The following is a 57,671-nucleotide window of genomic DNA, read 5'->3' on the forward strand; positions in this document are numbered from 1 at the left end:
CTGCGTCAACAGTCAGAATCGAGCCTTGTCCCTCCTCCTCCCTTCAAGTCCTACCATACAAGCGAGCCTGCTCGCGATGGCGGTAGAGCATTAACCAAATTCTTCCGATCCGCACTTTCCAATCGCCCACAAAAAAGGCCGTTTTTATATAAAAACGGCCTTTGCGAAGTAGTTAAAGACCGGCGAAAAACACTTAAGTTCCGCCCAAAAAACAGTAACTTATAGAATTGTGCTCAAGTCGTGTTACTCGTCGGATTTCTATTGTCACAACCAGGACACAGCCTCAGGATCGCGCCGTCATCCCCTTGAGGTTCCTCTATGAAGTTCTCCTCGATTCTCTTGTTGTCCCTTGGCCTGGTCAGTGGCTTCGCTTCTGCTGGCGGCACCACCGAAGCAGGTGTGGGCGGCGCATTGGGCGGGGTTCTTGGCTCGGTCGTCGGTCAATCGCTAGGCGGCAGTACAGGTTCAACCATTGGCGCGGCCTTGGGCGGCGCGGGTGGTAGCGCAGTCGGCGCAGACAAACGCAGCCGTGGCGAAGCCGCCATTGGCGGTGCGCTGGGCGCAGCAGGCGGTAACGTGGTCGGCCGCAGCATGGGCGGCACCACCGGCAGCCTGATCGGTTCCGCAGCAGGCGGCGGCGCCGGTGGCGCGCTGGGTAACTACATGGGCAACAAGAGCGATGATGACGATGATCGTCGCTATCGTCGTGGTTATGATGATGACGATCGTGGTTACTACCGTCGCGGCCATCCAGGTCGTGGTCATGCCTATGGCCATCGCAAGCATAAACATCGCTATCGCGACTGAGGCTTGAATTGCCTCGTTTACCGGTAGATCAAAAAATCGCAGCCCTCGGGCTGCGATTTTTTTTGCCTCTCAGATCGCCAGTCGCTCCAACGCCCCGCGCAATCCGGCAGGAATCGCCACCGGTTGATTCGTGGTCCGATCCACAAACACATGCACGAAGCGCCCCGCCGCACAGGCATCATCTTCACCTGCCTTGAACACCGCCAATTCGTACTGCACCGAGCTGTTGCCCAACTTGTCGACCCGCAGGCCGATTTCGATCCGGTCCGGGAAAGCGATAGAGGCAAAGTAGTCGCAGGCCGAACTCACCACAAACCCCACCACCTCACCGTCATGGATATCCAGGCCACCGACTTCGATCAGGTAGGTGTTTACCGCCGTGTCGAAGAAGCTGTAGTAGGTGACGTTGTTGACGTGACCGTAGGTGTCATTGTCGTGCCAGCGTGTGGTGATGGGCTGGAAGTGCGGGTAGTCGGTGCGTTGGGGCATCGGGTTGGACATCAGTGTTGGTTCCTGGAGTTGAACAGCGAGTCTAAAACGAAAACCGCGTTATCGTTCTTCGCGAGCAAGCCCGCTCCCACATTGGATCTCAGTCGTGCGCAAAATCTGTGTTCGCTGGAGATCGAATTGTGGGAGCGGGCTTGCTCGCGAAGGGTCCTTCACAGACGCCACATAAAATCACACGTCAGCGAACCCTCGCCCCTCTGCCACCAGTTCACCAATCAACCGCGCCGGCGCCCAGTGATCGCCCTGCTTGGTCTCAAGCTGCAACAACCGCAGATGAATATCTTCCAACCCTTGCTGATCCGCCCAGGCCATCGGCCCGCCCTTGTCCGCCGGGAAGCCATAACCGTTGAGATAGACCAGGTCGATGTCATGCGCCGATGCCGCGATACCTTCCTGAAGAATCTTCGCCCCTTCGTTGACCAGCGCCAGCAAACAACGCTCCAGAACCTCTTCAGGGCCGATCTCACGACGCTGGAACCCCAACCCTTCGCTGACTTCCAGTACCAGCGCATCGACTTCCAGATCGTGCTCAGCCTGACGACTGCCCGGTTCGTAGTGGTAATACCCATCGCCACTCTTCTGACCAAAACGCCCCAGCTCGCACAAGCGGTTGTCCACTTGAACCTCCGGCGCATCCTGGCCTTTGCCAGCCAACTCCCGAGCGCGCCACTCCAGGTCGATGCCAACCACGTCGTACATGCGGAACGGCCCCATGGCGAAACCAAAACCTTGCAGCGCCGCATCTACCTGATAAGGCAAAGCGCCCTCCAGCAGCATCTTGCGCGCTTCGAGCACGTAGGGATGCAGCATGCGGTTGCCGATGAAGCCATGACAGTTGCCCGACACCACGCTGACCTTGCCCATGCGCTTGCCCAGCTCTAGCGCCGCATCAAGCACCGCCGGCTCCGTCTGGGCGCCGCGCACAATCTCCAGCAATTTCATGATGTGCGCCGGGCTGAAGAAATGCAGGCCCAGGACCTGTTGCGGACGGCGAGTGGCAGCCGCAATCGCGTCGATGTCCAGTGCCGAGGTATTGCTGGCCAGAATCGCTTCAGGTTTGAGCAGGCCGTCGAGTTCGCGGAAGATCTTCTGCTTCAACTCGAGGTTTTCGTAAACCGCTTCGATGACCAGATCGACATCGCGGATCGCCGCGTAATCGGCAGCCGCCGTCACCCGTGCAATGCGCGCATCCGCCTCGGCCTGAACGATCCGTCCCTGACGCACGTTGTGGGCGTAAGTCTCAGCCACGCTGGTCAGTGCCTGCTCAAGCATCTGCGGATTGTTATCGACCCATTGCACCGGCACCCCGGCGTTGGCCAGGCACATGACAATGCCACGGCCCATGGTGCCGGCGCCGATCACGGCGGCGCGCTGAATATCGAACGGTGTCTGGCTCATGGTTGTTCTCTTGTTAGCGATCCAAAGACAGTCCTCACCATAGTCAGGCGCCGGGCTTTTTTGAAATTTATTCCTGTGATGAGCGACATTCAGGGGATGGATAAGCTTTCAAAAACACCGATATTCCTGTGGGAGCGGGCTTGCTCGCGAAAGCGGTGTGTCAGGCAACATCAATGTTGAATCTGATGGCCCCTTCGCGAGCAAGCCCGCTCCCACATTGACGGTGCTTCAGCTTGGCAGGTGCGACTGGGACCAGTCGCGCACGTCGCGATACGGATAATCCTCCAACGCCGCAAACCCCGGAATCGAGCGCGCCTTGAGCTTGGTAAACAGCGGCACGCTGATCCCACACAGAAACCGTGTGACGCGCTCTGCCGATGGAGCACTCCCCGTGTGCTGCTCGTGCTTGTGGATAAAATCACCACATAGCGTCTCGAAATTTTTATCCACAAGCGCTGGCAATTCTGGCGGTGCCGGCAACCGCGCCACGTGACCGTGACACACGGAACAATGCCCGCACTGCTTCGGTGCGTTTTCGTCGCCGAAGTATTCCGCCAGGCGATAGCCCAGGCAGTGGTCAGTCGCGAACAGATCGAGCATGGCGTGAATCCGAGCGATCTCGGTGCGCTCGTGTTGGGTGAAGTAGGCGTGCAATTCAGCGCTCAGGGTTTGGGAATCAAAGTCCGCTTGCAGCAGGCTGTAGACCTCGGTCATCTGCTTGCTTTCAACCTCGACCCAGCCCTTTTCCTGGAAATAATCCAGCGCCTTGACCACCCGACTGCGCTCGGCGGAATACTGCTCATACAGCGCATCGAAATTCACCGTGGCCCAAGTCCGTGCGCGACTGGAGGTCTGGATGATTGCCGAGACGAAGTCCTTTCGCTCACCTTCAAATCGGGCAAGCAATGCTTCGGGTTCCTGCAAATACTTGAAGCGGTACTCGGCGTAATAGGCATAACGCGGGGCGATCATCGCGCGCAGTTCCAGCTGCACCAGCAAAGTCTTGAGCGGTAACTGGCGAATGTTGCTCTGATCGGCCAAAGGCCCCAGCAGAAACTCCCATTGCCCCTCGGGCGCAGTGGCTTGCAACTCGTCGAGCACGCAACGAATGCCGTCCCGTTCCGGCGTGTCGCCGTAGACGAAGTTTTCCAGCACGTTGAGGCTGTCGCGGTTGGCCAGCACCAGGCAATCGGATGGCTGCCCGTCACGCCCGGCGCGACCGATTTCCTGGCTGTAGTTTTCGATGGATTTAGGCAGGTCGAAATGCACCACATTGCGGATATCGCTTTTATCGATGCCCATGCCGAAGGCAATGGTGGCGACGATGCAGTTGGATTGCCCGCCCATGAACCGCCGCTGGATTGCTTCGCGCTGTTCGTGCGGCAAACCGGCGTGATAGGCCTCCGCCTGAATGCCGCTGCGGGTCAGATGCTCGGCAATGTGCTCAGCGGTTTTCTGCAGGGTGACGTAGACGATACTCGGCTGGCCGGGACGCTGGCTCATCCACTCGACAAGGCGTCGTCGCTTGTCCTGGCCGCGTACCGGTTCCACCAACAGATTGAGGTTGGGCCGGTAGAAGCCAGTGGTCACCACATCCTCGGGGGCGATGGCGAATTTAGCCTGCATGTCGGCGATCACCTTGGGTGTCGCGGTGGCGGTCAGCAGCAGCGCCTGAGGAATGTTGAACTGGCGTTGGTAGTCCGGCAGCTTGAGGTAATCAGGGCGGAAGTTGTGACCCCATTCAGAGATACAGTGAGCCTCGTCCACCACCAGCAGCGAGATCGGCACCTGCTGCAAAAAATGGCGGAAGCGCTCGTTCTTCAGGCGCTCCACGGAAATCATCAGAATCTTCAGCTCGCCGGACTTTGCCCGGGCCATCACATCGCTGGCGTCATCGCGGCTCTGGGCCGAATCGATACTGCCCGCCGCAATGCCGTGGCGCTGCAAGAACGCTAACTGATCCTGCATCAACGCCAGCAAAGGCGAGACCACCAGCGTCAGGTGCGGCAGCAACAAGGCCGGCAGTTGATAGCAAAGGGACTTGCCCGAACCGGTCGGGAAAATCGCCGCCGCCGAGCGCCCGGCCAACACAGCACTGACCGCCGCCTCCTGGCCGGGTCGAAACTGTGGGTAACCGAAAACCTGTTCCAGGGTGTTGTGCATAAGCTGTCACTCCGTTGACCGCTGCGAAGCCCAAAGCCTAGCTGGCGAACGCAGCGGGTCGAGAAAAGGTCGGGGGTAAAAACGATACTGGATGATACAGCGTCACCCCATTGATTCCTTCGCCACGGATTGAAACAAACGAGGCACTTTGCCCCCTGACATCAGCCCCTGTCAGCCGGTAAGGTTCACCCCGAGAAAAACCATCATCCGCGAAGTTTTCATCAAGGCAGGACGCCCGCACGCGGATTCTTATGAAGGAACAACCATGCCATACACTCAGTTTTTACCCATTGTCCTTGTCTTTGCATCTCTGCTGCTGAGCGGGTGCATGAAGCTCCCTGACGAACCTCCGCTCCTCGCTACGCCCACAACTCTGGGCGGCGCCTCACAGACTTAGTCATCGATTGACTGACGTCGGGTGGCTACGGCACCAACACCGCCACCCGCAACTGCTCATCCAGCGCCTGCTCATGAAACACCCGGCTCTTGCTCGCCCAAACTGCATAAGCCGGGCTGATTTCGCCCGTGAACGCCGCCGCCAACTGACGCAAATCAGCGACGTTGCGCACACGTGGGCAGAAGAGTTCGCCGTCGCAGTCCTGACTGGCATTGTGGTAGGTGACCAGCAACCGATCCCACAACCCCTCACGCACTTGCCTGACCGATTTGAGCTTCACAGCCTGCACACCCAGTCGCTGTTTCAGACCCTGTTCATCCAGTGCTTCGCTGGCCAGCAGCGCCTTGCCTACCATCAACACCTCGGCGCGGGATGCAGTGTCGACATCTGCCTGAGTGGTCAGGGCATCGGGCCAACCGGTGTGTTCGAGAGCCAGCGAATGACCCGCATCGGTAGCGCCCGCCATCCGCCAAACACCGGCCCATAACAACAAAATCGAGGCCATACGTAGCCATTGCATACCTAATTCCCTTTAAGAGTCGACTCAGACGTTTCGAAACGTCCTACAAAATCTGGCGCGCACCCTACGGAGGTTCAGTGCGCCACGCCTGACAATCCCGTAGGAATATCGACCTCTGGGGGGAAAAGCTTAAAAAATAGTCGGAACGTGCGTAGGCAAAGGTCGATAGCGCCGGTAAACCCCCTACAAAACCCGTCCATTTACGTCTTATTGCGACGCCTCGCCGCCGCCCTCTATAGTTTCCGACGCGGCTGAAAACACTGTGTCGGCCCGCCGGCGTGCCTGCCAGACTTCCCACAGGACTGATCTCGATGAACACGTTCAACTCTCTAACCGACCGTTATCGCCCACTCAAAACCAACTACAGCGATACCCCTGTGTTGGTCATCGACACCGAAGCCAATCCGCACGAGATTCTCGATGCCGCCCAGCAACGCATCCGCGCCGCCAGCGATCTGCTCGAAACACTCTATTGCCTGTGCTTCAAACAGGCTGACGTGAAAGACATTCCCAATATCGTCAACGCGCTTTACTTGCTGACCCAGGATGGCTGCCAACTTCTTGAAACCGCCAAACAACTCATCAAGTGAAACTTTCAAACAACAATAACTAACACCTTGCACAAAAACAGCAACAACTAATCACTTCACTATTCAAACAGCACAAACTAGCGTGTCAGCTCTTATATCAAGCAAGGGCAACACAAATGACTGTATTAACTATTTTCTTCTGCGGTACCGGCTCAACTAAATTCGACACCACTAATGCAAATTACTGGGACGGCGAACTGGTATCGACACTTGCCTCCCACCATCTTGGTCGAGAGTTCGCCGAATGGATCGTGGTCGATGGTCCCGGCAGCGGTAATCTGCAAGCCGACGATCTCTTTACCAAATCCGAGGAGTACGGTCTCAGCGGCACACTGTTCGGCAAAGGCTGGGAGCAAAACGTCCAACACGCGATCAACATCATCAAAGGGCAGTGTGACTGGCAGCGCGAGCAACTGACCGAAGAAGAATACAACCGCCTCAAAGCGGCCGGCATTCCCATCGAAGACGTAAAAGTTGAAGGCTCGTGGTTCTGGCGCAAATATAACTATGGCGATCGCAGCGTGACCCAGCAGGCGTTGCAAGAACAGATCATTAAAACCTTCCGCAAGGACGGCGTTATTCCCACCCAAGTAAACCTGGTGGGCTGGAGTCGCGGCGGCATTAGTTGCCACATGCTGGCCAACGCCATGCTCAAGGACACCGCACTTAAAAACATTCCGGTAAATATCTTTGCGATTGATCCGGTGCCTGGCATTGGCAACTTCCAGGACGACAAAGTCAAACTCGGTGCCAACGTCAAAGAATACGTAGGTTTCTATGCCCGGGACGAACGCTCGAAAGGCTTCTGCTGCGTCATCCCGCAAACTGCCACCGGCACCAAAACCCACATTTACCCCATACCCGGCCGTCACGCCACCGTGGCAGGCAACGCCTCCCCCGACGGCGTCAGCGGCCCGAAAACCCTGGCCGAGCCAGGCCGGTTCGTCCGCCATTTTGCCGAAGTCCGCCTTCAGCGTTGGGGCGTGCAACTGGACAAGTCATTGAACCTGACCCAGGCCGATCTGCAGAACCTTGGCAAAGCCATGGTCGACGCCGAAGCGAAGTACCGGCTGATGCACAATTACTCCTACACCTACTTCACCGAACTGGATCAAGGCGAACGCTACGTTTCGCTGGGCAGCAAAGGGGTCAACTTCTCTGCGGTGAAAGGCACGGTCTATACACCGGCGACTGGGCTGACGACCAGCGTGCTGGATGTTGCGGCGTATCAGCATATTTGTTGATCGGGTGTGCGGCGCAGGGTGAAAGCACTTCTGTGGTGGGCGCGGGAGTTCAAAAAACTGATGTAGAGGTGAAGTTGAATGACGGATGAAACGCGCGACAATGACTCTGAGGCGCAAATCGACAATGCGGCATACGAGGCATGGTTCATTCAGCAGGCACAGGCCAGCATCGATGATCCTCGACCGAGTATTCCGGATGATGAAGCCAGGCGTCTGATGGCAAAAAAACGCGACTTGTTGAAGCGGTCGGCAGATCGGTAGTAACGGCCTATCAAAGCTTCATCCCGTTCCTACAACAGAAGGCTCCTTGTCGACTATCGCGGCCCTGTAGCTCAAATCTATAGTCGTGACTGTCGCTGCCAAATCAGCGGCTCGGGCTTGGTCACCCGATGGAATACATAAACGCGTCCGTTGTATGCTGCCGGCACCTCAGTGTCTGCACGCTATATGGTGGCTGTGTTTGGGACGCCTTAAGGCGTGCCGGTCTTATGTATTCCTCCGGTTGACCAACCCGAACACAGTCCGCCTCCATCGCTTGGTCACGATGGCGGTGCTTTCATCTGATGCATTGGGAATACATAAAATGAATACATGGAATCCGCTCACAAACGATCGTTATCTACCGCTGCAAACCAACCTCACCGATACCCCGCCCCTGATCATCGACACAGAGGCCAATCCCCAAGACATCCTTGAAGCCGCTCTCCAGCGAATCCGAGCCTCTAGTGATCTCCTCAAAACCCTGCACTGCGTTTGCTTCAAACACGGCGACATCGAAGACATTCCCCACATCACCCACGCGCTTTACCTGCTGACGCAGGACGGCTGCGACCTGCTCAAGGTTGCCCAGCAACGCATGCTGAACTGGAAAGCACCAAGCTGATACCGGGTGAAGATCGTTCCCACGCTCCCGCGTGGGAATGCCTCCACGGACGCTCCGCGTTCGGCTCTTGGAACGCAGAGCGTCACCCATGGCGATGATCGAACACTCGCAACCCGAGACAACCGCGATGAGCGAATTAACGTTCAGACAAAAATCAGCTCACTACGAAAAAATGCGCCGCTCAAACTACTTGGCCAGCTTGCGGCTCGCAGGCTTCGACACGTCACCGACAGACCTCGAAAAACCGCTGCCTACTCGAGAAGAAGCGCTTGCCAAATACCGACAAGACAAAATCCAACGTCAGCCCTGACAGGGAGTTCCCACTTTTTCATGCGCTACAAGACAAAAAAAACAGGTAGTCAGGGCTATCGAATTTCTTCCCGGTGAGCATCGACTTCGTGGACTACGACGCCTATCGCTACTTTCAGCCGGAAGGGTTTGATGTGTTTCTCAAGCGTCGGGCCAAGGGTCGTGGCGACAAAGTCCCGCTGACTATCGGAATGCTCTACAACGCGATCAAGGTGCAACGGTGGGACACTGAGAAGTTGGAAGGCATCTGTTCGAACGCGTAAGTGGCATTATTCTGGCTGTTTAACGCTTTTTCAGCTGGAATAATGGCAGTTGTATTTCTGATGGTCCGAATCGCGCCCACAAAAAAGCCGCCCTCAAAGGGCGGCTTTCTCTTACCTCAAACCACTACCGATACTTACAACTTCGGCCCAGCAGCCTTGATCGCGTCGCTCACGTCGAACTTCTTGAAGTTCTCAACAAACAACCCAGCCAACGCTTTAGCAGCTTCATCGTAAGCAGCCTTGTCAGCCCAGGTGTTACGTGGGTTCAACAGGCCAGTCTCAACGCCCGGTACGGCCAGTGGCACGTCCAGGTTGATAGTGTCGAGGTGTTCGGTTTCAGCACCGATCAACGCGCCGCTCTGGATCGCTGCAATCACGCCACGGGTGGTCGGGATGTTGAAGCGTTTGCCGACGCCGTAGCCGCCGCCGGTCCAGCCGGTGTTGACCAGGTAGACCTTGGAGCCGAAGCCGCGGATGCGTTTGATCAGCAGTTCTGCGTATTCGCCGGCCGGGCGCGGGAAGAATGGTGCGCCGAAGCAGGTGGAGAAGGTCGACTTGATGCCGCTGCCGGAACCCATTTCGGTCGAGCCCACCAGAGCGGTGTAGCCGGACAGGAAGTGGTAGGCCGCTTGTTCTTCGCTGAGGATCGACACTGGCGGCAGAACGCCGGTCAGGTCGCAGGTCAGGAAGATCACAGCGTTTGGCTCGCCACCGAGGTTCTTCTCGGAACGCTTCTCGACGTGCTCCAGTGGGTAGGCTGCGCGGCTGTTCTGGGTCAGGCTGCCGTCGGCGTAGTCAGCCTTCTTGGCGTCGTCCAGCACAACGTTTTCCAGGACTGCACCGTGCTTGATGGCTTTCCAGATGACGGGCTCGTTCTTCTCGGACAGGTCGATGCACTTGGCATAGCAACCGCCTTCGATGTTGAACACCACTCCCTCGCCCCAGCCGTGCTCGTCGTCACCGATCAGGTAACGGCTTTCATCGGCGGACAGGGTGGTCTTGCCGGTGCCCGACAGACCGAAGAACAGGGTCACGTCGCCCGCTTCACCGATGTTGGCAGCGCAGTGCATTGGCAGCACGTCGGCGGCCGGCAGCAGGAAGTTCTGCACCGAGAACATGGCTTTCTTCATTTCACCGGCGTAGCGCATGCCGGCGATCAGCACTTTCTTCTGGGCGAAGTTGAGGATCACGCAGCCATCGGAGTTGGTGCCGTCACGCTCTGGCACGCATTCGAAGTTGGCGACGTTGAGAACTTGCCACTCTTCACGACCAGCCGGGTTGTACTGGGCCGGGTTGATGAACAGGCAACGACCGAACAGGTTCTGCCAGGCAGTCTGGGTGGTCATCTTCACGGCCAGGTAGTGCTCTTCGGCAGCACCTACGTGCACGTGGGAAACGAAATGCTCTTGCGCGTTGTTGAAGGCCTCGACGCGAGCCCACAGGGCATCGAACTTGTCGGCCGGGAACTTGCGGTTGATCGGGCCCCAGGCGATGGCGTCCTGGGTGGTCGGCTCTTCAACGATGAAACGATCGACTGGCGAACGGCCGGTACGGTGACCGGTGCGAACAACCAGCGCGCCGGTATCGGCAAGCTCGCCTTCACCGCGCTTCAGGGCTTCTTTAACCAGATCATCAACACTCAGATCGGTGTACACGGCGTTATTGGCTTGCGTCATGAGGTTCCCCGTCGGCCAGTGGCCGAGTGCTCCAAACGTTTTGTAGTAGAAAGTCGTGCACTACTACCGCGAAAAAAGTGGGCCGGATTATGCCAGAAAAGCCCAAAAAGTGTAGGGCCCTCCCGTCAGAACGGCGTTATTCCGGCGTTAAGCAGTGAATTTACCTGCACTGAAACGTTTTAGTGACGGGTATCTGACGGCGTATCGACCCCTGCACCCGCAAACAATTGGGTGATATCGGCTGCGTCGAACAGGTAACGTTCGTTGCAAAACTGACAATCGATCTCGATGCGGCCGCCATGTTCGACGACCAGCTTCTGAGCATCTTCCAGACCCAAACTGACCAGCGCATTGCCCGAGCGTTCCCGGGAGCAACTGCAATGGAAGCGTAGTTTCTGCACATCGAACAGGCGCACCTGTTCTTCATGATAGAGGCGATGGAGCACGGTTTCGTTGTCCAGGCTCAGCAATTCATCGGCGGTCAGCGTGCCGCCCAGCGTGGTGATGTGTTGCCAGCTGGCGGCGCGTTCCTCTTCGTCTTTCAGCCGGTCGGCAGGCAATTGCTGCAGCAACAGGCCACGGGCACGACGGCCATCGGCGTAGAGCCAGAAGCGGGTATTGGTTTGTTGGGACATGACGAAGTAGTTGGTGAAGCAATCGGCCAGGGTTTCACCGTCGAGATCGACGATGCCCTGATAGCGCTGGCCCTGAGTCGGGTCGACGGTCAGCGCCAAGACACCATTGGGCATCAGGTCGGCGAGGGTCGCATCCGGGGCAATCTGGTCGGCTTCGTAACGAGCCAGGCCACGAATTTCGCGCTCGCTGGAGCACTCGATCATCAGCAACGGCACCGGGCCTTCGGAACGGGCCTGCAGAATCAGCAAGCCATCGAACTTCAAGGTGCCAACCAGCAACGCTGCCGCCGCCATCAGCTCGCCCAGCAATTGCGCGACCGGCTCCGGATAGGCGTGTTTGGCGAGGACTTCGGCATAGCTACGCTCCAACCCAACCAGCTCGCCGCGGGTGTCGCTGTCATCGAAGATGAAGCGTTGGGTGTAGTCGTTATCCGATAGATTGGTCATAGGTCTGGGTATCTGAAAGGGTGACAAAAAAGAAAAATCGCGTCATTTCCGCATTTTGGGGCGGGAAAAGTTCAGCCGTAAGGGCATTTTATGAACAATCCGGGGTTGTTCCAAGCAAGGTCAAACCTCGGTTTTCGACGAACGGTATTTTCATTTTGCCGCTGTCGAGTACACCCATATGGCTGCACAGGTGCGCGATTGCAAGTCTGTGCCCGACGGCGATCACTACTCGTCGTTGCTGTTACCGCGAAACTTGAACAGATCCCGGCGCTGCTTCTTGCTCGGTTTGCCATCGGTGCTCACGCCCAACGCCCCGGCCTTGCGCATGGCCGCAGCCGCTTCACGTTTGGCGATGCTGGCTTCGGTTTCGGCATACAGCGCCTGAGCCTCCGGCGCGCCACGACGCACGATCGACAGCGCCTGGACCACCACCGTGCGCTCCTCGAAGCCGGTGCGAATCTGAAACTCATCGCCGACCCTCGGCTCCTTGCCTGGCTTGCAGCGCTCACCCCGGCAATGCACCTTGCCACTCTCAATCGCGGCCTTGGCCAAGGCACGTGTTTTATAAAAACGCGCGGCCCACAACCATTTATCGAGACGGACCTTGTCGTCCTCTTCGCTTTTTTGTGCCATTGGATGACCTCATTCTGAAATATCGATGAACTGTACTACCGTTTCTGTCGTGCCATGAATCACCACCTTGTGGATTAGAATGCAGGCATTCCCCCGCACATTGAGGGATGGAAATTCGGGCAGTAGATATCTGTCGCCTTTTACCCATTATTCTGCGTGAATACCGCGAATTCGGCCGCACGCGGTCTGAGCGGTTTTTGCCGGTTGAGCACTTTTGAAGACATTTGACCATTTGACCGTTATCGGTCTGCGCGAGTGGGTGGCGCTCCCGGATTTGGGAGTCGCTGGCCTTCGGGCAAAAATCGACACCGGCGCCAGCACCTCCAGCCTGCATGCCACCGACATCGAGCCGTTCGAGCGCGACGGTGAACAGTGGGTGCGCTTCACTGCGCACCTGGGCACGGTGGTGCAACTGCGGCACCGGCGCTGCGAAGCCCCGCTGGTAACGAGGAAAACCATTAAAAGCTCCAACGGCCATGCGCAGATGCGCTATGTGGTCAGCACCACCCTGGCCCTCGGTGATCGGGTCTGGCGGGTCGAGTTCACCCTTGCCTGCCGCAAGTCCATGCGTTATCGCCTGTTACTCGGTTCAAAAGCCCTGATCGACGGCCAGTTGGTGGTCAATCCGGGCATCAAATATGTACAAGACAAGCCGGTGTTCCCGGTATCTACCTTCTCCACAGGTGTTGCATGAAGATCGCTGTGCTGTCGCGGAACCCGCGTCTGTATTCCACCCGTCGTCTGGTCGAAGCCGGTATAGAGCGTGGCCATGAAATGGTGGTGATCGACACCCTGCGCGCCTACATGAACATTGCCAGCCACAAGCCGCAGATCCACTACCGTGGCAAACCGCTGGAGGGTTTCGATGCAGTGATCCCGCGGATCGGTGCATCGGTGACGTTTTACGGCTGCGCGGTGCTGCGCCAATTCGAAATGATGGGGGTGTTTCCGCTCAACGAATCGGTAGCCATTGCCCGTTCGCGAGACAAACTGCGGTCGCTGCAATTGCTGTCGCGCCGGGGGATCGGTTTGCCAGTCACCGGTTTTGCCCACTCTCCGGATGACATTCCCGACTTGATCGAGATGGTCAACGGGGCGCCGCTGGTGATTAAGGTGCTGGAAGGCACTCAGGGCATCGGTGTGGTGCTGTGTGAAACGGCCACGGCGGCGGAATCGGTGATTGAGGCCTTTATGGGCCTGAAGCAAAACATCATGGTTCAGGAATACATCAAGGAAGCCGGCGGAGCGGACATTCGTTGTTTCGTGGTTGGCGACAAGGTGATCGCGGCGATGAAGCGCCAGGCCAAGCCGGGGGAGTTTCGCTCCAACCTGCATCGCGGTGGCAGTGCGAGCCTGATCAAGATCACACCGGAAGAAAGAATGACTGCGTTGCGAGCGGCGAAGGTCATGGGGTTGGCGGTGGCGGGGGTGGATATCCTGCGCTCCAATCATGGCCCGCTGGTGATGGAAGTGAACTCGTCACCGGGGCTTGAAGGGATTGAAACCACCACCGGGAAGAATGTGGCGGGGATTATCATTGAGCATCTGGAGAAGAATGGCGGGCCGAATATGACGCGGACCAAAGGTAAAGGCTGAAGCTGACTCGGTGATCGTTCCCACGCTCTGCGTGGGAATGCAGCCCGGGACGCTCCGCGTCCCCTCCAGAGTCGAACGCGGAGCGTCCGAAGAGGCATTCCCACGCAGAGTGTGGGAACGATCGGATTAGACGGCATCCCGCGGCAACATCAACCCAAGCGGCAACCGCACCCGCGCTTCCAGCCCGCCACCGGAGCGGTTGCGCAGCTCGACATTCCCGCCATGCATCGAAGCGATCCGCTTCACGATCGCCAACCCCAGCCCGGTCCCCTTACCGCCCCGGGCCCGATCGCCACGGGTGAACGGGTTGAAGATCGCCTCCAGCTCCGACGGGTCGATTCCCGCGCCACGGTCCATGACGCTCAATACCACATACGGCGCACTGGAATCCCCGGACACATAAGCCGCCACTTCGACGCCGCTGCCGGCGTGATGCAAGGCATTGCCGATGAGGTTGTTCAGCAATCGTTTCATCGACACCCGCCGCAGCGGGAACGGCTGGATCGGTTCCAGGCGCAAGCGCACTCTCTCTTCGTTCTGGTTATATGGCGCGGCAACTTCGCGAACCAGATCGCTCAGGTCCACTTCTTCCACCGACTCATCACGTCCGTCACGAATGAAGGCCAGGAACTGATCCAGAATCGCGTCCATGTCTTCGATGTCGCGGATCATGTCGTCTGTCAGGTCACTGTGGGCCCCCATCAGTTCCAGGGACAGCCGCAAACGGGTCAGGGGCGTGCGCAGGTCGTGGGAGACCCCGGCCAGCATCAGTTCTCGCTCGCGACCGGCTTGTTCGACGTCTTCAGCCATTTGGTTGAAGGCGCGATAAACCTCGGTCATTTCGCTCGGTGTATCGCTGATCGGCAGGCGCACGCTGCGGCCCTGACCCAGTTGCCTCGCGGCATAGACCAGGCGTTTTAGCGGTTGATTGAGCTGGCTGACGAAAATCCACGCCGAGGCGGTGGACAGCAGGCCGATGGCGAGGAACCAGCCGAGCACATTCCAGATTTTCTGGCCGCGCAATGGGTGCGGATACAACGGCACTTTCAGCCAGCCATCGCCCAGGCTGGGTGCGCGCACCCACAGCGCCGGTGGTGAGTGCATGCGTAATCGCACTTCGGTGTCGGCGCCCAGTTCATCCTGCATCTGGCGCTGGTAGATCTCGCTGTAGGGCCAGTGTTGTTCGCCTTCCGGCACACCGGCCCCCACCACCCGAATCAGGGTCGCGGCATCGGCGATCTTGGTGCGGTTTTCTTCGTCGGCGGCCCAATAGGCACGCAGCGTCAGGGCGACGCCGTGGCTGTATTGGCGATCCACCAGCACATCTTCGTTCATCAACAGATAAACCAGGGTCAGCGCCTTGGAGAACAGGACGACGATCAGCACCAGCCACAGGGTGCGGGAGAAGAAGCTCTGGGGGAACCAAACAGGGGTTTTCATGAGTAACCGCTACACACTTGCAGGAGCGAGCATGCTCGCATATTGCGGATCACGGGTCTGCGGGAAAGGTCATCTGACCCCTTGCCCGCAAGACCCGCTCCTACAAATCACCAATCACTTCGTGGCGGCGCCATCCGGAACGAACACATAACCCACGCCCCAGACAGTCTGGATGTAGCGTGGTTTGGATGGATCGGGCTCGATCATCCGGCGCAGACGGGAGATCTGCACATCGATGGAACGCTCAAGGGCATCCCACTCGCGGCCACGGGCCAGGTTCATCAGCTTGTCGCGGGTCAGTGGCTGACGCGCGTTCATGACCAGCGCCTTGAGCACCGCAAACTCACCGGTGGTGAGCATGTGCACTTCGTCGCCGCGCTTGAGTTCGCGGGTGGCCAGGGACAGTTCGTAGTCACCGAAGGTCACGCTTTCGTCTTCGCTGCCTGGGGCGCCCGGCACGGGAGCCGCCTGACGACGCAGAACCGCTTTGACCCGAGCCATCAGCTCGTCCGGGTTGAACGGCTTGGCCAGGTAATCGTCGGCGCCCAGTTCCAGGCCCTTGATGCGGCTGAGCTCATCGCCCTTGGCGGTCAGCATGATGATCGGAATCTGATTGTTCGCTGTGCGCAGGCGGCGGCAAGCGGTCAGGCCGTCTTCGCCAGGCAGCATCAGGTCGAGGACGACCAGGTTGAACACTTCACGCGCCAGCAGGCGGTCCATTTGTTCCGTGTTCGGGACGGCGCGGGCACGGTAGCCCTTGCTGACGAAAAAACGCTCCAGCAGGCTGCTCAGCCCGGGATCGTCGTCAACAATAAGAATTTTTTCGCCTTCAGCAATGTTTGCAGTGCTGCTCATTGGATGCTCCTTTGATCTCGGCGCGCATTATGGCGTAGCTGCCGTTATACGCACCGTGTGCATTGTTAGCAGATTTTTCCTTCACCGCCAGAAAACCGGGCATTGTGCCTACAACCCGCGATGCCCCCGAAGGGACAGAACGCTGGTTATAATGCGCGGCCTTTTGTGTCAGGCAACGTCTGATCGTTACTGTAAGCAGCCGCTTTTTTTTTCATGGCGCTGGCAGTAATTGTTCGATTTCACGGGTCAACGGGAAGCCTGTTGGCTCAGGTAGCGGCGCACGCCAGGCCGCTCAACCAGACTCGCCGAGCCTTTATCTCTGCGCCTGCGAGCCTGCTTTCACAATTTGTCAGGTGGTTTTATGGACAGCATCAACAGCCGCATCGCCGAGGAACTCGGTGTACGCCCACAACAGGTCGAAGCGGCCGTCGCGCTACTCGATGAAGGGTCTACCGTTCCCTTCATCGCCCGCTACCGGAAAGAAGTGACCGGCAGCCTCGATGACATCCAGTTGCGTCATCTGGAAGAGCGTCTGCGCTACCTGCGAGAACTCGACGAACGGCGGATCAGCATCCTCGCCAGCATTCAAGAGCAGGGCAAACTGACCCCGCAACTCGAACGCGACATCAAACTCGCCGACACCAAGACCCGTCTCGAAGACTTGTACCTGCCGTACAAGCAGAAGCGCCGCACCAAGGGCCAGATCGCCCTGGAAGCCGGCCTCGGCGAGCTGGCCGACGGCCTGTTCAACGACCCGACCCTGAACCCTGAAGCCGAAGCCGCGCGTTTCATCGACGCCGAAAAAGGCGTGGCCGATGTGAAAGCCGCCCTTGAAGGCGCCAAGTACATCCTCATGGAGCGCTTCGCCGAAGACGCCGGCCTGCTGGACAAGCTGCGTAACTACCTCAAGCAGGAAGCCACCCTCAGTGCCCGCGTGATTGCTGGCAAGGAAGAGGAAGGTGCCAAGTTCCGCGACTATTTCGAACACGACGAACCGCTGAAAAGCATGCCATCGCACCGCGCGCTGGCGATTTTCCGTGGCCGCAACGAAGGCATTCTCAGTTCCGCGCTGAAAGTCGGCGATGAACTGCCGGGCACCATGCACCCGTGCGAAGGCATGATCGGCCAGCAATTCGGCATCCAGAACCAGAACCGTGCCGCCGACAAATGGCTGGGCGAAGTGGTGCGCTGGACCTGGAAGGTCAAGCTCTACACTCACCTGGAAACCGACCTGCTGGGCGAGTTGCGCGACGGCGCAGAAACCGAAGCAATCAATGTGTTCGCACACAACCTGCACGACTTGCTGCTGTCGGCCCCGGCCGGCCCGCGCGCCACCCTGGGCCTCGACCCGGGCCTGCGCACCGGCTGCAAGGTCGCCGTGGTCGATGCCACCGGCAAGCTGCTGGATCACGCCACGGTTTACCCGCACGTGCCGCACAACAAGTGGGACCAGACCCTCGCCGTGCTCGCCGCCCTGTGCGCCAAGCATTCGGTGGACCTGATCGCCATCGGCAACGGCACCGCCAGCCGTGAAACCGACAAGCTCGCCGCTGAGCTGATCAAAAAATACCCAGCCATGAAGATGACCAAAGTCATGGTCTCCGAGGCCGGTGCATCGGTGTACTCGGCGTCGGAACTGGCCTCCAAGGAATTCCCGGACCTCGACGTGTCGATCCGTGGCGCGGTGTCGATTGCCCGTCGCTTGCAGGATCCTCTGGCTGAGCTGGTGAAGATCGATCCGAAATCCATCGGCGTTGGCCAGTACCAGCACGACGTGTCGCAGCTGAAACTGGCGCGCGGCCTGGACGCGGTGGTCGAGGACTGCGTGAATGCCGTGGGCGTCGACGTCAACACCGCTTCCGTGGCACTGCTGGCGCGCATCTCCGGCCTCAACGCGACCCTGGCGCAGAACATCGTCAGCCACCGCGACGAGCACGGCGCCTTCAAAACCCGTGCGGCGTTGAAGAAAGTCGCGCGTCTGGGTGAAAAAACCTTTGAACAGGCCGCAGGCTTCCTGCGTGTAATGAACGGCGACAACCCGCTGGATTCGTCCGCGGTTCACCCGGAAGCCTATCCGCTGGTGCAGCGCATTGCCGCCGAAACCGATCGCGACATTCGTTCGCTGATCGGCGACGCGAGCTTCCTCAAACGTCTCGATCCGAAGAAGTACACCGACGAAACGTTCGGCTTGCCGACGGTCACCGACATCCTGCAAGAGCTGGAAAAACCCGGTCGCGACCCGCGTCCCGAGTTCAAGACCGCCGAGTTCCAGGAAGGCGTCGAAGACCTCAAGGACTTGCAACTGGGGATGATCCTCGAAGGCGTGGTCACCAACGTGACCAACTTCGGCGCCTTCGTCGACATCGGTGTGCATCAGGACGGTTTGGTACATATCTCCGCGCTGTCGGAGAAGTTCATCAAGGATCCGCGCGAAGCGGTGAAGGCCGGTGATGTGGTCAAGGTGAAGGTCATGGAAGTCGACATCCCGCGCAAACGCGTTGGCCTGTCGATGCGCATGAGCGACACCCCGGGCGAGAAAATCGACGGTGCCCGTGGTGCGCGTCCGGGTTCGGCACCACGCCAATCGCAGAACACCGCCCCGCGCAAGGAAACCACGGCAGCAGCCCCGGCCAACAACGCCATGGCCTCGCTGTTCGCCAACGCCAAACAGTTGAAAAAACGCTGATGGAGATCCCGGCCGGCTTGACCGAAAGCGCGTTTTTCAAGCTGCTGGGATGTCGCTTGCACAGCCTGGAAACCGGGGTGGCGCAAGTCGCCCTGGCGCTTGAGCCAGAACTGCGCAATCGCGGCGGCAAACTGCACGGCGGCGCTTTGTTCAGTCTGGTGGACATTGCCATGGGGCTGGCCTGTTCCAGCACCCACGGCTTTGACCAGCAGAGCGCGACCATCGAGTGCAAGATCAACTACATCCGCGCCGTCGCCGACGGTGAAGTGATGTGCACGGCACGGGTGATCCATCCGGGCCGCCGCACGCTGGTGGTCGAAGCCGACGTGATGCAAGGCGACAAACTGGTCGCAAAAGCACAAGGCACGTTCGCTGTCCTGTAGCTACCTAACCTCGATTTGAGTTAATTTCGACGCTACAAAACCTGTGGGAGCGGGCTTGCTCGCGAAGAGGGAGTGTCAGTCAACATAAATGTCGCCTGATACACCGCCTTCGCGAGCAAGCCCGCTCCCACAGTGGACTGTGGCGACCCAATCATTGGCTGACTGGCGCAGCCCAAAAACCAGGCGAAAACGCCAGTTTTAACTTCACCCTTGTAGACCGTCTTGCCCACCCCCATATTGGGGCGACTGACGCGTGAAGGAATCCAACTTGAGCGAACTTCTCAACCGCCGCCTGGCTCTGCTCGGCGAGCGCGCTAACCTCTCTCTGCTCGAACAGTGCCTTCACGGCATCGAACGTGAATGCCTGCGCGTAACCAGCGAAGGTCGCCTGGCGCAAACGCCGCACCCGGAAGCATTGGGTTCCGCGCTGACCAACGAACAGATCACCACCGACTATTCCGAGTCGCTGCTGGAGTTCATCACGCCTGCCCTGCCAGACCCGGCGCAGATGCTGGCGAGCCTGGACAGGATTCACCGTTTTGCCTACAGCAAGCTCGGCAACGAGTACCTGTGGAGTCCATCGATGCCGTGCCCGTTGCCGGCCGAGGAAGACATCCCGATCGCTTATTACGGCACCTCCAACATCGGGCAGCTCAAGTACGTCTATCGCAAGGGTCTGGCGTTGCGTTACGGCAAGACCATGCAGTGCATCGCCGGGATCCACTACAATTTTTCCCTGCCGGAAAAGCTCTGGCCCCTGCTCAAAGAGGCTGAAGGCTTTGACGGCACCGACCGCGACTATCAGTCGTCGGCCTACATCGCGCTGATCCGCAACTTCCGTCGCTATAGCTGGCTGCTGATGTATTTGTTCGGTGCCTCGCCTGCGCTGGATGCCGGTTTCCTGCGCGGTCGCTCGCATCAGTTGGAACAACTGGACCCGGACACGTTGTACCTGCCGTACGCCACCAGCCTGCGCATGAGCGATCTGGGTTACCAGAGCAACGCCCAGGCCGGTTTGACGCCGTGCTACAACGATCTGACCAGCTACACCGACAGCCTGCGCAAAGCCGTGGCCACGCCGTATCCGCCGTACGTCGAGATCGGTACGCACCAGGACGGTGAGTGGGTTCAGCTCAACACCAACATCCTGCAGATCGAAAACGAGTACTACTCCAACATTCGCCCGAAACGCGTGACCTATACCGGCGAACGGCCGATTCAGGCGCTGGTGGCCCGTGGCATTCAGTACGTCGAAGTGCGCTGCCTGGACATCAACCCGTTCCTGCCGATGGGCATCGACCTCACCGAGTCGCGGTTCCTTGATGCGTTCCTGCTGTACTGCGCGCTGAACGACAGCCCGCTGCTGACCAGTACCTCGTGCGGCAACGCGACTTCGAACTTCCTCAGCGTGGTCAAGGAAGGTCGTCGTCCGGGCCTGCAATTGCAACGCGACGGGCTCCCGGTAGACCTCAAGGAATGGGCCGGCGAATTGCTGGAAAAGATTGCGCCATTAGCGGCATTGCTGGATCAGAGCCATGGCGGCGATGCTCACAGCAAGGCACTGGATGTACAGCTGGCCAAGGTCAAGGACTCGTCCCTGACGCCATCGGCCCAGGTGTTGGCGGCGATGGCCGAGCACAAGGAAAGCTTTGCTCAGTTCTCCTTGCGTCAGAGTCAGGTGCACGCGGAATTTTTCCGCAGCGAGCCGCTTTCTGGCGAAGAACAGGCTAGATTTGAAGAGTTGGCACGTTCGTCGCTGGCTCAGCAGATGGAGCTTGAGCAGAACGAAGTCGGCGATTTCGATGTGTTTGTCGGGTCGTATCAGGCGAGTATTCTGGCGATCAGTAACTAATCTCTGAAGGTCCTTCGGACCTTTTCGCGGGCAAGCCTCGCTCCTACAGGTTTTATGATCGTTCCCACGCTCTGCGTGGTAATGCCTCAAGGGACGCTCCGCGTCCAGGTGACGCGGAGCGTCACCGGCTGCATTCCCACGCGGAGCGTGGGAACGATCGATAAACAACTATGCTCCCTTAGAATTTTCCGCTCATAAGGTAATTCGAAAAAGTTATTTATTTTCTGATTCTTATATCATTTAGTCTCCTTTTCACGCCGACTCTCGGTCGCCTGACAAGGAGCTTTCCCGATGAAACTGACTTCTCCTCTTCGCCTTCTGGCCGCCGCGTTTCTGGCTTCGGCGAGTTTCCTGGCTCAGGCGGCAGACGTGACCGTCGCCTACCAGACCACCGTTGACCCGGCCAAAGTCGCCCAAGCCGACGGCACCTACGAAAAAGCCACCAACGCCAACATCGACTGGCGCAAATTCGACAACGGCGCCGACATCATCGCCGCCATCGCTTCCGGCGATGTGCAAATCGGCTACCTCGGTTCCAGCCCCCTGACGGCGGCAATCACCCGAAAAGTCCCGGTGGAAACTTTCCTCATCGCCACTCAGATAGGCGCTGCCGAAGCGCTGGTTGCGCGAGATGGTTCCGGGATCAAGACCCCGCAAGACCTGATCGGCAAGAAAATCGCCGTACCGTTCGTTTCCACCGGCCACTACAGCCTGCTGGCCGCGCTGAAACACTGGAACATCGACCCGTCGAAAGTCACCGTGCTCAACCTCGCGCCGCCAGCAATCATCGCTGCATGGAAACGCGGTGATATCGACGCCACCTACGTCTGGGACCCTGCCCTCGGCGTGGCCAAGGAGAACGGCAAAGTGCTGATCACCTCGGGCGAGTTGGCCAAGTTCGGCGCACCGACTTTCGATGCCTGGATCGTGCGTAAGGATTTCGCCCAGAAGCACCCGGAAATCGTCACCGCGTTCGCCAAAGTGACCCTCGATGCCTACGCCGACTACCGCAAAGACCCGAAAGCCTGGCTGGCCAACCAAAGCAATGTCGACAAACTGGTGAAGCTCTCCGGTGCCAAGGCCAGCGACATTCCATTGCTGCTGCAAGGCAACGTCTTCCCGCTCGCGGCTGATCAGGTGCTCACCCTCGGCGCGCCGACTACCAAGGCCATCACCGACACCGCCGTGTTCCTCAAGGAACAGGGCAAGGTCGAGGCCGTGCTGCCGGACTACGCGCCGTACGTCAGCGCCAAATACATCACCCATTGATCGGGAGTTAACCGCGATGGCTTTGCTACAGCTGGAGCGTATCTGCGCACAGTATCCCGGCGCAGCGGAACCTGTGCTGGCGGATATTTCCCTGAGCCTGGGGCCCCGGCAGTTGCTGGTTGCCCTCGGCCCGTCCGGCAGTGGCAAGACCTCGCTGTTGAACCTGATTGCCGGTTTTGTCGAACCCAGTTCCGGGCGCATCACCCTTGACGGTGTGCCGGTCAAAGGCCCGAGCGCCGAGCGCGGCGTGGTGTTCCAGGACGACGCCCTACTGCCTTGGCAGGACGTGCTGGCCAACGTCGGCTTCGGTCTGGAACTGGCTGGCCTCGCCCGGGATAAACGCGAAATCCGTGCCCGGGAAATGCTCGCGCTGGTGGACCTTTGCGGTTTCGAACACCGCCGAATCTGGCAGCTCTCGGGCGGGCAGAAACAACGTGTCGGCCTCGCTCGTGCCCTCGCAGCAGACCCTCGGGTCTTGCTGATGGATGAACCCTTCGGTGCCCTTGATGCCTTCACCCGCGAACAGATGCAGGAGCTGTTGCTGCAAGTCTGGCAGCGCACCGCCAAACCGGTGTTCCTGATTACCCACGACATTGAAGAAGCGGTGTTCCTCGCCACGGATCTGATTCTGCTGGCGCCTGATCCTGGGCAAATCGTCGAGCGTCTGAGCCTGGATTTCGGTCAGCGTTATGCCGCCGGTGAGTCGGCACGCTCGATCAAGTCCGACCCGCGCTTTATCGAAACCCGCGAACACGTGCTCGCCAAAGTGTTCTCCCAACGCAGTGCCGTCCAGCGACAGGAGCGCGCATGAGCACCTATGAAATTCCCGCCGCGACGGTGAAGTCGGGCTCGACGGTCATTGCGCTGCGTCGCAGTTTGAACACACGCTGGATCAGCGTACTAACGCTGGTCGCTCTCGTTGCCATTTGGTGGGCCGTCACGGCCACAGGTTTGATCGAACCACTGTTCCTGCCGCCGCCGTCCGCCGTGCTGCAAAAAGGCTGGCTGCTGGTAACCACCGGCTACATGGATTCGACTTTGTGGCAGCATTTGGGCGCGAGCCTTGGCCGTATTGGCCTGGGCCTGGGCTTCGCCGTGCTGACCGCCGTGCCGGTGGGCATCGCCATCGGCCACAACCGCATCGCTCGCGGCATTCTTGATCCGCTGATCGAGTTCTATCGCCCGATTCCGCCGCTGGCTTATCTACCGCTGATCGTGATCTGGTGCGGCATCGGTGAGTTGTCGAAAGTCTTGTTGATCTACCTGGCGATCTTCGCGCCGATCGCGATAGCCACCGCCACTGGCGTACGCACCGTCGACCCGGCGAAATTGCGCGCCGCACAGTCGTTGGGCGCAACTCGGGCGCAGTTGATTCGGCATGTAATTCTGCCCAGTGCCTTGCCGGACATTTTGACTGGCGTGCGGATTGGTCTGGGTGTGGGTTGGTCGACATTGGTGGCCGCCGAGTTGATCGCCGCCACCAGTGGTTTGGGCTTCATGGTGCAATCGGCCGCGCAATTCCTGGTCACCGATGTGGTGGTGCTGGGGATTCTGGTGATTGCGCTGATCGCTTTCGTCATGGAAATGGGCCTGCGTGCGCTGCAACGCAAACTGGTGCCGTGGCATGGTCAGACTCACTGAGTAGAGCGGGTCTATGGCGATCGGCGTCGCTCTTTAATTGAACGCGATGTAGAAATACCCCACACCCGGATCACGCCCCATGGTCGGTACTCGCGAAACAAAAATATCTTCTACCCGGCCCAGTTCCGGCAATTCCATCACACACAAGCCATCGACAAAGTCAGTGGGTTGCAGGCTATTGAACTCGACGCTGAACGGCATGCGCTCGCTGTTTGGCAGCTGTGAGCGGGGCGTTTCTGCAAGGGTGTCGATATGGATCGGCAGTTCACTGCCATCGGGCAGCCGCAGCGTCCCCGTCTTACCCAGCAGTGCCTGAAAGTGTTGGCTTTGAACCTGTTGCAGCATGGCATCACTCCATCAGCAAAAGTGGCCGGGGGATTGGCATCCCCCGGCCAGAACCTCAGTTGCGCGAAGGGAAAAGACCGTTCAGGGCGATGCTGAAGTTGAGCACCAGGAACGGGTTCATCACCGCCATGGGCAAGCCGTTGCCGGCGGACGAGATTTCCCCCGTTACCGTAGTGGCCACGCCCTTGAGCGGCACGGCCGCAGCGCCTTGCTGATCGGAGTAAATACTCGCTGAACCGGGGCCGCCGCCCGAGGCACCGATGTACGAGTTGGTGGCGGTCGGGTTGGTGACCGGGTTGCTCGCCGGGCTGGCCAGTTGCAGGGTGGTGGTAGCCGTGAGCCCGGACAGGGCGTGGGTGTGGTTGGGCAGGTTATTGATGGTCGCGGTGACGTTCTCGGTGCCGGAAACTTCGCCGATGACGCGCGGGGTCAGACCCAAGCCGTTGCCCATGGCGACTGGCATGCGACCTTGCAGGTTGGGCAGCATGAAATTGGTGGTGCCATTGCCTCCGTAGTAGGTTCCCAGCAGTGCGAAAACCGTGTTGTATTGCGCGATGCTCAGCGTCTGGCCGTTGCACAGGGCCCAGCCGTTGGGCGCGAAGTTAAAGGCGAAAGACTGAATAGTGCCGATGAATACTTCCATGGTTCCTCATCCCTCAGGTTAGTGTCTGATACGTCACGTTGCAGGCCCGGTTATCCGGGCAGTTCGCGCTGATCAGCCGACTCCTTTCATCTCCGTGGCTGGGTCACGCCACGCCAAAGCGTAGACGCTGATCGGAATGATTGCCGGACGTCGTCCGTCGCAAGGCCAGCATCGACGTCGGGCTCGCGCCTGTCCTACAGTGCTGGGGAAGCTTCGGTTTTCACATGGCCGTTGCAAGGGGAGGTAATGGAGGCGCGCAGAGAAACACCGCTGGGCGATACTCAGGACCCGCATGCGATGCCGGGGTCGTGGGCGGCTGCCCGTCGCTTGCTGCGATGGGCGCGAGAGCATTGGCTACTGTCGATTCTGACGTTGGCCGCGCTGGTGCGTTTTTACCACCTGACGGCGGCAGCGATCCGGGGCGACGAAGGGTCCAGCCTGTTGCTGAGCCAGTATTCCCTGGCCGGGATCTGGGAGCACGCGGCTCATGATGTGTATCCACCCCTCTATTTCATGCTGCTGCACGGCTGGATCGACCTGTTCGGAGATGGCATTTTTTCGATTCGCAGCCTGAGTGCGCTGCCGGGGATTGTCACGGTGGGGCTCGGCGTCTGGTTAGTGGACTTGCTCGCTACCCGCCGTGCCGCGTTGCTGGCCGGGGTTCTGCTGGCGCTGCTGCCCACGGCGGTGCATTACAGCCAGGAAGTGCGCATGTATTCGTTGCTGGGGCTGTGGCTGATCGGTGCCACGATCGCCTTGATGTATTGGATCAGGCAGCCGCAACGCACACGCTACCTGGTGATTTACACCCTGCTGATGAGTGCGGCGTTCTACACCCATTACTTCACGGCGTTTTGCGTGCTGTGTCACTGGCTGTATCTGGGGCTGATCCGTGTGCAGCCAGGGTATCGATTGCGGCACATTCAGCGCTCTGGCTGGTGGCTGGCCAATATGGCGATTGTGGCGTTGTACCTGCCATGGCTGCCCAGTCTGTTCGATCTGGTGCAGCACATGGATCAGCTCAAAACCATTGGCGATGTGGGGTCGCCCGTCACGCTCGGCTCACTGCCTTCAATGATCTGGTCGTTCCTGATCCAGGACGATGGCGAGAACCTGCCCACGCTGATTTTTATTGCGCTGCCACTGGCGTTGCTGGCCCTGGCGGGCGTGGCGCTGGCGCGCGATCGCAGTGTTTTCCGTGGCAGTGCGTTGGCGCTGATCTACACCGTTCTCCCATTGTTGCTGGTATTTGCAGTGTCGTTCATAGCGCCGGTGTTTATCGAACGCTACCTGAGCGCTTATGCCTTGGGCGTGCCGATGCTGGTGGCGCTGGCCATCGATCGTTTGTACGCGGACGTCAAGGTAGTGGCGCTGGCTGTGCTGATGCTGTTTGTCGGCGTCGAACTGGTGGGGCTGAAAAACAATGCCACGGTGGATACCGACGATCAGATCAGCGTCATGGTCAGTTATGTGAACCAGCACTTCGCCCCCGGCGACCGAATCGTCACCGGCGACATGCTCGGGTACCTGAGTTATGTCTATTACAACCGCACTGATGCCAAACCATTGCTGTACACGCCGCCGTTGGCCGATGGCAGGTCGAGCCGGCCGAACGCTTATGGTTTCGGCGCGCTGGTGACTGATGACATCTATCTGGACAGCCTCGGCAGCTTGTCCAAAGGCCCGGGTCGAGTCTGGCTGGTCGGTAACGTCGATGGACCGGACGAGTTCGCGCCTTTGCCCCAGGGTTGGCAACGCCTGAGTGAAACCGGGGCGGGAGGCGCCAGGGCACGCTTGTATGTGCTGAAATAGGCCGTGTGGACAGGCTTAATCGATTCATCTTTCAGCCGGTTATATCAATCGTTTTTTCCAGTCGATTTAGCTCCGATTTGATATCAAAGCACCACTAGTCGCAACACCATTCATGGTCTACGCTCGTCATACAAAAGGACTTATGACGGGTGAATGGATGCAGCACTTTCACTTTATTTCCGGCTTGCCGCGTTCAGGCTCGACCCTGCTTTCTGCCATTCTTTTGCAGAACCCGCGCTTTCATGCCGGCATGACCAGCCCCGTGGGTGCGCTCTTTTCCGGCGTTCTGGAGCAATGCAGCGCCGGCAGCGAATTCGGTGCGGTGATCGACACCAACCTGCGTCGCCGTCTGTTGCGCGGCCTGTTCGATTCTTTCTACGCCGACAAGGCCGACAAACCGGTGGTGTTCGACACGAACCGCCTGTGGAGTTCGCGCCTGCCGGCGATCAGCGATCTGTTCCCTCAAGCCAAAATCATTGCCTGCGTGCGCAATGTCGCTTGGGTCATGGACAGCATCGAGCGCCTGTACCGCGCCAACCCCTTCGAAAACACCAAACTGTTCGGTGATGCGGTCGAACGCAACACGGTCTATAGCCGCTGCGAAACCCTGGCCCAGCGCAATCGGCTGGTGGGGTTTTCCTGGGCCGCCCTCAAGGAAGCCTATTACGGCGAACACGCCGACTCGTTGCTGATCATCGATTACGACCTGCTGAGCCAGGCGCCTGAGCGGGTGATGCGCCTGGTCTACGATTTCATTGGCGAACCCTGGTTCGAACATGATTTCGACCATTTGGCCTACGACGCACCGGAATTCGATCAGGCCCTCGGCCTCTCGGGGCTGCATAAGGTGAAGGCCAAGGTCCAACTGCAATCCAGGCGCACGATCCTGCCGCCGGACTTGTTCAAGCAGTACGCCGAGTTGTCTTTTTGGCTCGATGGCTCAGCCAGCGCCGCCAATGTCATTCGTATGAAAGCCGACGCCGCGATCAGTTGATCGCGGCGTTTTCATTGATGCCTCAGAAAGTTCGAGTCCGGGTGAGCAGCATGTGGTGGAGCAAAGGCAAGTCGCGGGTTACCGAAGGCGCACGAGCGCTGGCCTCGCCAATGATCATGTCCCTGGAGCCACGCATGCTGTTCGACGGCGCGGTGACCGCCACGGTCGCCGACACTGCCCAGGCTGACAGCCATGCCACCGCCGAGGCGGTCAAAGCGCCGACCGCCGATCAACCGGTCGCCAGCAAAGACACCCATGGCCAGGCCGATGCTACACCGGCGCCAGCACCCGCTGCGGTGCCGGGGCAGAGCGTGGTGTTCGTCGATTCGCGGGTCAAGGATGTCGATAGTCTGCTTCAAGGCGTCGCGCCCGGTACCCAGGTGGTTCAGCTCGATGCCAGCAAAGATGGCCTGCAGCAAATCGCCGATTATCTGGACGGTCATCAGGGCATCAGCTCGGTGCAGATCATTGCTCACGGCAATGCGGGCGATTTGTGGCTGGGCAACAGCTACTTGTCTGCCGACAACATCGCGGATCGCAGCGCGGTGCTGGCGGAAATTGGCAAGGACATGAACGTTGGCGGCGACATCCTGATTTACGGTTGCTACACCGCCGACGGCGAGCGCGGCTTGAATTTCATCGACTCGCTGGCTCAATTGACCGGCCGCGATGTGGCCGCCTCCAGCGATCGCACCGGGCTCGGTGGCGACTGGGATCTGGAAATCGCCACCGGCAACATCGAAAGCGCCAACGTCCTCTCGACCACGGCCATGAGCGATTATCAGTGGGGCCTGGCCACCTGGACCGCCACCAACAACGCCAACACGGGCGTCGGCTCGTTGCGTGCCGCCCTCGCCTCGGCGCAGAACGGCGATATCGTCACCTTCAGCAGCAGCATGACGGTGCAGCTGACGTCCGAACTGCTGATCAACAAGAACATCACCGTTGATGGCGACTTGAACAACGACGGCGCGGCTGACGTGATTCTCGACGGTCAGTACCGGACCCGAGTGATTGAAGTGACGGCTGGCAGTATCGTGACCCTCGATGGCTTGGTGATCACCCGTGGCCTGGTATCGGGCAATGGCGGCAACGGTGGCTACGGCGCCACGGGCGCGATGGCCGGGGGGATTTTCAACGCAGGGATTTTGACCCTGAATAACGTCAGCGTAACCTCCAACGGCGCTTCCGGTGGCGGTGGCGGCGGCGGTGTGACGGGCGCTTTTTACGGCGGTGGCGGTGGCGGTGGTGGCGGTTTGGGCGGCCAGGGCGGCGGGCATGGCGGTTCGGCAGGGCCGGGCACCGGCACATTGGGCGGCCAGGCGGGCGTCGGCGGTGTCGGTGGTTACGGCGGCGGTTATGACGCCACCCACATGGGTGGTCGCGGCGGTACCACCACTGGCGGCGCTGGCGGCGTAGGCGTTTCCTATTACAGCAACGGCGGTAACGGTGCGACGGCCACCAATGGCACGATTTCCATTGGCGGCGGTGGCGGCGGGGCCGGTTGGGACAAGGTGGGTGGCGCCGGCGGCAACGCGGTGGGCGGGATCTACAACGCCAGCAGCGGCACCATCACCATCGTCGGCACGTCGACCATCAGCAACAACATCGGTGCTGGTGGCGGCGGTGGCGGTGGTGGTGGCCAAGGCAGCAATGCCAGCAATGGCGGCATTGGTGGCCGTGGCGTCGGTGCGATCTGGAACAAAGGCACGCTGCTGATGACGGCCGCCAACTTCGCGGCCCTGGCCGGTAATGCCGCGGCCAGTGGTGCCGGCGGTACCGCGCAGGGCGGAGGTTCAACCGGCACCTCGCCGACCTCTGTCGCGACCATCTACAACGACGGCGGCGTACTCAACACCGCGTATTCGCCACCGCCGACCGCGACTATTGTGGTCGCTGATACCACACTGAGCATCGGCGAAACGTCCCTGGTGACCATTACCTTCTCCGAGGTGGTGACCGGTCTCACCAATGCGGATCTGACCATCGCCAACGGCACCTTGACCGCGGTAAGCAGCGGCGATGGCGGCATCACCTGGACGGCAACCTTTACCCCATCCGCCAGTATTTCCGATACGACCAACGTCATCACCCTGGACAACACCGGGGTGATCAACATTCTGGGCACCGCTGGCGTCGGTACCACCAACTCCAATAACTACACGGTCGACACCGTACGCCCGACCGCCAGCATCGTGTTTACCGACACGGCGCTGAGAATCGGCGAAACCTCGCTGGTGACCATCACCTTCAACGAAGCGGTTACCGGTCTCACCAATGCCGACCTGACGATTGCCAACGGCACCTTGACCGCGGTGAGCAGCGGCGACGGCGGCATCACCTGGACGGCGACTTTCACGCCGAGCGCGAGCATCACTGACACGAGCAATCTGATCACCCTGGACAACACCGGGGTCAACGATCTGGTGGGCAACGCCGGCAGCGGCACCACCGATTCGAATAATTACGCCATCGATACCGTGCGGCCAACGGCAACCATCGTGGTGACAGACAATGCGCTGAGAATCGGTGAAACCTCACTGGTGACCATCACCTTTAGTGAAGCGGTCAGCGGTTTCACCAACGCCGACCTGAGCATCGCCAACGGCACCTTGAGCGCGGTCAGCAGCAGCGACGGCGGCATCACCTGGACCGCGACCTTCACACCTTCCGCGAGCACTAACGACGCGACCAACCTGATCACCCTGAACAACACCGGCGTGGCGGATCTGGCGGGCAACACCGGCAGCGGCACCACCGACTCGAATAATTATGCGATCGATACGCTTCGTCCAACCGCAACCATTGTGGTGACGGACAATGCGCTGAGAATCGGCGAAACCTCGCTGGTGACCATCACCTTCAATGAAGCAGTCAGCGGTTTCACCAACGCCGACCTGACCATCGCCAACGGCACCTTGAGCGCGGTGAGCAGCAGCGATGGCGGCATTACTTGGACGGCAACTTTTACCCCGACCGCCAGCATCACCGACACGACCAACCTGATCACCCTGGACAACACCGGCGTGGCGGATCTGGTGGGCAACGCCGGCAGCGGCACCACCGACTCCAACAACTATGCGGTCGACACCGTACGCCCGACGGCCACCATCGTGGTTGCGGACACGGCGCTGAGAATCGGCGAAACCTCGCTGGTGACCATCACCTTCAGTGAAGCGGTCAGCGGTTTCACCAACGCCGACCTGACCATCGCCAACGGCACGTTGAGCGCGGTGAGCAGCAGCGACGGCGGCATCACCTGGACCGCGACCTTCACACCTTCCGCGAGCATCAACGATACAACCAACCTGATCACCCTGGACAATACGGGCATCGCGGATCTGGCGGGCAACGCCGGCAGCGGCACCACCGATTCCAACAACTACGCCATCGACACCGTGCGTCCGACCGCCACGATTGTGCTGGCCGATACAGCACTGACAGCGGGCGAAACCTCGCTGGTGACCATCACCTTCAGCGAGGCGGTCAGCGGTTTCACCAACGCCGACCTGACCATCGCCAATGGCACGTTGAGCGCGGTGAGCAGCAGTGACGGCGGCATTACCTGGACCGCGACCTTCACGCCAACCGTCGGCGTGAGTGACCCGAGCAACGTCATCACCCTGAACAATACCGGTGTGGCCGACATCGCCGGCAACACCGGCAGCGGCACCACCAGTTCCGGCAACTACACCATCGATACGGTGCTGCCGACCGCGACCATCGTGGTTGCCGACAATGCGCTGAGAATCGGTGAAACGTCGTTGGTGACCATTACCTTCAGTGAAGCGGTCAGCGGTTTCAGCAACGCCGACCTGACCATCGCCAACGGCACCCTGACTGCGGTGAGCAGCAGTGACGGCGGCATCACCTGGACCGCGACCTTCACGCCGACCGTCAGCATTACCGATGCGACCAACCTGATCACATTGGACAACACCGGCGTGCAGGCTGCCGCCACCGGCAACGTGGGCAGCGGCACCACCGACTCCAACAACTACGCGATCGACACCGTACGGCCAACGGCAACCATCGTGGTGACAGACACCGCGCTGAGAATCGGCGAAACCTCGCTGGTGACCATTACCTTCAGTGAAGCGGTCAGCGGTTTCACCAACGCCGACCTGACCATCGCCAACGGCACCTTGAGCGCGGTGAGCAGCAGCGACGGCGGCATCACCTGGACCGCGACCTTCACACCTTCCGCGAGCATCAACGATACAACCAACCTGATCACCCTGGACAATACGGGCATCGCGGATCTGGCGGGCAACGCCGGCAGCGGCACCACCGATTCCAACAACTACGCCATCGACACCGTGCGTCCGACTGCGACGATTGTGTTGGCCGACACAACACTGGCAGCGGGTGAAACCTCGCTGGTGACCATCACCTTCAGCGAGGCGGTCAGCGGTTTCACCAACGCCGACCTGAGCATCGCCAACGGCACGTTGAGCGCGGTGAGCAGCAGTGACGGCGGTATCACCTGGACCGCGACCTTCACGCCAACCGTCGGCGTGAGTGACCCGAGCAACGTCATCACCCTGAACAATACCGGTGTGGCCGACATCGCCGGCAATACCGGCAGCGGCACCACCAGTTCCGGCAACTACACCATCGATACGGTCCTGCCGACCGCGACCATCGTGGTGGCGGACAACGCCCTGAAAATCGGTGAAACGTCGCTGGTGACCATGACCTTCAGCGAAGCGGTCAGCGGTTTCAGCAACGCTGACCTGACCATTGCCAACGGCACCCTGAGCGCGGTGAGCAGCAGTGACGGCGGCATCACCTGGACCGCGACCTTCACGCCGACCAACGCCATCACCGACACCACCAACCTGATCACCCTGGATAACAGCGGGGTGCAAAACGCTTCGGGCAATGCCGGCAGCGGCACCACCGATTCCAACAACTACGCGATCGACACCGTGCGGCCAACGGCAACCATCGTGGTTGCGGACGCGGCGCTGGGGGTGGGGCAGACATCGGTATTGACCATCACGTTCTCCGAGGCGGTGACCGGTTTTACCACGGCCGACCTGACGGTGAGCAACGGTACCCTGAGCAGTCTGAGCACCAGCGATAACATCACCTGGACCGCCACCCTGACGCCGACGGCGAGCATCACCGATTCGACCAACCTGATTACTCTGGACGACAACGGGGTCCTGGATGTGGCCGGAAACGCGGGTGCCGGCACCACGGATTCGAATAACTACGCGATCGACAGCCAACGGCCGACCGCCACTATCGTGCTGAGCGACACGACCCTGAAACCGGGGGAGACGGCGCTGGTGACCATCACCTTCAGTGAAGCGGTGACGGGTTTTGACAACAGTGATTTGAGCATCGCCAACGGCACCTTGAGCGCGGTCAGCAGCAGCGACGGTGGCATCACCTGGACCGGGACCTTCACCCCGACTATCGGGATTACCGACGCCAGCAACATCATCACGCTGAACAACAGCGGCGTCTTGGACCTGGCCGGCAATACCGGGTCAGGCACCACCAACTCGGCCAATTATGTGGTGGAAACCGAGGTGCCGACCGCCACCATCGTAGTTGCCGACAATGCCCTCAAGGCCGGTGAAACCTCACTGGTCACTATCACTTTCAGCGAAGCAGTCAGCGGTTTCAGCAACGCCGACCTGACCGTTGCCAACGGCACCCTCAGTAACGTTTCGTCCAGCGATGGCGGCGTGACCTGGACCGCGACCTTCACGCCCACTGTCAGTGTGACGGACACCACTAACCTGATCAGCCTGGACAACAGTGGTGTGACCAACGCGTCGGGCAACAGCGGTGTTGGCGTGACCGACTCCAATAACTACGCGATTGATACCGCTCGCCCTAACGCGACCATTGTGGTGGCGGACAATAAGCTGGGCATTGGTGAAACCACCACGGTGACCATTACCTTCAGCGAAGCGGTGTCCGGTTTCGACCTGTCGGACCTCAGCGTGGCCAATGGTGTGCTGTCCAACCTGGCCAGTAGCGACGGTGGTGTGACCTGGACCGCCACACTCACACCGACCGCGAGCCTTAACGATGCGACCAACCTGATCCTGCTCGACACCGGCAATGTGCTCGACGCGGCGGGGAATGCCGGCGCCAGCATCGCCATTTCCAACAACTACGCACTCGATGCGACTCGCCCGACCGTCACCATCGTGGTTGCCAACCCGAACCTGGGCATTGGCCAGACGACGCTGGTGACCTTCACGTTCAGTGAGGCGGTAAGCGACTTCGATTTGTCGGACTTGAGCGTCACCAACGGCGAGCTGACCAATCTGGCCAGCAGCGACGGCGGCAAGACTTGGACCGGAACGTTCACCCCCACCGCGAACATCACCGACCCGAGCAATTTCATTGCGCTGGACACCAGCAACGTGACTGACCTGGCGGGCAACATCGGCGCCAGCGTCGCGGTGTCCAACAACTACGCCATCGACGGCGAACGGCCGACGGCCACGGTGGTGGTTGCCAACCCGAACCTGGGCGTGGGCCAGACCTCATTGGTGACCTTCACCTTCAACGAAGCAGTGAGTGGCTTCGACCTGTCCGACATCAGCGTGGCGAACGGCAGCTTGTCCGGTTTGAGCAGCAGCGATGGCGGTAGAACCTGGACCGCGACCCTGACGCCGAACGCCAATGTCAGCAGTGGCAACAATGCGATCAGCCTGAACGTCGCTGGCGTCAGCGATTCAGCAGGCAACACGGGCAGCGGTGTCAGCCTATCGAACAGCTATGCGATCAATACGGTCGTTGCACCGTCGTCGCCGATTGTCGTGGTGCCGCCGGAACCGGAGTTCCGGGCCTCGGATCCTGTCAGCGTGCCCGATCTGCCCAACGTGCCATTACAACCGATCATCTTCACTGCGCCCACTGGCGATCTCGGCTCGCCGCTGACCTTTACCCCGCTGTTTGAACAGCGAGTGATCGGCAACGGCATTCGGCCTTTGGGCGATATTTTCATGAGCCACGGGGCGCTGACGCCTAGCTTTATCGCGCAGGTATTCAGCAGCAGTGAAAACGGTGGCGATGGCTCAGGTCACGGCTTCCTCGGTTTTGGCGGTGGCGACGGCGGGGTCTTTGGCAGCAGCACGCTGTCAAATCTGTTCAATCAGGACACGGGCAGTGAGGGGGACTCGCTGAACGCCTTCGGCCATAACTCAATCAGGATGGGAGATGCTTCCCAAGGACTGCGCGGTGTGTTTGGCGCACCGAGTCTTGGTCAGCAATTGCAACAACTCAAGGACACTGAGCAGCGGCAGGTCGAAAGCCTGGCCGCGGCTTTGCACCAGGTCGGCATCAGTGAAATGCAGGCCTGAAAAAACCATTAAAGCAGGGCGGCACCTGGGGGCTCCAAGGATGAAGAGAAGTCAGAAGTTATTCGGCGCCAGCCTGCTGGCGCTGGCGATCAGCGGGTGTGCAGTCACCAGTGAACCGATCGAACGCAGCGTCAGCCAACAACGCGCCAAAAGCGATCTGCAAAACATGTACAAGGGGCAGGAGCCACTCAGCGGCCCGCTGACCCTGCACCAGGCCATGGCCCGGGCGGTGAAATACAACCTCGAAGGCCGGCTCAAGATCATGGAAGAGGCCTTGGCCAAGCGCCAACTCGACCTTGCCAGTTTCGACATGCTGCCGCGCATGGCGCTGGACGCCGGTTACGTGGGGCGTAACAACGTCAGCGCCTCCAGCAGCCAGAGCGTCGAGACCGGGGCCCAGTCCCTGGAGCCGTCGACCTCCCAGGACCGCGACCGTGAAGTGGCGGACCTGACCATGGTCTGGAACGTGCTCGACTTTGGTGTCAGCTACATCAGCGCCAAGCAACAGGGCGACCAGCGACTGATCGTCCAGGAGCGTCGGCGCAAGGTTATCAACACCATCGTGCAGGACGTGCGCTCGGCCTATTGGCGAGCCATGGCCGCCGAACGTTTGCTCAAACAGATCGACAGCCTCATGGTCCGGGTCGAAACCGCTCGCACCAATAGCCAGAGCATGAGCGAGCAGCGTATCGGCGATCCGATTCAGGCATTGGGCTATCAACGCTCGCTGATCGAAGCCACCCGGCAACTGGAAGAACAACGCCGCGCACTGTCGTTGGCGAAAACCGAACTGGCAACGCTGATCAACCTGCCGCTGAGCACCGAGCTGACGCTGGCAACCCAGGATGATTACATCATCCCGGAACTCAAGGTCGATCTCGCCAGCCTGGAACAGGAAGCCCTGACCAGTCGGCCGGAGTTGCGCGAGCAGGATTACCAGACCCGGATCAGCGCCGCCGAAACCCGCAAAGCCATGCTGCGTCTGCTGCCGGGGCTGGAGTTTGCCGCTGGCGGGCATTACGACAGCAACTCGTTTTTGGTGGAACAGGGCTGGGCGGATTACGGGGTGAAAGTCACCTGGAACCTGTTCAATGTGATTTCCGCGCCCGCCGCGATTGACGTTGCCAAGGCCGGTGAAGAAGTCGCCGCGGCGCGCAGGCAGGCGATGTCGATTGCCATACTGGCGCAGCTTTACGTGGCCAACGCCAACTATCGCGAGGCGATGCGGCAGTTCAAGACCAATCAGCAACTGTCAGACATCGATGGGCAAATCGTCGGCCAGCTGCGCAATCGTCATCAGGCGGCCGGGCTGGGCGAACTGGACCTGATCCAGGGCGAGCTGAACACCTTGCAGGCCGATCTGCGACGCGACCTGTCTTACGCCGATCTGCGCAACGCTTACGGGCAAATATTCGCCAGCGCCGGTCTCGATCCGCTGCCGGACGAAGTGCAATCGACCGAAGTCCAGTCCATCGCCACGGCCCTGGCCAATCGCGAAGAGGCTTGGGCGGCGGGCAACATCTCAGTGCCGGTGGCCCATGCCCCGGTCCAATAATCTGCTGGCGCCGACGGCGAGCATCAGCCGCGCCCAACGGGAGACCCGCAACGGCCATCGCGGCACGGCAATTCTGCTGACCGGTTTGCCGGCCGCGGGCAAGTCAACATTGGCCCAGGCACTGCACGCCGAGTTGTTCGAGCATGGCGTGCAGAGTGTGGTGCTCGATGGCGACGGACTGCGGGTCGGGCTCAATCGCGATTTGGGGTTTACCGACAGCGATCGCCTGGAAAACATCCGCCGCGCCAGTGAACTCGCGGCACTGTTGGTCGAGAACGGGCAAATTGTCATCCTCGCGATGATCGCGCCTTTGGTGGAGTTGCGTGAATTGTTCGCCCGACGATTGGGGGAGGATTACCGTGAAGTCTGGTGCAGCGCCTCGTTGGCGGTGTGTGAACAGCGTGACCCCAAAGGTCATTACGCCCGGGCTCGACGAGGTGAGTTGGCGGGGTTTACCGGTATTTCCGCGCCTTACGAACCACCGCCATGCGCGGCGCTGGTGCTCGACACAGGTGCGCAATCGGTCGAGGCCTGTCTCGACCGTTTGCTGACCTGGCTCGGCGAATGCGCGGTGCTGCCGAAACGATGAGTCGGCCGGCCTTCTCCCGCTTGCCGGTAACGGTGGATTTGCCGTTGCTGTTGCAGGCGCTGGGGGCGATTGGCGAGGACGACTGGCGCAGCCACTTCAATAGCGATTATTACGCTGGCGACTGGAGCGGTGTGGCGCTGATTTCCGCAGCCGATGCCTTGACTGAGCTGTCGCCCGGTCGCGGCGAAACTCTTTTGCGTGAGCCTTGGCGGCGGGATGTTCGATGGCAGCAAGGGCTGCGGGATCTGCCGCTGCAGATCGTCTGCGCGCGTCTGCTGCGGCTCGGCCCGGGCGGGCGCATCCATGAACATCGCGACTATGACCTGGGCGCGCCAGACGCTGACTTGCGTCTGCATATCCCGTTGCTCAGTCCACCCCGAGTGGACTTTCTGCTGGACCGCCAGCGCATGCCGATGGCCGCTGGCGAATGCTGGTTTCTCGACCTGTCGCGGCCTCATCGCGTGGACAATCGCGATACCCGGGCACGGGTTCATCTGGTGCTCGATTGCCGGCCCGATTCCTGGCTGGAGCAAGCGATTCTCGACGGTGTATCGACCACACCGCCGCCCGGTGTCGATGATGGGGCTTTGCTCCAGTTTCAGCGGTTAGTGGCCAGCGATTCGCAGCTTTCGAAGACGTTGCAGGGCTTGCCGGACACCGAAGCTTTTATCACCCGCACTCTGGAACTGGCGGCTGAGCGAGGCTTGCTGTTCACCCGCGAAGAACTGCGCGCGGCGATGCGCGACGGTCGCCGTCAATGGAATGAACAATGGAGCGCCTGAACCTGGAAGGCTGGTTGCCGATTCGCGTGTGGCAAGAGGCCGGGCAATGGCAAGTCGACTGGTGCTGGTTCGGTGACACGCCGCTGCATCAGCCGTTTTTTCGTGAGGCCGTGGAAGACGCGCTGCGACTGCCGTTCAATCAGGCGTTTCGCCGGAAAACTGCATTGTCGACCCTCGCTGACTGGCAGGTTTGCAGCCCTGGGTTGGCCCCGAGTGCGTTTATCTTTCATGCCTCGCGATGTGGCTCGACCCTGATCAGCCAGATGCTGGCGCAACTCGACAGCCACATTGTCGTCAGCGAGCCACCGCCGCTGGATGCGTTGTTGCGCAGTGATTTGCCCGCCGTCGAGCGCCGTGCTGCCATCAAAGGGATGCTGTCTGCTTACGGGCAACGTCGGCTCGGTTCGGAGCAACGGCTGGTGATCAAACTTGACGCCTGGAATATCGGTGAACTGCCGTTGTTGCGCGAGTGTTTCCCCGAAACGCCGTGGCTGTTTCTTTATCGCGATCCGCTGGAGATCGCCGTCTCGCATCTGCGTCGCCCGGGCATGCACATGGTGCCGGGGATGATCGGGGCGAGCGGGCTGGACGACGAATTGCCGTTCGATAGCCGCGAGGATTACATCGCCCGGCGGTTGGGGCGGTTGCTGGCGCAGGGATTGGCGCAATGCCGGGCGTTTGGCGGCCTGGCGGTGAACTACAGCGAACTGCCACAGGCCATGGCGGGGCGGTTGGCAGCGCTCTTTGCATTGGATGTCGAGCAGCGAAAGCAGGTGTTTGCGGCGGTGGGACAACATGCCAAGCAGCCGTCGCAGGGGTTTGTTGGTGACAGCGATGACAAGCGTCGTGAAGCCTCGGCGCTTCTTAACGAACGCATACAACAATGGGCGCTAGAGCCTTATAAGGCTTTGGAGAAAATGCGCAAAATATGATTGGAATGGCTTTTTGTGGCGAGGGAGCTTGCTCCCGCTCGGCTGCGAAGCAGTCGCAGGTTTTAGGGCCGCTACGCGACCCAGCGGGAGCAAGCTCCCTCGCCACAGGTCATCGGTGCATCAAGGCTTCGACGACAAATCCGCCATCCCCTTGAGCAATTCGATCGGCAGCGGAAAGACGATGGTCGAACTTTTATCCCCGGCAATCGAACTCAGCGTCTGCATGTAACGCAGCTGCATGGCACCCGGCTGGCGTCCGAGCATTTCGGCGGCCTGCATGAGTTTTTCCGAGGCTTGCAACTCACCTTCGGCGTGGATCACCTTGGCCCGACGTTCCCGCTCGGCCTCGGCCTGCTTGGCGATGGCACGAATCATCGATTCGTTGAGGTCCACGTGCTTGATCTCGACGTTGGCCACCTTGATGCCCCAGGCATCGGTCTGCGCGTCGAGCACTTGCTGGATATCGACGTTCAGCCGTTCCCGTTCGGCCAGCAATTCATCGAGTTCATGTTTACCGAGCACCGCCCGCAATGTGGTCTGGGCCAGTTGGCTGGTGGCCATGAGAAAGTCTTCGACCTGAATGATCGCCCTTTGCGGATCGAGCACGCGGAAATACAGCACCGCATTGACCTTGACCGAGACGTTGTCCCGGGTGATGACGTCTTGCGGCGGTACGTCGAGCACCACGGTACGCAGGTCGACGCGAACCATTTGCTGGACCACTGGAATCAGCAGGATCAGGCCAGGGCCCTTGACCTGCCAGAAGCGTCCGAGCTGGAACACCACGCCGCGTTCGTATTCGCGCAGGATGCGGAAGGTCGACCCCGCCAGTGCAATCAGCAGTAACAGCAGCGCGGCAAAACCCAGTTGCAGACCCATGACTATTCTCCGCCATCATTGTTCATACGGGCGCCGCGTCAGCCGCGACCACTTCCAGCAATAGACCCTTGCGTGCCACTACCCGGACCTGTTGACCCGGTTGCAGCGGTGTTTCGCTCATTGCCTGCCATTGCTCGCCTTGCAGGTGCACCCAGCCGATATAAGCGTTACCGGCCTGCAACGACGTTATCGGCGTCACGGCGCCCAGTATTTCGGCGTCACCGCTGACGTTGCGGCGCGGTCGGGTTTTCAAGGCGCGGATCACCAGGAACGTCAGCAGCAATGCGCTGATCAGCCCCAAGCCGATTATCAAGGGAACGGGGACTTCGGCATTGGTCAGAATCACCGCCCCAATCACGAACATCACAAGGCCGCCCAAGCCGACCACGCCGTAATTAGGCAAGGCCGCCTCGGCGATCAGAAACGCAATGCCGAAGATGATCAGCCAGAGCCCGATGGGATCGGGAACCAGCACCACGAGAGTGTCCGCCGCGAAAACCGGTCCGCTCAGGGCCAGCAGCAGCGTAATTGCACAGCAACGCATGTTCACTTGACCCTCCGGGAGAGTCATCCGTCCGCGAGCCGTTCATGACTCTGTATACCAGTCTAGTTGACCCTGCATTGGTATGAATTTTGACCAGTGTCGACAGCGTCCGACGGGCGGATTTCCCGCCGGATCCCACCAGTGGGCCTAGACTTTTAAGGGAGGCAAAAGTTAACCATCGTCCGCGATTCGTTGCTGCGGACACCGAGGTGCATCATGCGTATGGCAAAAACCGTGCAGAACAGCCTGGACAAGGCCCACTGCGAATATGACATCGTTTCCCACCCGCACTCGGCCAGCAGCCTTGAAACGGCTCGGCTCGCGGGTATCCCTGCCGAACGGGTCGCCAAATCGGTGATCCTCGACGACCGCCACGGGCATTACTTGATGGCCGTGCTGCCTGCCAGCCGTCACCTGGACCTGAGCAAAGTCCGTGGCAGCAGCGAATGGCAAGTCACCCGGGAAAGCAACCTGCCGCACCTGTTCGACGATTGCGAACGCGGCGCCGTGCCTGCACTGGGTGAATCCTACGGGATGGACATGGTCATCGACCCACAGCTGACCCGGCAGAAAGATATTTACCTGGAAGCCGGCAACCACAACAACCTGGTACACATGAGCGTGCCGGAATTCTTGAAAATGGTGCCGCATGCCGAAGTGTGCGAGTTGAGTCTTTCGGCATAACAGTCGCCCCGACTGACGTCATCGCGGGCAAGCCTCGCTCCTACAGGACTTGCGAAAACCCTGTGGGAGCGGGCTTGCCCGCGAATAGCCGCACCGCGGTCACCCATCCAATAAGCGATCACAAGGAGCCCGACATGGAATCCCCAACCCACAGCCTCCCATCCCTGTTCAAACAACTCGGCCTGCCGGATGACGCCGAAAGCATCGATAAATTCATCGCTACCCATTCACCGCTCAAACCCGAACTGCACCTGGCGGACGCGTTCTTCTGGAGCGAGAGCCAGGCAGAGTTGCTGCGTGAGGAGATTCTGGATGATGCGGATTGGGCGGAGGTGGTGGATCAGCTGGATGTGCTGTTGAGGAAGGGGCGGGGGGTGTAACAATCATCTTTCTGGTGGCCACTGTCGGGACGTATGCGCTAGAGCGAGTATCCAGATCGCGTCTGGCCCCAGTTCATAAACGACACGATAGCTCTGATGTGGAATTAACTCGCGGGTACCTGCAATGATTCCGCCAGGGCCGCTTTCTGGGTATTGGGCAATGCGGGATATCGCGTCCTTGAAGCGGTTGTCCATGTCGATGGCGGCTTGCGGGTTGACGGCATGCAGGTAATCCCAAATGTCTGCACGATCCTGTGCTGCTGTTGGCGTCCAGATTATCTTCATTCTTGTATAGCTGCTCGCACTCGCCTGGCAGTGAATTCTGCTTCAACTTCTTCATTGGTCAGGCCATCCCCAGCGCGCATGGAAACTCGGGCCTTATCGACCTTACGTTGCAGGAATGCTTCGTACTCGCGCGATTCTCGTTGGGTTTGAACGAATTGACGCATCATTTCCCTGACGATTTGAGAGGCAGGACGATGAGAAGCTTCTGCTTCGGCCATGAACTGTTCACGCAATTCGGGTTCGAGTTTCATCGTAAAAACGGCTTGTTTTGACATGTCCAAGTCCTCGGAATATGTACTGACGAAGTATATACATCTTCACTACATTCTTTGGTTCAAGCTTGTACACGTCACGACAGACGGACGTTCCTTGCATTGCGGCCGGGAAAGCGGACGAACGCAAGGGGCACACCCCGGCAAACCCTGAGGCCGTTGCTATGCTTTGACTTGATGGGGGCGCGTGGCGAACCCGTCGATCAAGGCTTGCGTTGATCATGGGGATCTAATAATGAAAAACCCTTACGCTCCCGGCTTCTGGTGCGCCATTGCGGCATTGGTTTTGCTGTCGGCCACCTATTTCTACGGCGTCATGCTGGCCCACCAGCTCGACACGGCGCTGATATTCCTCGACAGCGCGGCGGCGTTGATCGCCGTGATGGCTATCGTGGTGGTCGCCTGGGCTTCATTACAGAACCAGCGCATCAAGAAGCGACAACTTGAACAAGGCAAGACCCTGGTGCTGATCTGGGACACCAAGGTGGCTTTGCGTCGTGTCGAAACGGTGTTCGACCGGTATTTCTGGGGCAGTTACTGGCAACCGGGGCGCACGTTCCAGGAAGTCATGGGCGAACTCACCGGCACGCCGCTGGAAAAAAGCCTCGAAACCTTGAAAAAACAATGCCTGGCGCTGGACAAGCAAGTGGCCGATGAAGGGTGGCACTGGCTCAACAATGCGCGGGAGCTGTCCGATGTCGCCAACGCCATGGCCCGTGAACGCTATCAGCTGGATTTCTGCGACCCGCGCGCGGAAGTGACCGGCGGGGCGGTGATTAATCGGGATTTTGAAGTGCTGGTGTATACGTGGACTGCGCGGCTCAAGAGCTTTGATCATCAATTGGATGAGATTGAGGTTCAGTATTCCTGAGTTTGATGTTGGCAGGACTGACGCCATCGCGGGCAAGCCCGCTCCCACAGGTTCAGCGCAATCCTTGTGGGAGCGGGCTTGCCCGCGATGGCGATCTCATGACCACCAAAACTCTCGCCCCCATGCGCGATCCATAGACACTCTTTCACCTTTAATCATTGGGCCGCTTTGCGGAGCAAATGCTAATCTCCACCCCACTTCCAGCGCAGTCGGAACCGTAACCCGCCATGGGTTCAGGGAAGACGACCACACTTTCAACAACGGACATTGAACGGATACTTCATGAATAAATCAGCAGGCGTGCTACTAGGAATTGTCGTGGCCATCGGTGCCATCAGCGCTGGCGGTGCGTGGTACACCGGCAGCAAACTCGACGGGGTGCTGACCACCTCGATCACCGACGCCAACAAAGAGCTGCAAGCCGCGCTGGCAGGTTCCAACGGCACGGCGTCGCTGGAACTGGTGTCGCTGGATCGCCATGTATTCAGCAGCACCGCGCACTACCGCCTCAAGGGCGAAGGCGAAATGTTTGGTGAAGCACCGGTCGAGTTGCTGTTCGTCGACCGCATCGAACACGGTCCGCTGCCGTTCTCGCGCCTGGTGTCGCTGAAGTGGTTGCCGGTCCTGGCGACCAGTCACTATGAGCTGGAAAAGACCCCACTGACCGAAAAGTGGTTCGCTGCCGCCAAGGACAAATCCCCGGTCAAAGGCGTGGTTAACATCGGCTACGACAATTCCACCAAGGGCACCCTCGAGTTTCTACCGCTGGAAACAGCACTGGATGACAAATCCAATCTGACCTTTTCCGGCATGAAACTCGATGTAGCCGCCAGTGCCCAGGCGCAAAAGGTCAAGGCAGACGGTTATATGGACAGCCTGAAGCTGACCACCGTGGCTGAAGATCAGACCCCGGTGCAGGTCGAGCTCAATGGCTTGACCGTGGCCAGTAACCTGAACAAAAGCACGTACGGCTATTACACCGGCGAAAACACCGTCGTGCTGACCAGCAGCAAAACCACCTTCGGCGCCAAGCAATCGGTACTCGGCGTCAAGAACTTTGAAATGAAGAACCAGACCGAGGAAACGGGTACCAACGCTTCGGGGCGTGCCGATTACAAAGTCGGTGAAGTGTCCTTGAACGGCAAGGTTATCGGTTCTGCGAAGATGGCCATGAGCCTGAAAAATCTCGACATCCCGTCAACGATGTCGCTGATGCAGATCTACCAGACCAAACTGCAACCCTACGAAAGGGCCGCCGCTGAAGCCGCTGCCGCCGGTGAACCGGCGCCGGAGCTGAACCTGACCCCGGCTGAAGAGGCGCAGGTCAAGACCGGCCTGGAGAAACTGCTGGCCGCAGGTCCCCAAGTGGCCCTGGAAAACCTGTCGTTCAACACCAGCAACGGCGAAAGCCGCGCCAACCTGGTGCTGGACCTGACCAAACCGCAGTCCATGGACCTGCCGCCAGACCAGTTGGTCAAGCAATTGATCGCGCTGCTGGACTTCAACCTCTTGGTGTCCAAGCCAATGCTGGTTGACGTGCTTACCGTGCAATCGCAAATCGACGGCCAGACCGACGCCAAGCTCATTGCCGATCAGGCGAGCGCAACCGCCGACATGTTCAGCAGCATGGCGGTGGGCACGCAACTGGCGAAACTGGACGGTAACAACGTCGTCACCAAGCTGCACTACGCCAACAATCAGGTGGACTTCAACGGCCAGAAAATGACCCTCGAGGAATTTGTCGGCTTCGTGATGAGCAAACTCGGCGGCACGGGCGACGTCAGCATCCAGTAAAAACTACAGGCTTCAACACAACGCCTGGCCTCTGCAGTACGCAGACGCCGGGCGTTTTGCTGTCTGGGTTTTCGAAACGGGGAGAGGGGGGAGGAGGTTCCAATGCCAGTCAATCAAGGTACGGAACCTGTGGGAGCGGGCTTGCCCGCGATGAGGTCGTGTCAGTCGATAAAGATGTTGACTGATAGATCGCTATCGCGAGCAAGCCCGCTCCCACAGGTTCTGCATCTTGACTGACTGGCATTGAGAGAAGGCCCGAGCACCACGAATCTGAACAATTATTGTGCGCTGAATAGTTGACTTCGCTTGCATGCAAAACTGCGTCGATAAAGCCTGGCCGGGTCTTTCGATCCGGCTTTCCGCTACGAATGGGCAAGGGGACATTGCGACCCGGCTGGCCATGTAAGGATGCTGACGAATGCCGTGTATTGCTGGTCCCTTTATTCATCGTGGTTTACGCCCCTTGTTTCGCGTTGCGCTGTGCGGCCAATTGCTGTGGCCGGTGCTGGCGTTCGCCGATACGCCTTATGACCAAATGGTTCGCGATGCACGAGCCGGCAACTACACGCCTGCGCTGGCTGTATTGCGCCAGGTGCCGGTAAACCAGGCCACCACCGGCCAGATCAGCGATCACTTGCAGATCGCCAGCTGGGCAGGCCTGGACGCTGAAGTGGTTCGGGTCTATGAAACCCAGGGGCACAATCGGGCGTTGCCGGTTCAGGCCCTGACCGCCACCGCGCGTGCCTATCGCAACCTCAAGCGCTGGGACTCGGCGACCCAGGTATACAACAAGGCCCTGGCCCTTGACCCGAAAAATGCCGACCTGCAGCTGGGGTTGGCGATGACCCAGGCCGACGCCGGTAAGCCTGACGAGGCGGTTGCCCGCGCCAAGGCTCTGGTGGCGGCGAAACCGGATGACCCTTCCCGCCGCTTGGCCCTGGCCTACGCCTTGACCCGCGCCGGTGCCACCTACGACGCATTGTTTGAATACGACCAGGCTTTCATCCGCGCCGGCAGCAAGCCCGACGTCGCTCGGGAATACGTGATTGCCCTGCAACGCGCCCGCCTGCCGGAACCGGCCTTGCGCCTGGCGCGTCAGCGGCCGGGGTTGTTGGATCCGGTCACGTTGCGCCGCCTTGAAGGTGACTTGGCCGCAGAACGCGTGCGTTTGGCCGAGCTGGCCACCCGCAGCGAAAAAGAACGTTATCTGATCGCTGATCGGGCTCTGGCCGATTACGACCAGTTGCTGACGACCTGGACGCCGGATACTCAGGCCCACGATGACGTCATCCGCTGGCGAATCGATCGCATGGGCGCCCTCAAGGCCCGCGCGCGCACCGCTGATGTGATCGCCGAATACCAGAAATTGCTCGCCGAAGGTGTGAAGATTCCGACCTATGCCCTGCGTTGGGTGGCGTCGTCCTATCTGGACCAGCGTCAGCCAGAAATCGCCACCGATTTGTATCGTCAGGTGCTAGTCGCGCCGGATGCCGATGTCGGCGACCGTCTGGAAGACAGTACCGCGCTCTATTACGCCTTGCTCGAAAGCGATAAGGCCGATGAAGCACGTCAGGTCGCTGAAGACTTGGCCAAGACCCAGAAGCCACGGGTCGAGCTCAAGGGCTTGCCGGTGGGCAATCCCAACGATGAATGGATGGACGCGCAGCAACTCGCTGCCCAGGCCGGCACCTACGGCGCTGATCTACCGTCGGGTGAGCAGCGTTTGCAGACGCTGGTGGATCAGGCCCCGGGCAACCTCGGCCTGCGTCTGGCCCAGGCCGATCTGTACCTGGCCCGGGACTGGCCACGGCGCGCCGAGAATCAGCTCAAGGAAACCGAGAGCATGGCGCCGCGGGACATCGGGCTGGAAGTTGCGCAAGGTCACACCGCCATGGATCTGCAGGAATGGCGGCAGATGGATGCGCTGACCGACGATGTGGTCGCGCGTTTTCCGGGCAACCGTCAGGTCCAGCGTTTGCAGCGCCAGCGTGCGGTCCATGACATGGCCGAGCTGCGGGTGGAGGCCTACGGCGGCAAGAGTTATGGCGGGGGCAACGGCGACGCCGGGGCGGTCAACGGCAGTCGCGATTTCGGCATCGAAACCACGCTGTACAGCCCACCTATCGATGAAGACTGGCGCGTGTTCGCCGGTGCCGGTTACGCCACCGGCGACTTCCAGGAAGGCACCGGCCACCATCGTTTTCAGCGCGTCGGGCTAGAACGCCGGACTCGCGATATGACCCTGGAGGCGGAAGTCTCCAACCATTCCTATGGCTTCGGTGACAAACAGGGCGCGCGCCTGGCGATTGCCCGAGACATCGACGATCACTGGCAGTACGGCGGCAGCCTCGAATACCTGTCGGCGCAAACGCCGTTGCGGGCCTTGAACAGCGACATCACCGCCAACGGCGGCAGCGGTTTCATCCGTTGGCGCGCCAATGAGAGCCGCGAGTGGAGGCTGGCGGTCAGCCCCTCGCACTTCAGTGACGGCAACAACCGTGTCGAAGCCTTGCTCACCGGTCGCGAGGGTGTTTACCGCGCGCCGGGGTTGCAAGTCGACCTCGGCCTGGAGGTCGGCACCAGCCATAACTCCAAGTCCGACGACGTGCCGTATTTCAACCCAAAATCCGACTTCAGCGTGCTGCCGACGGTGAACGTCAATCACGTGCTCTACCACCGCTACGAAACCTCCTGGAGCCAGCAGTTCCAGGCCGGTGCGGGCACCTATAGCCAGCGCGATCACGGGACCGGCGGCGTCGGCCTGTTGGGTTACGGCCAGCGCTACAGCTGGAACGATGTATTCGAGGTGGGCGGCCTGCTGAGCGTGATCAACCGGCCTTATGACGGCGACCGCGAAACCGATCTGCGCCTGCTCGTCGACCTCACTTACCGCTTCTAGAAGAGTTTGAAGATGCCTTTTATTTCGCGTTTCATCCTTTTGCTGGGAGCGCTGTTGATCAGCGCCTGCGCCCAGCAAGCCCCGGCCTTCGCACCGCCGTCCGAACGTCCGATGCCGGCCAATGAAAAGCCGTGGCCGAAAAACCACGTACTCGGGATCGCTTACCACGATGTCGAAGACCGTGACCCCGATCAGGCGGTGGTGGCCGTGCGCACCGAGCGTCTGCTCGAGCAACTGGCGTGGCTGCGGGAGAACAACTACAAGCCGGTCACCATCAACCAGATCATGGCCGCTCGCAACGGTGGCCCCGAGCTACCGCCACGGGCGATCGTGTTGAGTTTCGACGATGGCTATTCGAGCTTCTACACCCGCGTTTTGCCGGTGCTGCGCGCCTATAACTGGCCCGCCTTGCTGGCGCCGGTCGGGGTGTGGATCGATACGCCGCTGAACCAGCCGGTGGATTTTGCCGGTACACCGCGCAAGCGTTCGGACTTCCTGACCTGGGAGCAGATCCGCGAAATCTCCCGATCCGGCCTGGTGGAAATCGCCGCCCACACCGACGCCAACCACAAAGGCGTGTTGGCCAACCCGCAAGGCAACCTGCAACCGGCGGCCGCGACCCGGCGCTATGACGCGGCTACCGGTCGCTATGAAACTGAAGCGCAATTCCAGGCCCGGATGCGCGCCGATGTGGCGGCCATCTCGGAGAAGATCCTCAAGGTCACCGGTTACAAACCGCGTGTCTGGGTCTGGCCCTATGGCGCGGCGGACGGCACTTCGCTGCAAGTGGTCAACGAGCAGGGTTATCAGATGGCCCTGACTCTGGAAGATGGCCTCGATGCCCTCGACAACCTGATGAGCAGCCCGCGCTTTCTGGTGGCCTCGGACCCGGATGGCGAACACTTCGCCAATAGCATCGTTTCGGTGCAGACCGAATCGCCGATGCGCGTGGTGCATGTGGACCTGGACAACGTCTACGACCCGGACCCGGCCCAACAGGAAATCAACCTCGGCAAACTGATCCAGCGCATGGCCGACATGGGCGCCAATACGGTGTTTCTGCAAGCCTTCGCCGACCCTGCCGGCGATGGCCTGGTGCACTCGCTGTACTTCCCCAACCGGCACCTGCCGATGCGCGCCGATATCTTCGACCGCGTGGCCTGGCAGTTGCGCACTCGGGCTCAGGTCAAAGTCTATGCCTGGATGCCGGTGCTGAGTTTTGCCCTGGATTCGAAGCTGCCACGGGTCACTCGTTGGGACCCGAAAACCGGCATCACCTCGATCGATCCGGACCAGTACAAGCGCTTGTCGCCATTCGACCCGAACGTGCGGCGCATCATCGGTGAAATCTACGAAGACATGGCGCGCCTGACCTCGGTCGACGGCGTCCTCTATCACGATGACGCGGTGCTGTCGGACTTCGAAGATGCCGGCCCTGAAGCCCTGAAGGTTTACGCCGCCAACGGTCTGCCGGGTTCGATTGCCGCCCTGCGTGACGATCCGGCCACCTTGCAGCGCTGGACGCGTTTCAAGAGCCGCTACCTGATCGATTTCACTCACGAACTGACCGCCAAGGTCCGCGCCATTCGCGGCCCGCAAGTAAGAACGGCGCGCAATATTTTCGCCGAGCCGATGCTCAACCCCGAGAGTGAAGCGTGGTTTGCGCAGAACCTCGACGACTTCCTGGGCGCCTACGACTGGACGGCGCCGATGGCCATGCCACTCATGGAAAAACAGAGCCGCCAGCAATCCGGCCCTTGGCTCGAAACGCTGGTGGCAACGGTCAAATCGCGCCCCGGCGCACTCGAGCGCACGGTGTTCGAATTGCAGGCCCGTGACTGGACGAAAAGAACCGACGCCGACATCGACGGCGAACAGTTGGCTGACTGGATGGGCCGCCTCAAGCGTCAGGGCGCCACCAGTTTCGGCTACTACCCGGACAACTTCCTTGAGAACCAGCCGGACCTGAAAACCGTGCGGCCCGCGCTCTCCAACAAGTGGAATCCATAACATGCTGGACAGACTTCTAGCCCTGCTGGTTCTGGCGATCGTCCTTGGGGTTCCCCTCGGGCTGATCTTTCTGCTCACCGGGCAATTCCTGATGGACTTCGTGTTCTTTTATCCACTGTTCATGTCGGGACTGTGGATCGCCGGCGGCCTGTATTTCTGGCTGCATTGGGAGCGGCACTGGCCGTGGCAGGACGATACTTTGCCGCCAGCGCTGGCCGGCGAACCGCTGATCTCGATCCTGATCCCTTGCTACAACGAAGGCGACAACGCGGCCGATACCATCCATGCGGCGCTGGCCCAGCATTACCCGAACATCGAAGTGATCGCGATCAACGACGGCTCCAAGGACAACACCGCCGCGGTGCTCGATGCACTGGCGGCGCAGGATCCGCGTCTGCGGGTGCTGCACCTGGCGGAGAATCAGGGCAAGGCCGTGGCCCTGCGCATGGGTGCCATTGCGGCGCGCAGCGAGTATCTGGTGTGCATCGACGGCGACGCATTGCTGGCGCCGAACACCGCGGCGTATCTGGTGGCGCCGATGCTCGACAATGCGCGCCTCGGCGCCGTGACCGGCAACCCGCGAATCCGCACCCGTTCGACCTTGATCGGCCGCGTACAGGTCGGCGAGTTCTCGTCGATCATCGGCCTGATCAAACGCACCCAACGGGTATTCGGGCGGATCTTTACCGTCTCCGGGGTGATCGTCGCCTTCCGTCGCACGGCGCTGAACCGGGTCGGCTACTGGAGCCCGGACATGATCACCGAAGACATCGACATCAGTTGGAAGCTGCAACTGGATCACTGGAGCATTTTCTACGAGCCCCGCGCGTTGTGCTGGATCCTCATGCCGGAAACCCTCGGCGGCCTGTGGAAACAGCGTCTGCGTTGGGCCCAGGGCGGCGCCGAGGTGCTGTTCAAAAACATCCGTGGCATCTGGCAATACCGCCATCGTTACCTCTGGCCGCTGCTGTTCGAATACTGCCTCTCCACCGGCTGGGCCTTCACCTTTCTGCTGTCGGTGATTTTCTGGGGCGTCGGCAAATTCATCGAGATGCCGTCCGCCATTGCCGTTGATCACCTGATGCCACCGGCCTTTACCGGACTGCTGTTGGCAGTGGTCTGCCTGGTGCAATTCGCGGTCAGCATCCTGATCGATCGCCGTTACGAAAAGGGCCTCGGCAAGACCATGTTCTGGGTGGTCTGGTATCCGCTGGTGTTCTGGCTCATCAGCCTGCTTACCACCCTGGTCAGCTTCCCGAAAGTGCTGTTCGGTCAACATCAGAAGCGCGCGCGTTGGGTCAGTCCGGACCGGGGCATCAAGCCGCTGAATGACGATGAAGAGGAAGTCATCAAATGAAAATCATCAGAACCCGGCAGCGGCCCTTTCTGGTCGTGATCGATGTCTTTTTAACCGTGCTGGCCTGGGTCGGTCTGCTGTATTTACTGGTGCGGGGTTTGTGGCCGTTGGTCGATACCCATGACGGCCCGCGCATCGATGCGTCGTTTTTCGACGCCCTCGGCACGTTGCAGATTTACCTGTGGGTGGCGTTGTTGAACGCGGTGATCCTGATCACCTGGGCGCGTTATCAACAGCGCAAAAGCAAGAGCTTCGCCCAGCGCCGTTTGCCGGCGCCGGTGGTGGATGATCAGGGGCTCAGCAAAAGCTTCAAGCTGACCGGCGACCGATTGGCGAAACTGCGCACGCCGGGCTCGATGACCATTCATAACGATCAGGATGGCGATGTCAGTCATGTCGTTACGCACTTCTTCCCGGTCGACCCGGCTGACCTACCGCCGCCTTTGGCGCCGCTTGAGCATTCGCTGGTGATCCGCCTGTCAGCCGAAGATGACGATAACCGAGAGCCGCTGAGCCACGTCTAGATTCGCATTCCCCTGTGGCGAGGGAGCTTGCTCCCGTTTGAGTGCGTAGCACTCACAAAAACTTTGGTACATCAGAGATTTTGCGTCTGCTGCGCAGACGAACGGGAGCAAGCTCCCTCGCCACAGAGGTTTGCGCCTCGCCACAGAGTTTTACGGTGGTCGGCGGGGGAAACAGCCGTCAATTCATGTCCCGAACCAAGCGCCACGCCTCATCCACCGACAACGGCTGTTTCATCCGTTCAGCGAGCATTGCCATCGCCCGCTCTTCATCGCAGGCCACGGCCGCCGCCACCACGCCGTTCTTGCCGAACAGGCCAATAAACGGTGGATGGTCAGGATCGCCTTTGAACTCAACCTCATCCCAAGCCTGGGCGTGACCGAGGTAGTCGTAGTTTTTGCCGAAGTGCCAGGTCCAGAAATACGGCACGTCGAGGTAGCGTTCGTCGCCGCCGAGCATGTTCGCCGCCGCAATCCGCGCCTGTTGCTGGGCCAGGCGCCAGTGCTCGATCCTTTTCGGCTGGCCGTTGAGCGGGAAGGTCGCAATGTCGCCAACGGCCCAGATCCCGTCGGTCACGCGCATCCCACCGTCGACCTTCAACGACAGATCCTTTTCTTTGGGCAAATCGGCAAACGGGGCCGTTGCCGGAGTGACGCCAATGCCGACCAACACCAGATCTGCCGGCAAGCGCTGACCATTGTCCAGCAGCACCGCTTCGACTTTGCCTGCGCCTTCAATCCGGGCCGCTTCGCCATCGGTATGAAACACCACGCCGTTGGCCTCGTGCAGGGCACGAATCGCTTTGCCGACGGCATCGCCGAAGTGCGCCTCGAACGGGATGGCATGGCGGGCCAGAACGGTGACATCCAGGCCGTACTGACGCAGGGATGAAGCAGATTCCAAAGCAATGAAACTGTCGCCAACGATCACTGCCCGTTGACCAGGTTTGGCGGCTGAAAGAATCCGCTGCGCCTGCGCCTTCGAGCGCAGCACGAATACCTGCGGCAGGTCGGCGCCAGGTAGCGACAGGGTTTTGGGTATGCCGCCGGTGGCGATCACGGCGGCGTCATAGCTCAACGATTGACCATCGGCCAGGCGCAGAGTCCGGTCCGCTGCATCCAGTCCCATCACATCGCTGTTTATCCGCTCAATGCGCTGTTCTTGATAAAAATTTTCATCGCGCAGAGGTGGCACTTCGTCCGGCGGCATCTCGCCTGCAATCACGAATTTGCTCAATACCGTACGGTCGTAGCCGGCCTCGGGCTCACGGTCGATCAGCATTACCCGGCCGCCGAAGCCTTTCTCTCGCAGCGCTGCGGCACAAGCCGTACCGGCGGCACCGGCGCCGATAATGACAAAGGTCCGCTTATCATCAGCCGGCGGTGTGCTCGCGGTGGGCATCGGCTGGTCATCGACCCAGACCTCATCGTCGCGGACTTCAAGCGGGTAGCGTCGCAGACTGTCCAGGGACGGTGGCTCGCATAACGCGCCGTCTTCGAGCCGGTACGCTGCCTTGTGCCACGGGCAGATCAGCCGCCCCTCACACAGCGCACCTTTGGCCAAGGGAGCCCCGGCGTGCGGGCATTTACCCTGATAGGCGCGCAATTGATCGCCGAGCCGCAGCAAGACGATTTTCGTCTTATCGATCCGGACTTCAAGGCCACGGTCTTGGGGTACATCAGCGAAACGGGCGACGCGATGCAGGGCCATGATCGATCTCCTGGCAAGTGTTTCACTTAGGAGTTTGGCGCTTATTCCCAGGTTCAGCCAATTCTGCTGCCAGCGCACGAACGGTCCGGCTATAGTTTGCCAGCCGACGACGGCCTCACCCGCACAAGGTGCTCCGGTATGACCCGATTGACCTTTTTGAACCCTTGGCTGGCGGCCGTTGCAGTCGCCCTTTGCGCGCAGTTTCCGGCGCAGGCCCAGGAGCGTTTCACCCTCAGCATTCCCGGCGTTTCGGACAATCGTCTGTTCACGTCGGTGGCAGCCAGTGATGCCAACGGTTGTGGCGGCAAAAACCAGTCCCCGGCCTTGAGCTGGAACGCCGGCCCCCCGGGCACCCTCAGCTACGCCATCGTCATGCACGACCCGGACGGTCAGAAAGGCCTGGGTGTCGATCACTGGATTCATTACGGGATCAAGGCCGCGACTCGGCAGATCCCGGCCGGTGTCGGTGCCAAATCTGCCCTCGAAGGCGTGGGCGGCACCAACATCAAAGGCACCACCGGTTACATTGGCCCTTGCCCGCCCATTGGCGACAGCTCCCATCACTACATCATTCAGCTTTACGCCCTGGACCTGGCGCCAGACGCCTTGCCTGCCGGCCTGACCCGCGCGCAACTGATGGAACAAATCAAAGGCCATGTGCTGAAAAACAGCAGCGTGGTGCGGCGTTATCACCGCTGAAGATTTTTTCCGGCGATTAACCCGAACCTGCCGGGCTGTCCGTCTCAGAGGATGAATGAGTCAATTTCCTCCTGAGGTCAGCCCCCATGTCCCTCCCTCTGCATTTCCTCCGTCCGGCCGCCCAGGGTTTCGCCGCCGGGTTGTTGCTGGCCGTTGCCGGTTGCGGCGCTTCATCCACGCCAGACTCTGAGACGAACAGCCCGGCAGTGGTCGCGCCACCGGCTCAAGAGGCGCCGAAAACTGAAGCGTTGGTGCGCCGCGAAGCAGTCATGGCGGACACCTCGATGGCCAAGCATAACGCGCGACCGGCACCGTTAGTCGCGTTCGCGCCCATGCCGGCCGGTGAGGCTTATCCACAGGGCTATCGGGATGAGCAGCGGGAGCAATATCAGGCGTTGGCCGATAACCCGATTCACAGCGTGACCGAAGCACCGGTCTCGACCTTCAGTGCCGATGTCGACACCGGCGCTTACGCCAATGTTCGGCGCTTGCTCAATCAGGGGCGCTTGCCTCCCGAAGGGGCGGTGCGGCTGGAAGAAATGGTCAATTACTTCCCCTACGACTACGACTACGCCTTGCCCACCGATGGCTCGCCGTTCGGCGTGACCACCGAGCTGGCGCCGTCGCCGTGGAACCCGCATACCCGATTGCTGCGCATCGGCATCAAGGCATCCGATCGCGCGGTGGCGCAACTGGCCCCGGCGAACCTGGTGTTTCTGGTGGACGTGTCCGGCTCCATGGACCGTCGCGAAGGTTTGCCGCTGGTCAAAAGCACCCTGAAATTGCTGGTCGATCAATTGCGCGAGCAGGACCGGGTTTCACTGGTGGTCTATGCCGGAGAGACTCGCGTCGTCCTGGAGCCAACTTCCGGACGGGAAAAAGCGAAAATTCGTACCGCCATCGATCAATTGACTGCGGGCGGCTCGACCGCCGGCGCGTCGGGTATCGAACTGGCTTATCAAATGGCGCAACAGGCGTTTATCCCCAAAGGCATCAACCGCATCCTGCTGGCCACCGATGGTGATTTCAACGTTGGCATCAGCGACTTCGACAGCCTCAAGCAAATGGCTGTGGATAAACGCAAGACCGGCGTGTCCCTGACCACCCTGGGTTTTGGTGTGGATAACTACAATGAACACCTGATGGAACAACTGGCCGACGCTGGCGACGGTAACTACGCCTACATCGACAACCTGCGCGAGGCGCGCAAAGTGCTGGTGGATCAGCTCGGTTCGACTTTGGCGGTGGTGGCCAAAAACGTGAAGCTGCAGGTGGAGTTCAATCCGGCGCAGGTCAGCGAATATCGGCTGCTGGGTTATGAGAATCGCGCCTTGAAACGCGAGGATTTCAGCAACGACAAAATAGATGCCGGAGAAATCGGTGCAGGACATACGGTGACCGCGTTGTATGAAATTGTGCCCAAGGGCGAGAAGGGCTGGCTGGAACCGCTGCGCTATGGCACTGCTGGGGCCGATGTTTCCGCAAAAACCGGGGAAATGGCGATGTTGCGAGTGCGTTATCAGTTGCCGGAAGGTGGGAATAGTCGCTTGATCGAGCGGCCAATCCTGAAGGGGGAGGCCGGCAAACTCTCGGCCGCCAGCGATGACCTGCGCTTTGCCGCCGCCGTCGCTGCCTTTTCCCAGCAACTCAAGGACGGGCGTTACACCGGTGAGTTCACCCTGAAGGACACCGAAGCCCTGGCCCGTGGCGCACGGGGCGATGATCAATTCGGCCTGCGCGGTGAGTTCGTGCAGTTGGTGGAGTTGGCGCAGAGCCTGCGAACCCCGACGGCTTCGAATCAACAGCCCCATGACAACCGGATAGAGTGAAAGAGGCCAGCACTGACATGTCCGATCCTGTAATCAGCTCAGCCGCCGGCAGCGACGAATCGCTGCTGGCGCGCTACCGCTCGGGCGACGGGCCGGCGTTCGAAGTTTTGTACGCCCGCCATCGCCAGGGCCTGTATCGATTCCTCCTCGGCCTCAGCGGCAAGCCCGAACTGGCCGAAGAGGTGTACCAGGAAACCTGGCTGAGCCTGATCCGCAGCACCAGTCAGCCACAAGGTCGGGCGAACTTTCGTACCTGGCTCTACCAGATTGCCCGCAACCGGCTGATAGATCACTGGCGCAAACACGGAATCCACAACCCCTTGCACGACAGCTATGACGAGCAAACCCATGCACTGATCGATGACGCGGCCGACCCCGAACAACTGCTAAGCCTGAGCCGCGACGGTCAACGACTCGAAACCGCCCTGCAAACCTTGCCCGCCGACCAGCGCGAAGTGTTCCTGCTGCGCGCCCACGGCGACCTCGACCTGCCGCAGATCGCCACCCTCACCGAAACACCGCTGGAAACCGTAAAAAGCCGCTTGCGCTACGCCCAGCAAAAACTGCGTCGGCTGCTGGCCGAGGAGGTACTGACATGACTGACGCCCGACAAACACCGCCATCGCCCGACGATGAAGTGCTCAAGCATTTTCGCGATCACAGCAGCGGCGAACCACCGGCGCATCTCGACGCCTTCATCCTCGCAACGGCCCATCGCGAAGCTCCCGCGCCGAAGCCGAACCTGTGGCAGCGCTGGCTCCGAGCCTGCCAGCAACCCCGTTGGCAGGTTGCGTTCGCCAGCCTCGTCGGCGTCGCACTGATGCTGGCGCTGGTACAGCGCACGCCGGAGCAACTGCCGAGTTATGACTTCGCGCCTGCGCCAAAAGCGTCCGCACCGCTCTCCAAGCAGGAAGCCGCTGAAGCGAATGAACCCGCTGCTCGCGCCCAGGCTGCGCCGGCCGGAGCAATGTCCGCGCCCGCACCGGCTGCGCCAATGGCGGAATTTTCTGCACCGTTGCAGCGCGAGTCGATCAATAGCGAAATGGCTGACGAAGCAAAACTCAGCAAACGCGCCGCCGCGCCGGCCAAGTCATTGGATGATCAATTACGTGAAGTGATACGCCTGCAAGACGCCGGTCAAACCCAAGCCGCCGAGGCGCTGATGACGACACTGCACAGGCGCTTCCCCAAGGAAAACCTCACGGCCCGACTCAAGGATTTGCAGAAGAAATGAGGTGAACAGCGGTCGGCAAATTTGGCATCGACACCCGAAAGCGCGCACTATCGGCCTATAGCCGATGCGTTGGAGGATGCCGTGGCCCAAAAAATCGACCGCATCGCCCAAATGCTCAACTGCCCGGTGAAGGGGGAGGAACTGCGGCGGGCAGTGACTGAGAGTCGTAAGGAGTTTCTTCTGGCGAAACAGGCAGAAGAAACGCTTGAGGAAGACGTTCTTGATGATGAAGTGGTCGAGGACGAAGAGGATGATGATTACGACGAGTTTGACTGGACGACTGAATGAAAAAACCGCTTCGGCGGTTTTTTGTCATTGATAAATGCTGTTTGACCTTGAGTCCATCTAGGTGTGTTTTACGCAACAGGTGTAGGGGGCGGTAGCAGCAGCGCCGCTGACTACCCAAGAAACTACCCAAGAAACTACCCAAGAAACTACCCAAGAAACCGCCCAAGAAACTACCCAAGAACTACCCAAGAACTACCCAGAAAATGTTGTGGGGTAAGGCGATGAGCATCGACA

51 protein-coding genes and 1 pseudogene are annotated in these 57,671 nt (G+C 60.1%); 36 read left to right on the forward strand and 16 right to left on the reverse strand.

The window, feature by feature from the left end; translation table 11 throughout:
* On the forward strand, positions 1-225 hold a 225-nt coding region (locus AC1RQB_RS20125; RefSeq protein ID WP_493095022.1), incomplete at its 5' end, for a hypothetical protein.
* A 93-nt stretch (positions 226-318) separates the two neighbouring features.
* The gene (locus tag AC1RQB_RS20130) at positions 319-807 is read left to right on the forward strand and encodes a glycine zipper domain-containing protein (protein ID WP_063341957.1); all 489 of its coding nucleotides are present in this window, start codon (positions 319-321) and stop codon (positions 805-807) included.
* Positions 808-876: 69 nt separating this feature from the next.
* On the opposite strand, the gene AC1RQB_RS20135 is transcribed toward AC1RQB_RS20130, so the two are convergent.
* The 4 genes from AC1RQB_RS20135 to AC1RQB_RS20150 all read right to left on the reverse strand — a co-directional run bounded on the left by AC1RQB_RS20135 (position 877) and on the right by AC1RQB_RS20150 (position 5,792).
* Positions 877-1,308, reverse strand: a complete 432-nt coding sequence (locus AC1RQB_RS20135; RefSeq protein ID WP_063341956.1) for an acyl-CoA thioesterase — start codon at positions 1,306-1,308, stop codon at positions 877-879.
* Positions 1,309-1,485: 177 nt separating this feature from the next.
* Positions 1,486-2,712, reverse strand: coding sequence for a 3-hydroxyacyl-CoA dehydrogenase (locus tag AC1RQB_RS20140; RefSeq protein WP_063341955.1), 1,227 nt, complete (start codon positions 2,710-2,712; stop codon positions 1,486-1,488).
* A gap of 228 nt (positions 2,713-2,940) precedes the next feature.
* Entirely contained in the window at positions 2,941-4,875 is a 1,935-nt protein-coding gene (locus AC1RQB_RS20145; protein WP_063341954.1) for a RecQ family ATP-dependent DNA helicase, read from the reverse strand.
* A gap of 422 nt (positions 4,876-5,297) precedes the next feature.
* Positions 5,298-5,792, reverse strand: coding sequence for a hypothetical protein (locus AC1RQB_RS20150; RefSeq protein WP_063341953.1), 495 nt, complete (start codon positions 5,790-5,792; stop codon positions 5,298-5,300).
* A gap of 311 nt (positions 5,793-6,103) precedes the next feature.
* Here AC1RQB_RS20150 and AC1RQB_RS20155 point away from each other — a divergent pair, with 311 nt between their 5' ends.
* The 6 genes and pseudogenes from AC1RQB_RS20155 to AC1RQB_RS20180 form a co-directional block, all read left to right on the forward strand.
* On the forward strand, positions 6,104-6,382 hold the full coding sequence (locus AC1RQB_RS20155; protein WP_008005212.1) for a hypothetical protein: 279 nt from the start codon (positions 6,104-6,106) through the stop codon (positions 6,380-6,382).
* 116 nt (positions 6,383-6,498) lie between these two features.
* Positions 6,499-7,626, forward strand: coding sequence for a hypothetical protein (locus AC1RQB_RS20160; protein WP_063341952.1), 1,128 nt, complete (start codon positions 6,499-6,501; stop codon positions 7,624-7,626).
* A 78-nt stretch (positions 7,627-7,704) separates the two neighbouring features.
* Positions 7,705-7,887 carry an antitoxin PaaA2 family protein gene (locus tag AC1RQB_RS20165; RefSeq protein ID WP_063341951.1) on the forward strand — a complete coding sequence of 61 codons (183 nt, stop codon included), beginning with the start codon at positions 7,705-7,707 and terminating at the stop codon, positions 7,885-7,887.
* Between the two features lie 322 nt (positions 7,888-8,209).
* A complete protein-coding gene (locus AC1RQB_RS20170; protein WP_063341950.1) occupies positions 8,210-8,509 on the forward strand; it encodes a hypothetical protein in 300 nt (99 codons plus the stop codon).
* Positions 8,510-8,636: 127 nt separating this feature from the next.
* A complete protein-coding gene (locus AC1RQB_RS20175) occupies positions 8,637-8,819 on the forward strand; it encodes a YhfG family protein (protein WP_063343910.1) in 183 nt (60 codons plus the stop codon).
* A gap of 79 nt (positions 8,820-8,898) precedes the next feature.
* A pseudogene (locus AC1RQB_RS20180) lies at positions 8,899-9,081 on the forward strand (DUF1493 family protein); the annotation flags it as partial.
* 134 nt (positions 9,082-9,215) lie between these two features.
* On the opposite strand, the gene AC1RQB_RS20185 reads toward AC1RQB_RS20180, so the two are convergent.
* From AC1RQB_RS20185 to AC1RQB_RS20195, 3 genes are all read right to left on the reverse strand, one after another.
* Positions 9,216-10,757 (reverse strand): phosphoenolpyruvate carboxykinase, encoded by a 1,542-nt coding sequence (locus AC1RQB_RS20185; protein ID WP_063341949.1) that lies wholly within the window; start codon positions 10,755-10,757, stop codon positions 9,216-9,218.
* A 179-nt stretch (positions 10,758-10,936) separates the two neighbouring features.
* Complete coding sequence (gene hslO, locus AC1RQB_RS20190) at positions 10,937-11,839, reverse strand: Hsp33 family molecular chaperone HslO (RefSeq protein ID WP_063341948.1); 903 nt, start codon at positions 11,837-11,839, stop codon at positions 10,937-10,939.
* 225 nt (positions 11,840-12,064) lie between these two features.
* On the reverse strand, positions 12,065-12,472 hold the full coding sequence (locus AC1RQB_RS20195) for an RNA-binding S4 domain-containing protein (protein ID WP_007903079.1): 408 nt from the start codon (positions 12,470-12,472) through the stop codon (positions 12,065-12,067).
* Between the two features lie 214 nt (positions 12,473-12,686).
* Between AC1RQB_RS20195 and rimB the strand changes: the two genes are divergently transcribed.
* Together rimB and rimK are read left to right on the forward strand one after the other, a co-directional pair.
* Positions 12,687-13,166 carry a retropepsin-like aspartic endopeptidase RimB gene (gene rimB, locus AC1RQB_RS20200; protein ID WP_007903080.1) on the forward strand — a complete coding sequence of 160 codons (480 nt, stop codon included), beginning with the start codon at positions 12,687-12,689 and terminating at the stop codon, positions 13,164-13,166.
* Entirely contained in the window at positions 13,163-14,068 is a 906-nt protein-coding gene (gene rimK / locus AC1RQB_RS20205; RefSeq protein ID WP_007903081.1) for a 30S ribosomal protein S6--L-glutamate ligase, read from the forward strand. The genes rimB and rimK overlap by 4 nt, the downstream gene beginning before the upstream one ends.
* A gap of 126 nt (positions 14,069-14,194) precedes the next feature.
* Here the strand turns inward: rimK and AC1RQB_RS20210 are convergent, their stop codons facing one another.
* Both AC1RQB_RS20210 and ompR read right to left on the reverse strand, forming a co-directional pair.
* Entirely contained in the window at positions 14,195-15,508 is a 1,314-nt protein-coding gene (locus AC1RQB_RS20210) for an ATP-binding protein (protein ID WP_063341947.1), read from the reverse strand.
* 114 nt (positions 15,509-15,622) lie between these two features.
* Positions 15,623-16,363: an osmolarity response regulator transcription factor OmpR gene (gene ompR, locus AC1RQB_RS20215; protein ID WP_007903084.1), complete on the reverse strand. Its 741-nt coding sequence runs from the start codon at positions 16,361-16,363 to the stop codon at positions 15,623-15,625.
* Positions 16,364-16,724: 361 nt separating this feature from the next.
* On the opposite strand from ompR, the gene AC1RQB_RS20220 reads away from it, so the two are divergent.
* From AC1RQB_RS20220 to tauC, 6 genes are all read left to right on the forward strand, one after another.
* On the forward strand, positions 16,725-19,049 hold the full coding sequence (locus AC1RQB_RS20220; protein ID WP_008076563.1) for a Tex family protein: 2,325 nt from the start codon (positions 16,725-16,727) through the stop codon (positions 19,047-19,049).
* Positions 19,049-19,432, forward strand: coding sequence for a PaaI family thioesterase (locus AC1RQB_RS20225; RefSeq protein ID WP_008076564.1), 384 nt, complete (start codon positions 19,049-19,051; stop codon positions 19,430-19,432). The genes AC1RQB_RS20220 and AC1RQB_RS20225 overlap by 1 nt, the downstream gene beginning before the upstream one ends.
* A gap of 268 nt (positions 19,433-19,700) precedes the next feature.
* Positions 19,701-21,284: a glutamate--cysteine ligase gene (gene gshA, locus AC1RQB_RS20230; protein WP_063341946.1), complete on the forward strand. Its 1,584-nt coding sequence runs from the start codon at positions 19,701-19,703 to the stop codon at positions 21,282-21,284.
* A gap of 291 nt (positions 21,285-21,575) precedes the next feature.
* Complete coding sequence (tauA, locus tag AC1RQB_RS20235) at positions 21,576-22,553, forward strand: taurine ABC transporter substrate-binding protein (protein WP_063341945.1); 978 nt, start codon at positions 21,576-21,578, stop codon at positions 22,551-22,553.
* Positions 22,554-22,569: 16 nt separating this feature from the next.
* On the forward strand, positions 22,570-23,364 hold the full coding sequence (tauB, locus tag AC1RQB_RS20240; protein WP_063341944.1) for a taurine ABC transporter ATP-binding subunit: 795 nt from the start codon (positions 22,570-22,572) through the stop codon (positions 23,362-23,364).
* Complete coding sequence (tauC, locus tag AC1RQB_RS20245) at positions 23,361-24,194, forward strand: taurine ABC transporter permease TauC (RefSeq protein ID WP_063341943.1); 834 nt, start codon at positions 23,361-23,363, stop codon at positions 24,192-24,194. The genes tauB and tauC overlap by 4 nt, the downstream gene beginning before the upstream one ends.
* A gap of 33 nt (positions 24,195-24,227) precedes the next feature.
* Here tauC and AC1RQB_RS20250 read toward each other — a convergent pair whose 3' ends face one another.
* Positions 24,228-24,539: a DUF6916 family protein gene (locus AC1RQB_RS20250; protein ID WP_063341942.1), complete on the reverse strand. Its 312-nt coding sequence runs from the start codon at positions 24,537-24,539 to the stop codon at positions 24,228-24,230.
* A gap of 55 nt (positions 24,540-24,594) precedes the next feature.
* Positions 24,595-25,182, reverse strand: coding sequence for a phage tail protein (locus AC1RQB_RS20255; RefSeq protein WP_063341941.1), 588 nt, complete (start codon positions 25,180-25,182; stop codon positions 24,595-24,597).
* Between the two features lie 246 nt (positions 25,183-25,428).
* Here AC1RQB_RS20255 and AC1RQB_RS20260 point away from each other — a divergent pair, with 246 nt between their 5' ends.
* The 7 genes from AC1RQB_RS20260 (at position 25,429) to AC1RQB_RS20290 (ending at position 39,180) form a co-directional block, all read left to right on the forward strand.
* Positions 25,429-26,994 carry a glycosyltransferase family 39 protein gene (locus AC1RQB_RS20260; RefSeq protein ID WP_063341940.1) on the forward strand — a complete coding sequence of 522 codons (1,566 nt, stop codon included), beginning with the start codon at positions 25,429-25,431 and terminating at the stop codon, positions 26,992-26,994.
* Between the two features lie 157 nt (positions 26,995-27,151).
* Positions 27,152-27,988, forward strand: a complete 837-nt coding sequence (locus tag AC1RQB_RS20265; RefSeq protein WP_085990053.1) for a sulfotransferase family protein — start codon at positions 27,152-27,154, stop codon at positions 27,986-27,988.
* Positions 27,989-28,122: 134 nt separating this feature from the next.
* Entirely contained in the window at positions 28,123-35,322 is a 7,200-nt protein-coding gene (locus AC1RQB_RS20270; protein ID WP_492571970.1) for an Ig-like domain-containing protein, read from the forward strand.
* A gap of 40 nt (positions 35,323-35,362) precedes the next feature.
* Positions 35,363-36,877, forward strand: a complete 1,515-nt coding sequence (locus AC1RQB_RS20275) for a TolC family protein (protein WP_008068569.1) — start codon at positions 35,363-35,365, stop codon at positions 36,875-36,877.
* Entirely contained in the window at positions 36,861-37,466 is a 606-nt protein-coding gene (gene cysC / locus AC1RQB_RS20280; RefSeq protein WP_063341938.1) for an adenylyl-sulfate kinase, read from the forward strand. Before AC1RQB_RS20275 ends, cysC begins: the two co-directional genes overlap by 17 nt.
* A complete protein-coding gene (locus tag AC1RQB_RS20285; RefSeq protein WP_063343909.1) occupies positions 37,463-38,248 on the forward strand; it encodes an aspartyl/asparaginyl beta-hydroxylase domain-containing protein in 786 nt (261 codons plus the stop codon). The genes cysC and AC1RQB_RS20285 overlap by 4 nt, the downstream gene beginning before the upstream one ends.
* Complete coding sequence (locus AC1RQB_RS20290; protein WP_063341937.1) at positions 38,236-39,180, forward strand: sulfotransferase family protein; 945 nt, start codon at positions 38,236-38,238, stop codon at positions 39,178-39,180. The genes AC1RQB_RS20285 and AC1RQB_RS20290 overlap by 13 nt, the downstream gene beginning before the upstream one ends.
* A gap of 120 nt (positions 39,181-39,300) precedes the next feature.
* On the opposite strand, the gene AC1RQB_RS20295 is transcribed toward AC1RQB_RS20290, so the two are convergent.
* Entirely contained in the window at positions 39,301-40,059 is a 759-nt protein-coding gene (locus AC1RQB_RS20295; protein ID WP_008009522.1) for a slipin family protein, read from the reverse strand.
* A gap of 22 nt (positions 40,060-40,081) precedes the next feature.
* Positions 40,082-40,609 carry an NfeD family protein gene (locus AC1RQB_RS20300; RefSeq protein ID WP_063341936.1) on the reverse strand — a complete coding sequence of 176 codons (528 nt, stop codon included), beginning with the start codon at positions 40,607-40,609 and terminating at the stop codon, positions 40,082-40,084.
* A gap of 210 nt (positions 40,610-40,819) precedes the next feature.
* Between AC1RQB_RS20300 and AC1RQB_RS20305 the strand changes: the two genes are divergently transcribed.
* A complete protein-coding gene (locus tag AC1RQB_RS20305; protein WP_007899556.1) occupies positions 40,820-41,287 on the forward strand; it encodes an aminoacyl-tRNA deacylase in 468 nt (155 codons plus the stop codon).
* A gap of 134 nt (positions 41,288-41,421) precedes the next feature.
* Entirely contained in the window at positions 41,422-41,667 is a 246-nt protein-coding gene (locus AC1RQB_RS20310; RefSeq protein WP_008068578.1) for a DUF2789 domain-containing protein, read from the forward strand.
* A 3-nt stretch (positions 41,668-41,670) separates the two neighbouring features.
* On the opposite strand, the gene AC1RQB_RS20315 is transcribed toward AC1RQB_RS20310, so the two are convergent.
* Together AC1RQB_RS20315 and AC1RQB_RS20320 are read right to left on the reverse strand one after the other, a co-directional pair.
* Complete coding sequence (locus AC1RQB_RS20315) at positions 41,671-41,952, reverse strand: type II toxin-antitoxin system RelE/ParE family toxin (protein WP_008068579.1); 282 nt, start codon at positions 41,950-41,952, stop codon at positions 41,671-41,673.
* Positions 41,949-42,227 (reverse strand): hypothetical protein, encoded by a 279-nt coding sequence (locus AC1RQB_RS20320; protein ID WP_008068580.1) that lies wholly within the window; start codon positions 42,225-42,227, stop codon positions 41,949-41,951. Before AC1RQB_RS20320 ends, AC1RQB_RS20315 begins: the two co-directional genes overlap by 4 nt.
* 232 nt (positions 42,228-42,459) lie before the next feature.
* Between AC1RQB_RS20320 and AC1RQB_RS20325 the strand changes: the two genes are divergently transcribed.
* From AC1RQB_RS20325 to pgaD, 6 genes are all read left to right on the forward strand, one after another.
* Complete coding sequence (locus tag AC1RQB_RS20325; RefSeq protein ID WP_008068581.1) at positions 42,460-43,095, forward strand: hypothetical protein; 636 nt, start codon at positions 42,460-42,462, stop codon at positions 43,093-43,095.
* Between the two features lie 282 nt (positions 43,096-43,377).
* Positions 43,378-44,889, forward strand: coding sequence for a YdgA family protein (locus AC1RQB_RS20330; protein WP_063341935.1), 1,512 nt, complete (start codon positions 43,378-43,380; stop codon positions 44,887-44,889).
* A gap of 418 nt (positions 44,890-45,307) precedes the next feature.
* Positions 45,308-47,788, forward strand: coding sequence for a poly-beta-1,6 N-acetyl-D-glucosamine export porin PgaA (pgaA, locus tag AC1RQB_RS20335; RefSeq protein ID WP_063341934.1), 2,481 nt, complete (start codon positions 45,308-45,310; stop codon positions 47,786-47,788).
* Between the two features lie 12 nt (positions 47,789-47,800).
* A complete protein-coding gene (pgaB, locus tag AC1RQB_RS20340; protein WP_207267429.1) occupies positions 47,801-49,798 on the forward strand; it encodes a poly-beta-1,6-N-acetyl-D-glucosamine N-deacetylase PgaB in 1,998 nt (665 codons plus the stop codon).
* Position 49,799: 1 nt separating this feature from the next.
* Positions 49,800-51,155 (forward strand): poly-beta-1,6-N-acetyl-D-glucosamine synthase, encoded by a 1,356-nt coding sequence (gene pgaC, locus AC1RQB_RS20345; protein WP_063341933.1) that lies wholly within the window; start codon positions 49,800-49,802, stop codon positions 51,153-51,155.
* Positions 51,152-51,679: a poly-beta-1,6-N-acetyl-D-glucosamine biosynthesis protein PgaD gene (gene pgaD / locus AC1RQB_RS20350; protein WP_063341932.1), complete on the forward strand. Its 528-nt coding sequence runs from the start codon at positions 51,152-51,154 to the stop codon at positions 51,677-51,679. The genes pgaC and pgaD overlap by 4 nt, the downstream gene beginning before the upstream one ends.
* A 178-nt stretch (positions 51,680-51,857) precedes the next feature.
* Here the strand turns inward: pgaD and AC1RQB_RS20355 are convergent, their stop codons facing one another.
* Complete coding sequence (locus AC1RQB_RS20355; RefSeq protein WP_063341931.1) at positions 51,858-53,387, reverse strand: FAD-dependent oxidoreductase; 1,530 nt, start codon at positions 53,385-53,387, stop codon at positions 51,858-51,860.
* A gap of 138 nt (positions 53,388-53,525) precedes the next feature.
* Here AC1RQB_RS20355 and AC1RQB_RS20360 point away from each other — a divergent pair, with 138 nt between their 5' ends.
* From AC1RQB_RS20360 to AC1RQB_RS20380, 5 genes are all read left to right on the forward strand, one after another.
* Positions 53,526-54,086 (forward strand): YbhB/YbcL family Raf kinase inhibitor-like protein, encoded by a 561-nt coding sequence (locus AC1RQB_RS20360; protein ID WP_063341930.1) that lies wholly within the window; start codon positions 53,526-53,528, stop codon positions 54,084-54,086.
* Between the two features lie 86 nt (positions 54,087-54,172).
* Complete coding sequence (locus tag AC1RQB_RS20365; protein ID WP_063341929.1) at positions 54,173-55,915, forward strand: vWA domain-containing protein; 1,743 nt, start codon at positions 54,173-54,175, stop codon at positions 55,913-55,915.
* A gap of 17 nt (positions 55,916-55,932) precedes the next feature.
* Entirely contained in the window at positions 55,933-56,514 is a 582-nt protein-coding gene (locus AC1RQB_RS20370) for an RNA polymerase sigma factor (protein ID WP_063341928.1), read from the forward strand.
* Entirely contained in the window at positions 56,511-57,149 is a 639-nt protein-coding gene (locus AC1RQB_RS20375) for a hypothetical protein (RefSeq protein ID WP_063341927.1), read from the forward strand. Before AC1RQB_RS20370 ends, AC1RQB_RS20375 begins: the two co-directional genes overlap by 4 nt.
* 21 nt (positions 57,150-57,170) lie before the next feature.
* Positions 57,171-57,437: a hypothetical protein gene (locus AC1RQB_RS20380; RefSeq protein ID WP_219734682.1), complete on the forward strand. Its 267-nt coding sequence runs from the start codon at positions 57,171-57,173 to the stop codon at positions 57,435-57,437.
* Positions 57,438-57,671: the final 234 nt, after the last annotated feature.

The sequence above is a fragment of the Pseudomonas sp. GW822-FHT02E03 genome, assembly GCF_058802325.1.

What these genes read in the sequence shown, in the direction of transcription:
- cysC (WP_063341938.1), top strand. Translation starts at nt 36,861, where the DNA reads ATGCCCCGGTCCAATAATCTGCTGGCGCCGACGGCGAGCATCAGCCGC.
- pgaA (WP_063341934.1), top strand. Translation starts at nt 45,308, where the DNA reads ATGCCGTGTATTGCTGGTCCCTTTATTCATCGTGGTTTACGCCCCTTG.
- AC1RQB_RS20285 (WP_063343909.1), top strand. Translation starts at nt 37,463, where the DNA reads ATGAGTCGGCCGGCCTTCTCCCGCTTGCCGGTAACGGTGGATTTGCCG.
- AC1RQB_RS20270 (WP_492571970.1), top strand. Translation starts at nt 28,123, where the DNA reads ATGCTGTTCGACGGCGCGGTGACCGCCACGGTCGCCGACACTGCCCAG.
- tauA (WP_063341945.1), top strand. Translation starts at nt 21,576, where the DNA reads ATGAAACTGACTTCTCCTCTTCGCCTTCTGGCCGCCGCGTTTCTGGCT.
- AC1RQB_RS20220 (WP_008076563.1), top strand. Translation starts at nt 16,725, where the DNA reads ATGGACAGCATCAACAGCCGCATCGCCGAGGAACTCGGTGTACGCCCA.
- AC1RQB_RS20130 (WP_063341957.1), top strand. Translation starts at nt 319, where the DNA reads ATGAAGTTCTCCTCGATTCTCTTGTTGTCCCTTGGCCTGGTCAGTGGC.
- AC1RQB_RS20135 (WP_063341956.1), bottom strand. Translation starts at nt 1,308, where the DNA reads ATGTCCAACCCGATGCCCCAACGCACCGACTACCCGCACTTCCAGCCC.
- AC1RQB_RS20290 (WP_063341937.1), top strand. Translation starts at nt 38,236, where the DNA reads ATGGAGCGCCTGAACCTGGAAGGCTGGTTGCCGATTCGCGTGTGGCAA.
- AC1RQB_RS20165 (WP_063341951.1), top strand. Translation starts at nt 7,705, where the DNA reads ATGACGGATGAAACGCGCGACAATGACTCTGAGGCGCAAATCGACAAT.
- AC1RQB_RS20370 (WP_063341928.1), top strand. Translation starts at nt 55,933, where the DNA reads ATGTCCGATCCTGTAATCAGCTCAGCCGCCGGCAGCGACGAATCGCTG.
- AC1RQB_RS20295 (WP_008009522.1), bottom strand. Translation starts at nt 40,059, where the DNA reads ATGGGTCTGCAACTGGGTTTTGCCGCGCTGCTGTTACTGCTGATTGCA.
- AC1RQB_RS20225 (WP_008076564.1), top strand. Translation starts at nt 19,049, where the DNA reads ATGGAGATCCCGGCCGGCTTGACCGAAAGCGCGTTTTTCAAGCTGCTG.
- AC1RQB_RS20195 (WP_007903079.1), bottom strand. Translation starts at nt 12,472, where the DNA reads ATGGCACAAAAAAGCGAAGAGGACGACAAGGTCCGTCTCGATAAATGG.
- AC1RQB_RS20320 (WP_008068580.1), bottom strand. Translation starts at nt 42,227, where the DNA reads ATGTCAAAACAAGCCGTTTTTACGATGAAACTCGAACCCGAATTGCGT.
- AC1RQB_RS20260 (WP_063341940.1), top strand. Translation starts at nt 25,429, where the DNA reads ATGGAGGCGCGCAGAGAAACACCGCTGGGCGATACTCAGGACCCGCAT.
- AC1RQB_RS20325 (WP_008068581.1), top strand. Translation starts at nt 42,460, where the DNA reads ATGAAAAACCCTTACGCTCCCGGCTTCTGGTGCGCCATTGCGGCATTG.
- AC1RQB_RS20185 (WP_063341949.1), bottom strand. Translation starts at nt 10,757, where the DNA reads ATGACGCAAGCCAATAACGCCGTGTACACCGATCTGAGTGTTGATGAT.
- AC1RQB_RS20160 (WP_063341952.1), top strand. Translation starts at nt 6,499, where the DNA reads ATGACTGTATTAACTATTTTCTTCTGCGGTACCGGCTCAACTAAATTC.
- AC1RQB_RS20150 (WP_063341953.1), bottom strand. Translation starts at nt 5,792, where the DNA reads ATGCAATGGCTACGTATGGCCTCGATTTTGTTGTTATGGGCCGGTGTT.
- AC1RQB_RS20315 (WP_008068579.1), bottom strand. Translation starts at nt 41,952, where the DNA reads ATGAAGATAATCTGGACGCCAACAGCAGCACAGGATCGTGCAGACATT.
- AC1RQB_RS20265 (WP_085990053.1), top strand. Translation starts at nt 27,152, where the DNA reads ATGCAGCACTTTCACTTTATTTCCGGCTTGCCGCGTTCAGGCTCGACC.
- AC1RQB_RS20255 (WP_063341941.1), bottom strand. Translation starts at nt 25,182, where the DNA reads ATGGAAGTATTCATCGGCACTATTCAGTCTTTCGCCTTTAACTTCGCG.
- AC1RQB_RS20360 (WP_063341930.1), top strand. Translation starts at nt 53,526, where the DNA reads ATGACCCGATTGACCTTTTTGAACCCTTGGCTGGCGGCCGTTGCAGTC.
- hslO (WP_063341948.1), bottom strand. Translation starts at nt 11,839, where the DNA reads ATGACCAATCTATCGGATAACGACTACACCCAACGCTTCATCTTCGAT.
- AC1RQB_RS20145 (WP_063341954.1), bottom strand. Translation starts at nt 4,875, where the DNA reads ATGCACAACACCCTGGAACAGGTTTTCGGTTACCCACAGTTTCGACCC.
- AC1RQB_RS20210 (WP_063341947.1), bottom strand. Translation starts at nt 15,508, where the DNA reads ATGAAAACCCCTGTTTGGTTCCCCCAGAGCTTCTTCTCCCGCACCCTG.
- AC1RQB_RS20375 (WP_063341927.1), top strand. Translation starts at nt 56,511, where the DNA reads ATGACTGACGCCCGACAAACACCGCCATCGCCCGACGATGAAGTGCTC.
- pgaD (WP_063341932.1), top strand. Translation starts at nt 51,152, where the DNA reads ATGAAAATCATCAGAACCCGGCAGCGGCCCTTTCTGGTCGTGATCGAT.
- AC1RQB_RS20355 (WP_063341931.1), bottom strand. Translation starts at nt 53,387, where the DNA reads ATGGCCCTGCATCGCGTCGCCCGTTTCGCTGATGTACCCCAAGACCGT.
- ompR (WP_007903084.1), bottom strand. Translation starts at nt 16,363, where the DNA reads ATGAGCAGCACTGCAAACATTGCTGAAGGCGAAAAAATTCTTATTGTT.
- pgaC (WP_063341933.1), top strand. Translation starts at nt 49,800, where the DNA reads ATGCTGGACAGACTTCTAGCCCTGCTGGTTCTGGCGATCGTCCTTGGG.
- AC1RQB_RS20275 (WP_008068569.1), top strand. Translation starts at nt 35,363, where the DNA reads ATGAAGAGAAGTCAGAAGTTATTCGGCGCCAGCCTGCTGGCGCTGGCG.
- AC1RQB_RS20140 (WP_063341955.1), bottom strand. Translation starts at nt 2,712, where the DNA reads ATGAGCCAGACACCGTTCGATATTCAGCGCGCCGCCGTGATCGGCGCC.
- rimK (WP_007903081.1), top strand. Translation starts at nt 13,163, where the DNA reads ATGAAGATCGCTGTGCTGTCGCGGAACCCGCGTCTGTATTCCACCCGT.
- tauB (WP_063341944.1), top strand. Translation starts at nt 22,570, where the DNA reads ATGGCTTTGCTACAGCTGGAGCGTATCTGCGCACAGTATCCCGGCGCA.
- AC1RQB_RS20305 (WP_007899556.1), top strand. Translation starts at nt 40,820, where the DNA reads ATGCGTATGGCAAAAACCGTGCAGAACAGCCTGGACAAGGCCCACTGC.
- AC1RQB_RS20250 (WP_063341942.1), bottom strand. Translation starts at nt 24,539, where the DNA reads ATGCTGCAACAGGTTCAAAGCCAACACTTTCAGGCACTGCTGGGTAAG.
- AC1RQB_RS20170 (WP_063341950.1), top strand. Translation starts at nt 8,210, where the DNA reads ATGAATACATGGAATCCGCTCACAAACGATCGTTATCTACCGCTGCAA.
- AC1RQB_RS20310 (WP_008068578.1), top strand. Translation starts at nt 41,422, where the DNA reads ATGGAATCCCCAACCCACAGCCTCCCATCCCTGTTCAAACAACTCGGC.
- AC1RQB_RS20365 (WP_063341929.1), top strand. Translation starts at nt 54,173, where the DNA reads ATGTCCCTCCCTCTGCATTTCCTCCGTCCGGCCGCCCAGGGTTTCGCC.
- AC1RQB_RS20175 (WP_063343910.1), top strand. Translation starts at nt 8,637, where the DNA reads ATGAGCGAATTAACGTTCAGACAAAAATCAGCTCACTACGAAAAAATG.
- AC1RQB_RS20330 (WP_063341935.1), top strand. Translation starts at nt 43,378, where the DNA reads ATGAATAAATCAGCAGGCGTGCTACTAGGAATTGTCGTGGCCATCGGT.
- tauC (WP_063341943.1), top strand. Translation starts at nt 23,361, where the DNA reads ATGAGCACCTATGAAATTCCCGCCGCGACGGTGAAGTCGGGCTCGACG.
- pgaB (WP_207267429.1), top strand. Translation starts at nt 47,801, where the DNA reads ATGCCTTTTATTTCGCGTTTCATCCTTTTGCTGGGAGCGCTGTTGATC.
- AC1RQB_RS20155 (WP_008005212.1), top strand. Translation starts at nt 6,104, where the DNA reads ATGAACACGTTCAACTCTCTAACCGACCGTTATCGCCCACTCAAAACC.